The organism is Spongiibacter marinus (assembly GCF_016906995.1).
GTDB classification, from domain to species: domain Bacteria; phylum Pseudomonadota; class Gammaproteobacteria; order Pseudomonadales; family Spongiibacteraceae; genus Spongiibacter; species Spongiibacter marinus.
In genome coordinates this window covers 55,761-113,431 of sequence record NZ_JAFBBD010000002.1, presented here as the reverse complement: position 1 = coordinate 113,431, position 57,671 = coordinate 55,761, and the positions used below count along the sequence as shown (strand labels likewise).

49 protein-coding genes and 1 tRNA gene (2 of these 50 cut by a window edge) are annotated in these 57,671 nt (G+C 51.9%); 30 read left to right on the top strand and 20 right to left on the bottom strand.

Annotation, left to right across the window (positions count from 1 at the left end; genetic code table 11):
• Positions 1–322, bottom strand: the beginning of a protein-coding gene (locus HNR64_RS03130) for a 1-acyl-sn-glycerol-3-phosphate acyltransferase (RefSeq protein ID WP_204995357.1). 830 nt of this gene lie to the left of the window's left edge; 322 of the gene's 1,152 nt are visible here — the first part of the coding sequence; it begins with the start codon at positions 320–322; the stop codon falls past the left edge of the window.
• A gap of 255 nt (positions 323–577) precedes the next feature.
• Between HNR64_RS03130 and HNR64_RS03125 the strand changes: the two genes are divergently transcribed.
• On the top strand, positions 578–1,345 hold the full coding sequence (locus HNR64_RS03125) for an SDR family NAD(P)-dependent oxidoreductase (protein ID WP_204995093.1): 768 nt from the start codon (positions 578–580) through the stop codon (positions 1,343–1,345).
• A 119-nt stretch (positions 1,346–1,464) separates the two neighbouring features.
• Positions 1,465–1,541, top strand: a tRNA-Met gene (locus tag HNR64_RS03120).
• Here the strand turns inward: HNR64_RS03120 and HNR64_RS17520 are convergent.
• The 4 genes from HNR64_RS17520 to HNR64_RS03090 all read right to left on the bottom strand — a co-directional run bounded on the left by HNR64_RS17520 (position 1,498) and on the right by HNR64_RS03090 (position 5,354).
• Entirely contained in the window at positions 1,498–3,108 is a 1,611-nt protein-coding gene (locus tag HNR64_RS17520) for a recombinase family protein (protein WP_418112969.1), read from the bottom strand. The genes HNR64_RS03120 and HNR64_RS17520 overlap by 44 nt on opposite strands.
• A 275-nt stretch (positions 3,109–3,383) precedes the next feature.
• The gene (locus tag HNR64_RS03100; protein WP_062383184.1) at positions 3,384–4,229 is read right to left on the bottom strand and encodes a nucleotidyl transferase AbiEii/AbiGii toxin family protein; all 846 of its coding nucleotides are present in this window, start codon (positions 4,227–4,229) and stop codon (positions 3,384–3,386) included.
• Entirely contained in the window at positions 4,226–5,047 is an 822-nt protein-coding gene (locus HNR64_RS03095) for a type IV toxin-antitoxin system AbiEi family antitoxin domain-containing protein (RefSeq protein WP_062383182.1), read from the bottom strand. Before HNR64_RS03095 ends, HNR64_RS03100 begins: the two co-directional genes overlap by 4 nt.
• A 109-nt stretch (positions 5,048–5,156) precedes the next feature.
• Positions 5,157–5,354 carry a hypothetical protein gene (locus HNR64_RS03090; protein ID WP_062383180.1) on the bottom strand — a complete coding sequence of 66 codons (198 nt, stop codon included), beginning with the start codon at positions 5,352–5,354 and terminating at the stop codon, positions 5,157–5,159.
• A gap of 265 nt (positions 5,355–5,619) precedes the next feature.
• Here HNR64_RS03090 and HNR64_RS03085 point away from each other — a divergent pair, with 265 nt between their 5' ends.
• From HNR64_RS03085 to HNR64_RS03060, 6 genes are all read left to right on the top strand, one after another.
• A complete protein-coding gene (locus tag HNR64_RS03085; RefSeq protein WP_062383179.1) occupies positions 5,620–5,898 on the top strand; it encodes a hypothetical protein in 279 nt (92 codons plus the stop codon).
• A gap of 11 nt (positions 5,899–5,909) precedes the next feature.
• A complete protein-coding gene (locus tag HNR64_RS03080) occupies positions 5,910–6,182 on the top strand; it encodes a hypothetical protein (RefSeq protein WP_062383178.1) in 273 nt (90 codons plus the stop codon).
• A 17-nt stretch (positions 6,183–6,199) separates the two neighbouring features.
• Positions 6,200–7,381, top strand: coding sequence for a tyrosine-type recombinase/integrase (locus HNR64_RS03075; protein WP_062383177.1), 1,182 nt, complete (start codon positions 6,200–6,202; stop codon positions 7,379–7,381).
• A 340-nt stretch (positions 7,382–7,721) separates the two neighbouring features.
• Complete coding sequence (locus tag HNR64_RS03070) at positions 7,722–8,849, top strand: dsDNA nuclease domain-containing protein (RefSeq protein ID WP_062383175.1); 1,128 nt, start codon at positions 7,722–7,724, stop codon at positions 8,847–8,849.
• Positions 8,846–10,543 carry an AAA family ATPase gene (locus HNR64_RS03065; protein ID WP_062383172.1) on the top strand — a complete coding sequence of 566 codons (1,698 nt, stop codon included), beginning with the start codon at positions 8,846–8,848 and terminating at the stop codon, positions 10,541–10,543. Before HNR64_RS03070 ends, HNR64_RS03065 begins: the two co-directional genes overlap by 4 nt.
• Positions 10,544–11,079: 536 nt before the next feature.
• Positions 11,080–11,592 (top strand): antirestriction protein ArdA, encoded by a 513-nt coding sequence (locus tag HNR64_RS03060; protein ID WP_062383158.1) that lies wholly within the window; start codon positions 11,080–11,082, stop codon positions 11,590–11,592.
• A 163-nt stretch (positions 11,593–11,755) separates the two neighbouring features.
• On the opposite strand, the gene HNR64_RS03055 is transcribed toward HNR64_RS03060, so the two are convergent.
• Genes HNR64_RS03055 through HNR64_RS03045 form a run of 3 tightly spaced genes read right to left on the bottom strand, consistent with a single transcriptional unit; the run spans position 11,756 to position 13,963 of the window.
• Positions 11,756–12,391, bottom strand: a complete 636-nt coding sequence (locus tag HNR64_RS03055; RefSeq protein WP_062383154.1) for a hypothetical protein — start codon at positions 12,389–12,391, stop codon at positions 11,756–11,758.
• Positions 12,388–13,266 (bottom strand): J domain-containing protein, encoded by an 879-nt coding sequence (locus HNR64_RS03050; protein WP_156474841.1) that lies wholly within the window; start codon positions 13,264–13,266, stop codon positions 12,388–12,390. The genes HNR64_RS03055 and HNR64_RS03050 overlap by 4 nt, the downstream gene beginning before the upstream one ends.
• 19 nt (positions 13,267–13,285) lie before the next feature.
• Positions 13,286–13,963 (bottom strand): hypothetical protein, encoded by a 678-nt coding sequence (locus HNR64_RS03045; RefSeq protein ID WP_062383149.1) that lies wholly within the window; start codon positions 13,961–13,963, stop codon positions 13,286–13,288.
• Positions 13,964–14,054: 91 nt separating this feature from the next.
• On the opposite strand from HNR64_RS03045, the gene HNR64_RS03040 reads away from it, so the two are divergent.
• The 3 genes from HNR64_RS03040 to HNR64_RS03030 all read left to right on the top strand — a co-directional run bounded on the left by HNR64_RS03040 (position 14,055) and on the right by HNR64_RS03030 (position 16,299).
• Positions 14,055–14,900 carry a hypothetical protein gene (locus HNR64_RS03040; protein WP_062383146.1) on the top strand — a complete coding sequence of 282 codons (846 nt, stop codon included), beginning with the start codon at positions 14,055–14,057 and terminating at the stop codon, positions 14,898–14,900.
• A gap of 3 nt (positions 14,901–14,903) precedes the next feature.
• Positions 14,904–15,449 (top strand): ankyrin repeat domain-containing protein, encoded by a 546-nt coding sequence (locus HNR64_RS03035; RefSeq protein WP_062383143.1) that lies wholly within the window; start codon positions 14,904–14,906, stop codon positions 15,447–15,449.
• Positions 15,450–15,552: 103 nt separating this feature from the next.
• Positions 15,553–16,299, top strand: coding sequence for a hypothetical protein (locus HNR64_RS03030; RefSeq protein ID WP_204995092.1), 747 nt, complete (start codon positions 15,553–15,555; stop codon positions 16,297–16,299).
• 6 nt (positions 16,300–16,305) lie between these two features.
• Here HNR64_RS03030 and HNR64_RS03025 read toward each other — a convergent pair whose 3' ends face one another.
• Both HNR64_RS03025 and HNR64_RS03020 read right to left on the bottom strand, forming a co-directional pair.
• Positions 16,306–17,832 (bottom strand): type IV secretory system conjugative DNA transfer family protein, encoded by a 1,527-nt coding sequence (locus HNR64_RS03025; protein ID WP_062383138.1) that lies wholly within the window; start codon positions 17,830–17,832, stop codon positions 16,306–16,308.
• Positions 17,833–17,972: 140 nt separating this feature from the next.
• Entirely contained in the window at positions 17,973–19,124 is a 1,152-nt protein-coding gene (locus HNR64_RS03020; protein WP_062383135.1) for a porin, read from the bottom strand.
• Positions 19,125–20,134: 1,010 nt separating this feature from the next.
• Between HNR64_RS03020 and HNR64_RS03015 the strand changes: the two genes are divergently transcribed.
• The 3 genes from HNR64_RS03015 to HNR64_RS03005 are packed head-to-tail and all read left to right on the top strand — an operon-like array spanning position 20,135 to position 22,527.
• Positions 20,135–20,485 carry a hypothetical protein gene (locus HNR64_RS03015; RefSeq protein WP_062383132.1) on the top strand — a complete coding sequence of 117 codons (351 nt, stop codon included), beginning with the start codon at positions 20,135–20,137 and terminating at the stop codon, positions 20,483–20,485.
• On the top strand, positions 20,482–22,161 hold the full coding sequence (locus HNR64_RS03010; protein WP_062383130.1) for a relaxase/mobilization nuclease domain-containing protein: 1,680 nt from the start codon (positions 20,482–20,484) through the stop codon (positions 22,159–22,161). Before HNR64_RS03015 ends, HNR64_RS03010 begins: the two co-directional genes overlap by 4 nt.
• A 12-nt stretch (positions 22,162–22,173) precedes the next feature.
• Positions 22,174–22,527, top strand: coding sequence for a hypothetical protein (locus HNR64_RS03005; protein WP_062383127.1), 354 nt, complete (start codon positions 22,174–22,176; stop codon positions 22,525–22,527).
• A 51-nt stretch (positions 22,528–22,578) separates the two neighbouring features.
• On the opposite strand, the gene HNR64_RS03000 is transcribed toward HNR64_RS03005, so the two are convergent.
• The 3 genes from HNR64_RS03000 to dcm are packed head-to-tail and all read right to left on the bottom strand — an operon-like array spanning position 22,579 to position 25,715.
• Positions 22,579–23,976 carry an MvaI/BcnI family restriction endonuclease gene (locus HNR64_RS03000; RefSeq protein WP_062383124.1) on the bottom strand — a complete coding sequence of 466 codons (1,398 nt, stop codon included), beginning with the start codon at positions 23,974–23,976 and terminating at the stop codon, positions 22,579–22,581.
• 3 nt (positions 23,977–23,979) lie between these two features.
• Positions 23,980–24,408: a very short patch repair endonuclease gene (locus tag HNR64_RS02995; RefSeq protein ID WP_062383120.1), complete on the bottom strand. Its 429-nt coding sequence runs from the start codon at positions 24,406–24,408 to the stop codon at positions 23,980–23,982.
• On the bottom strand, positions 24,408–25,715 hold the full coding sequence (gene dcm / locus HNR64_RS02990) for a DNA (cytosine-5-)-methyltransferase (protein WP_062383117.1): 1,308 nt from the start codon (positions 25,713–25,715) through the stop codon (positions 24,408–24,410). The genes HNR64_RS02995 and dcm overlap by 1 nt, the downstream gene beginning before the upstream one ends.
• Positions 25,716–25,931: 216 nt before the next feature.
• On the opposite strand from dcm, the gene HNR64_RS02985 reads away from it, so the two are divergent.
• Genes HNR64_RS02985 through HNR64_RS02975 form a run of 3 tightly spaced genes read left to right on the top strand, consistent with a single transcriptional unit; the run spans position 25,932 to position 30,584 of the window.
• Positions 25,932–26,762 carry a hypothetical protein gene (locus tag HNR64_RS02985; protein ID WP_062383114.1) on the top strand — a complete coding sequence of 277 codons (831 nt, stop codon included), beginning with the start codon at positions 25,932–25,934 and terminating at the stop codon, positions 26,760–26,762.
• A gap of 4 nt (positions 26,763–26,766) precedes the next feature.
• Positions 26,767–28,728, top strand: coding sequence for an ATP-dependent nuclease (locus tag HNR64_RS02980; RefSeq protein ID WP_062383111.1), 1,962 nt, complete (start codon positions 26,767–26,769; stop codon positions 28,726–28,728).
• Entirely contained in the window at positions 28,725–30,584 is a 1,860-nt protein-coding gene (locus HNR64_RS02975; protein WP_062383106.1) for a UvrD-helicase domain-containing protein, read from the top strand. The genes HNR64_RS02980 and HNR64_RS02975 overlap by 4 nt, the downstream gene beginning before the upstream one ends.
• A 301-nt stretch (positions 30,585–30,885) precedes the next feature.
• On the opposite strand, the gene HNR64_RS02970 is transcribed toward HNR64_RS02975, so the two are convergent.
• The gene (locus HNR64_RS02970) at positions 30,886–32,109 is read right to left on the bottom strand and encodes an alpha/beta fold hydrolase (protein ID WP_239547563.1); all 1,224 of its coding nucleotides are present in this window, start codon (positions 32,107–32,109) and stop codon (positions 30,886–30,888) included.
• A 238-nt stretch (positions 32,110–32,347) separates the two neighbouring features.
• Positions 32,348–34,432: an elongation factor G gene (gene fusA / locus HNR64_RS02965; RefSeq protein WP_204995091.1), complete on the bottom strand. Its 2,085-nt coding sequence runs from the start codon at positions 34,430–34,432 to the stop codon at positions 32,348–32,350.
• Positions 34,433–34,963: 531 nt separating this feature from the next.
• Between fusA and katG the strand changes: the two genes are divergently transcribed.
• A complete protein-coding gene (gene katG / locus HNR64_RS02960; protein WP_204995090.1) occupies positions 34,964–37,165 on the top strand; it encodes a catalase/peroxidase HPI in 2,202 nt (733 codons plus the stop codon).
• 78 nt (positions 37,166–37,243) lie between these two features.
• Here katG and HNR64_RS02955 read toward each other — a convergent pair whose 3' ends face one another.
• On the bottom strand, positions 37,244–37,561 hold the full coding sequence (locus HNR64_RS02955; RefSeq protein ID WP_204995089.1) for a DMT family transporter: 318 nt from the start codon (positions 37,559–37,561) through the stop codon (positions 37,244–37,246).
• Between the two features lie 158 nt (positions 37,562–37,719).
• Here HNR64_RS02955 and HNR64_RS02950 point away from each other — a divergent pair, with 158 nt between their 5' ends.
• The 3 genes from HNR64_RS02950 to HNR64_RS02940 all read left to right on the top strand — a co-directional run bounded on the left by HNR64_RS02950 (position 37,720) and on the right by HNR64_RS02940 (position 41,963).
• A complete protein-coding gene (locus HNR64_RS02950; protein WP_027874935.1) occupies positions 37,720–38,181 on the top strand; it encodes a 2,4'-dihydroxyacetophenone dioxygenase family protein in 462 nt (153 codons plus the stop codon).
• A 14-nt stretch (positions 38,182–38,195) separates the two neighbouring features.
• On the top strand, positions 38,196–39,392 hold the full coding sequence (locus tag HNR64_RS02945; RefSeq protein WP_204995088.1) for a cytochrome P450: 1,197 nt from the start codon (positions 38,196–38,198) through the stop codon (positions 39,390–39,392).
• Positions 39,393–39,560: 168 nt separating this feature from the next.
• Positions 39,561–41,963: a neutral/alkaline non-lysosomal ceramidase N-terminal domain-containing protein gene (locus HNR64_RS02940; protein ID WP_204995087.1), complete on the top strand. Its 2,403-nt coding sequence runs from the start codon at positions 39,561–39,563 to the stop codon at positions 41,961–41,963.
• 63 nt (positions 41,964–42,026) lie between these two features.
• Here the strand turns inward: HNR64_RS02940 and HNR64_RS02935 are convergent, their stop codons facing one another.
• Both HNR64_RS02935 and HNR64_RS02930 read right to left on the bottom strand, forming a co-directional pair.
• A complete protein-coding gene (locus tag HNR64_RS02935) occupies positions 42,027–42,566 on the bottom strand; it encodes an isochorismatase family protein (protein ID WP_204995086.1) in 540 nt (179 codons plus the stop codon).
• A gap of 78 nt (positions 42,567–42,644) precedes the next feature.
• Positions 42,645–45,623 carry an ImpA family metalloprotease gene (locus HNR64_RS02930; RefSeq protein ID WP_204995085.1) on the bottom strand — a complete coding sequence of 993 codons (2,979 nt, stop codon included), beginning with the start codon at positions 45,621–45,623 and terminating at the stop codon, positions 42,645–42,647.
• A gap of 238 nt (positions 45,624–45,861) precedes the next feature.
• Here HNR64_RS02930 and HNR64_RS02925 point away from each other — a divergent pair, with 238 nt between their 5' ends.
• Entirely contained in the window at positions 45,862–47,130 is a 1,269-nt protein-coding gene (locus tag HNR64_RS02925; RefSeq protein WP_204995084.1) for an O-acetylhomoserine aminocarboxypropyltransferase/cysteine synthase family protein, read from the top strand.
• A 116-nt stretch (positions 47,131–47,246) separates the two neighbouring features.
• Positions 47,247–48,371 (top strand): alpha/beta hydrolase family protein, encoded by a 1,125-nt coding sequence (locus tag HNR64_RS02920; protein WP_204995083.1) that lies wholly within the window; start codon positions 47,247–47,249, stop codon positions 48,369–48,371.
• A 24-nt stretch (positions 48,372–48,395) separates the two neighbouring features.
• Here the strand turns inward: HNR64_RS02920 and HNR64_RS02915 are convergent, their stop codons facing one another.
• Together HNR64_RS02915 and HNR64_RS02910 are read right to left on the bottom strand one after the other, a co-directional pair.
• Positions 48,396–48,815, bottom strand: a complete 420-nt coding sequence (locus HNR64_RS02915; RefSeq protein WP_204995082.1) for a BLUF domain-containing protein — start codon at positions 48,813–48,815, stop codon at positions 48,396–48,398.
• A 69-nt stretch (positions 48,816–48,884) separates the two neighbouring features.
• Positions 48,885–49,844, bottom strand: a complete 960-nt coding sequence (locus HNR64_RS02910; protein WP_204995081.1) for an AraC family transcriptional regulator — start codon at positions 49,842–49,844, stop codon at positions 48,885–48,887.
• Positions 49,845–49,941: 97 nt separating this feature from the next.
• Between HNR64_RS02910 and HNR64_RS02905 the strand changes: the two genes are divergently transcribed.
• The 7 genes from HNR64_RS02905 to HNR64_RS02875 form a co-directional block, all read left to right on the top strand.
• On the top strand, positions 49,942–51,264 hold the full coding sequence (locus HNR64_RS02905; RefSeq protein ID WP_239547561.1) for a flavin-containing monooxygenase: 1,323 nt from the start codon (positions 49,942–49,944) through the stop codon (positions 51,262–51,264).
• Positions 51,254–52,156, top strand: coding sequence for a bile acid:sodium symporter family protein (locus HNR64_RS02900; RefSeq protein ID WP_204995079.1), 903 nt, complete (start codon positions 51,254–51,256; stop codon positions 52,154–52,156). The genes HNR64_RS02905 and HNR64_RS02900 overlap by 11 nt, the downstream gene beginning before the upstream one ends.
• A complete protein-coding gene (locus HNR64_RS02895; protein ID WP_204995078.1) occupies positions 52,149–53,081 on the top strand; it encodes an SDR family oxidoreductase in 933 nt (310 codons plus the stop codon). Before HNR64_RS02900 ends, HNR64_RS02895 begins: the two co-directional genes overlap by 8 nt.
• On the top strand, positions 53,078–53,863 hold the full coding sequence (locus tag HNR64_RS02890) for an SDR family NAD(P)-dependent oxidoreductase (protein WP_204995077.1): 786 nt from the start codon (positions 53,078–53,080) through the stop codon (positions 53,861–53,863). The genes HNR64_RS02895 and HNR64_RS02890 overlap by 4 nt, the downstream gene beginning before the upstream one ends.
• Positions 53,863–54,594 carry a sulfite exporter TauE/SafE family protein gene (locus tag HNR64_RS02885; protein WP_204995076.1) on the top strand — a complete coding sequence of 244 codons (732 nt, stop codon included), beginning with the start codon at positions 53,863–53,865 and terminating at the stop codon, positions 54,592–54,594. The genes HNR64_RS02890 and HNR64_RS02885 overlap by 1 nt, the downstream gene beginning before the upstream one ends.
• A gap of 49 nt (positions 54,595–54,643) precedes the next feature.
• A complete protein-coding gene (locus HNR64_RS02880; RefSeq protein WP_204995075.1) occupies positions 54,644–57,007 on the top strand; it encodes a TonB-dependent receptor in 2,364 nt (787 codons plus the stop codon).
• 116 nt (positions 57,008–57,123) lie between these two features.
• On the top strand, positions 57,124–57,671 hold the 5' portion of the coding sequence (locus HNR64_RS02875) for a cytochrome-c peroxidase (RefSeq protein ID WP_338061806.1). 460 nt of this gene lie beyond the right edge of the window; the window shows 548 of its 1,008 coding nt (coding positions 1–548); its start codon is at positions 57,124–57,126; the stop codon falls past the right edge of the window.

The window sequence follows — 57,671 nt, the reverse complement described above, 5'->3', positions numbered from 1 at the left end:
GGTTACTGATAAACAGGTATGCCTTATCCGCCGAGAGGTTTTCCAGCCCCGATACCGTGAATGCACTGGTGGAACGAGCGATCATGCTATCCATATAGCTTTTCACCCGCTGCTGAAAATCTGCCACAGACACAACGCGCTTAAACTGCCGGCGCAAAATTGCGCTGATCAGCGGTCGCAGCAACTTTGGGAACCAACGGCTGGCTTTTGGCATGCGCAGCGCAGCAACGGCGTTGAGTAATTCATCGTCAACTAACAGGCGATCCAGCACCTCCCGCACCTCACTGTCGCGGTAGGGCCGAATATCGGCAAATTCATCCATCGTATTCACTCATCGCAGACCTCGGCGGCTGCGTCGTCGCGCCGAAGCAGTATCGCCCCATCGGGGGAGAGGTATTATTTGAGGGCAGAATTCTACCTCAATTGCTGAAAAGATGCGCAGCCGCGCCACGACGGTCCTAACGCGACATCGCCGCCGTGCAATGACACACCAGGGCATGAAAAGAGCTTCCTATCGGCGCCGAAAGCCGCTTTAATCGGGCACACTTTCAATAACTAAACAGCGAAGGATAAGCGAATGAGCCTGCAACGTTTCTCTCTGCAAAACCGTCGAGTACTTATTACCGGGGCCTCATCGGGCCTGGGCCACGGCATCGCCAAAGGGCTGGCCGAGGCTGGCGCGGAAATCATTGCCTGTGCCCGCCGCGAAGAGAAACTGCACGCACTGGTGGAAGAAATTCGCGCCGCAGGGGGCGTTGCCCATGCAGTCGCCATGGACGTCGCCGACCGCAGCAGCGTCAATGCCGCCTATGACCGCGCCGAAGCGCTGTCGGGAACGCCTGACATCATCATTAACAACGCCGGTGTTGCCGACCCGAAGAACTTCCTTAAAATTGATGACGCGTCTCGCGACTTCGTTATGGGTACCAACTTCAATGGCGTTTGGAATGTAGCGCAGGAAGGCGCCGCACGCATGGTTGCCGCCGGGCTACAGGGCAGCATTATCAACATCGCCTCGGTACTAGCGATTATGGCGCAGAGTGGCCAAACCACGTACTGCGCCTCAAAAGCAGCAGTCGCCCACCTCACTCAGGCAATGTCACTCGACCTAATGCGTCACGGCATTCGCGTAAACGCCATCGCACCCGGCTGGTTCCTAACCGAAATGAACCAAGACTTCTTCGCCACCGACGCCGGCAAAGCCTATATTCAGCGCATGCCTGCTAAACGCCTTGGCAATATCGACGAGCTTGTTGGCCCGGTCATCTTGCTCGCGAGTGACGCGGGATCCTTCATCAACGGCACCGTGCTACCTGTCGATGGCTCCATTCGCCACAGCGGTTAATGTGCTTTAAATATCGGTATTTTCAAAAATTTGAAACAAAACGCACATAAGGCTTGCAAGCCCCCAAAGCCATCCCTATAATGCGCGACCTGTCTTAGAGAACAAGACAACCAGTCAATTGCGGGGTGGAGCAGTCTGGTAGCTCGTCGGGCTCATAACCCGAAGGTCGTTGGTTCGAATCCAGCCCCCGCTACCAACACTACTTGCTGAAGCTCTGAGGACGATATGTCCTTGGAGTTTTTGCAAGCTTTCCCAAGACTTAGGATGCCTGCCAAGGCTCCGTGAAGGTCAATTTTCAAACCTTTCTTAGCCGTAGTATCTGGGCTCAGCACGATTTTATCGACCAGGCCGCGAATGATCTCTGCGGCCTCTGCGCGCTTGTCATCCTCGTTCAAAACAGCCACCAGTTTTTCGATTTGCTCGCGGTAGCGTTTGCCCATATTGGGGTGGATGTAAACCGGCTCTTCTACTGTGGTTTCAAGCAGGCCTTTCAATTCCTCATTGCGGTTTTCCAGCTCCCACATGCGGTCCTTCACACGGGCGGCAGGTACGCCATTGCAGATCGCGTCGATCAGCTTGTCGAGCTCCTTGTTATTGCGATCAAGCTCTTCTTTGTGGGTTTTGATGGCCGCATTGCGCCCCATGCGAAGCTTGTTCATATGGCGGGTATATTCTTCCGCGAACACCGCTGCCAATTCCGGGTCCATCAAATGATGGCGAAGCCCGTTCAGTACGGTATCTTCGAGGAGGTTGCGACGGATGGAACGGCGGTTAGAGCAGGTTCCCTTGTTGCGCGCCGTCGAACAACCAAAATGCTCGCTGGAGATTTTGGAGAATCCTCCGCCGCATTCCCCGCACTTCATTAAGCCGGAGAACAGATATTTCGGACGGCGGCAGTCCCACAGCGCATCATTCTTCTTGCGCGCCTTGGTCAGCTTCTGCTGGCGCACTTTGGCCGCTTGCCAAAGCTCTTGATCTACAATCGCCAGCTCCGGCACGTCCTGAATGATCCATTCGGATTCAGGATTAAGGCGCGGGACGCGCTTGCCGGTGTCTGGGTCCTTGATAAAACGCTGGCGGTTCCAGACCAGGCGGCCAATATAAAGCTCGTTATTGAGAATGCCGGTGCCGCGATCTCGATTGCCGTTGATCGTACTTTGGGTCCAGCCTTTACCGCTGGGGCCAGGGATGCCACGTTCATTCAATGATTTGGCAATCGCTTTCGGAGAGATGCCCGCCGCGTAGTCACGGAATATCTGATTGATGGTCTCGGCCTGATCCTGATTGATCTCGCGATCACCTTTGATTGGCTCGCCGTTCCCATCGAACTTGCGCACGACATCATAGCCGTAAGACTTGCCTCCGCCGGATTTACCGGCTTCAACGCGGCCACGTAGGCCGCGCCGGGTTTTGTCGGCAAGGTCTTTTAAGAACAGGGCATTCATCGTGCCTTTCAGGCCGATATGAAGATGTGAGATTTCACCCTCGGACAGGGTGACCATCTGGACATTGGCAAAGCTCAGGCGCTTGTGAATTCCGGCAATATCCTCCTGATCGCGCGAAAGACGATCCAGCGCTTCAGCCAGGACAATATCGAACTTGCCGCTTTGGGCATCTTGCATGAGCGCCTGAATGCCGGGGCGCATCATGCTTGCCCCGGACAGGCCATGGTCGGTATAGATTTGGACGATAGTCCAGCCTTCGCGCTCCGCTCGCTCAGTGCAAAGGCGAACTTGATCCTCAATCGAGGCCTGGCTTTGCATATCGGTTGAGTAACGCGCGTAGATGCCGATGTTTGCTTGTGAGCGTGTCATGCAGACTCCTCGCCATTCTGGCGATGTTCGTGCGACGATTCATGGGCCTCGCCGGAGGCTTTGTGATCGCTCTCCGCTGCCGCCCGCGCCAGCAGTTTGACCAGAGCTATCTGCTCCGGTGAATGCTGCGCTGTCGCTGTCTGATTTTTCTTTGAACACTCCATGCAGCCAGACTACGGGATGACTGCAAAGCCGAGCCTCGCGGCATCATCGCAAGGCGTTGGCTAGATTTTGAAGCGCTCTCTCATTGCCTCCGTTTTGGCCCAAGGGTCACCAGAGATTTCTGAAATCAGCTTATCAAAAACCAGTACAAAAGAGTCATGCAGGGCCTGATCGCTGAAAGATTCAATGTGATCGGAACGGACCAAAGGCCTCATATCCGATAATAAATCCTTGCTTGCCAGCTTCTGGAACATACGCTGTTCAGCGTTGGCGCGGGAAATGGGCGCATCTTCGACATAGCGCTCAAAAAGTCTGGCGATATTCGCCGGATCGACCGGGTCAAGGCTAGCAAGCGCATGAGACAGGTCGAACAGATCGCGCCCCTTGTCACGCTGTAACAGCGCTCGTAGCTTGGTAGCTAGCATCTCGTCGTTTGAGAAGGTGGGAATTTCACACCCGCCTGTAAACCAAGGGTTTTCAACTGCATATGGGGAGGTGACTCCTCCATCGAAAGCTGCCCTTTCCCGCGTATTGATCTCTATTTTTAGGCGTATCTGAGTACCGTCTTCCGCCTCTACCGAATAGGTGAGCTTAGGAGCAACTTTGCTCGTCTTATAGTTCGCATCACCCAGCCAAGGCCGCAGGATATCCTGCATCGTTCCCAGCAACCCCTTTATGGGGCCTTCTGTAGTACGCACCAAGTCAATATCTTCCGAATACCGCAGAGGGTCAGGGAAATGCAGCTTGTTCAGCGCTGTACCACCACGAAAACGCAATTCGCTTGCCAAGAAGGGATTAGAAAATAGTTCGACAAGCGCACGACTGATAATCAGGTCTTGCTCTATCTGATATCGTTCTGCCCAGGGCGCATGTTTTGACCATGCCGTTAAGTAGCTGTTTGGTATCATTCGTCAACCTCCACAGGACGACGAATGGTCATGCGCCAGCGCCGGTCTTTCTCGGTAATCTCTGGAATTAAATCGGGGTCCATATCCCGAGGCGGTGGAACCAGCTCGATTTGAGTCAACTTTCCTGTGTTTTCTAGCGTTTTTAACAGATAACGCGCGGCTTTATCGTGGCCAATGTAGTCCAGCAGGTAACCCAGCCTTTGTACTTGGCTGCGTTCAAAGGCCGTGGAGAGAAAGCCCAAGAGTGCCGGATCAATTTTTTCGCCCAGATCAACCAAGACCGTCGCAATATGGTTTATTCCGCCTGTCGCTTTGGGGTAGCGCACCAGATCAAACGCGGTCAACTCCGGCCCGGAAACCTTGTAATAGCCAGTGTCAGACTTTTGCTCAATCAGGCCTTCTTCGACAGCTTCAATATTCTTCCGGTAATAAAACCCGATATGAGAGCGTCCAGCTTTGATGCGGGGGAGCTGCTTATTCGTTATAACCTGAAACTCCATGACGGCCTGATGGCGCGCGCCATGAATTTCGGCGGCTTTCAGTAGCCCGACATAGTAGGGAATGTCCTCAAATCCCATGAGGTCGCGTATATACCAGTCTGGCGGGGGCGCTCCCCATGATTGGTACTGTGATGGCACTATGACGTAGAAGCCGCTTCGGGGGCTGAAGAGACGCCCACGTTTCTGTAGCTTTACGGCGCTGTGCAGGAATGACTTTGGCGAAGAGCCAGTAGCGTCTACGGCTTCGCTTTTGGTAAAGCAAAGCCTGCCGGAGGCTGCTTGATCATCAATGTAACGCTCTATGGTTATTTTCATCATATCCAAATATCCATCATTTATATGGATATTTCAATATATTTATGTTATTTTTTAACCTTCATATCCCTTTTTATGGGATAATGAAGATAAATCAATATGATACGGTAGTCTACCGCATACCCGGCGGTTTTGGCGCGGGCGCTTTCCGCTTTGCTTCTATCACTCCGCTGATGGCCCGAAGGTTAGCCGTGGCGATGGATTGATCCAATTTTGCACCTTGCAGCCCGTCCGCTTCGGCGCGAAACAGAGCCTGCAAAGAGCCCACGCTGTAGGATTGTAGTTCAAAGATTGTGTAGGACTTTCTCATTTTTCGTCTCCTTTTCCTGAAGACCCTGACTGCCAAGGCCTTTACGCCCGGCCCACACATCATCATCCAGTGGCTAAGGCATTTGACCGGCAGGGGAAAAAGGAAGAGGAAGAGGAAAACGGGAATTGCTACCCAAGATTGATGCAGATCGACGCGGGTTCGTTCGGGATCAAAAGGTGCGAAACGGGCTGTTGCGAAAATCCGCGCTATCCATTGCTGACCCTTGTTAAACCTTCATTAACCATATGCAACTTAGAATAGAGTGATGGATAAGAAAAAAGGAAATAAGCGGCAATCGGGCATACTTATCGAGTACAGAGGACTTGGCACAGTCTCAATGGACGAGCTTCTTCAGGCGCTGATTACAGATATTCATGTGCTTAGAGATGACTATAACGCCAAGTTTACGACCGGCGTTCGGCTTCTACTACCTATCACCAATGAATACGGTGAACATATCGATCTCAGAAAGCCGAGCGGGGAAAGAATATCGAAATTCGATACAAATCATTATCGACCGACCTGCCTCGACTTTGAAAGATGAAAGGCAGGGCTATGGAGCCACCAAAATACATAGGCTTATCAGAAGCCAGAGACGTTCTCGCCTCTATGGGCATAGAGCTTAATGAGCGACAAATTAAACGCGCAGCCGAACCGGATGCCTACGGCAAGCGAAAACTTCCATTCTTCGTGGACCCTATCGAAGGGAAACTAAAAATTGAACGCGGCACATTGGTTTCGATATATACGCAGTGCCGTGTTGAAGCCGAAAGAAATTCACATTTTAAACCAGGCTCACTGTCAAATAAGTTTGACGGACACCGGTAGAAAGGCTATGACGAATCATGGCCGACATAAGAAAAAGAACTGGTAAAAAAGGGACAACCTACCAAGTTAGATACCCCACAAGCGCAACAAAATCTGGATATGCGTTTAAGTCGTTCAATACAATGAAAGAAGCCCGTGCATTTATCGAAAGCGGTGCAGCAAAACATTCCTATAGTGCAGCCCGTACCGATATACAGACCATTGAGCAAGCAGTAAAAAAGTGGCTCGACATATGCAAAAATGAAGGTCGTGACGGTCGCGATCCAGTCACCACTTTCACCCTAAAGGTTTATGATTATCGCGCTGATATAATCAACTCATATGAATGGCCCAAACCGCTTCAAGAACTACAAGGCCCGGATATCATCGAATTTCGCTCGTGGCTGCTTGCGAATTACAGCAGAGACCAGGCAAAAAAAGCTCTATCCTCCTTTCAAAGTGTAATGAAAGAGATGGTCACCAGGGGCTATCTATCAAGCAACCCCGCTATTGGAATTGCAGTCAGAGGAGCGTCACGTTATGACGACCCGATAGTCATTCCCTCACTAAAAGACATTCAATCACTTCTTGCTGCGGCAGACAGGCTTGCCAACTCAAAAAACCGACATATAGCGCGGACATGGGAGAGGTATCGCCCAATACTTTATGTTGCGGCAGATACTGGAATGCGCCCGCAAGAATACTTGGCGCTTTCTCAAAATAGTATCCACGAAAATGGCGTAGACGTGCAGCGGGCTATCGAATGCGGCGGTTACAAAATATCAGTGACGAAGACAAAAGCAGCGCGACGTTTTATTGATCTGAGCCCACATGTTTACGAAATGCTTTCCCATTACAGAGACAACAAATCGATTGAGAACAAATATGACCTACTCTTTCCAACTTCAACTGGTCGATGGATATTGCCAGACCACTGGCGGAAAAGAGGATTCTATGCCGCGTGCAAAGAAGCCGGGCTAATGGACGAAAAAGAAGAGGATGGCGACACCCTTCTAAAGGCACGCTACAAACCATACGATTTGCGCCACTTCTTCGCCTCGATGCTGATTGATAAAAAAATGAATCTTAAACGCATCCAGAGGCTTATGGGGCACGAAGACATCACCACCACATTGAATGTCTATGGCCACCTCATCGAGAAAGCAGAAGATGACGGAAGCGAGAAAACGGGAATGCTTTCGATGATCCCGTCGAATTGATGTGGCAAAATTGTGGCAAACTAGCTACAACCAGCAGAAATCATAGTGTTTTATATGGCTTCCGGAGCCAAAGGCCAGAGGTTCGAATCCTCTAGGGCGCGCCACAATAAAATCAATGGGTTAGCTGCATAATATGGGAAGAAAACGGAGGGATCGGCCATTTTTGCCACAATTTTTCGCCACACCAGAACCCGCAGGAATCCGCCACCCTCTGAATCTCGCTGGAATTCCTTGTGGCAAATTTGTGGCAAATCGAAGACTGTGCATCGCACAGGAAATTTGTAATCAGGAAGGCTAATCGACCTGATTGGGGAATATAAGAAAAGCAGGACGCCTTAGTATGAGCAGCGACATCCTCAAATCCTTTGCAGAGACGCCCGTCAGAGAAACCAGCGGCTCAATGTCTTCTAACAGATTCGATTATCAGAAGAACTGGTCGCTATGCGAACTACTTGAATTGCATGCGAACCAAGATGACTACCTTATGGTTTTCGAACACCATGAAGATGTCGTTGTCTTTGATTCCCAAAGTGATCCCTCAGGGGTCATCTTTTACCAGGTAAAATCAAAGAAATCCGGAAACTGGACAGTCGGAGCTCTAACGACCTCTAAAAAGGAAAGTCCATCGATAATTGAAAAACTCTACGAAAACTATAAGCGGTTTTCGGATATCGCGGAAGTCAGTCTGATTTTTTCTTCAAACCAACCTCTATCTGCCAAGCTACGAAACGGAGATAAATCAATCGATCTAGGCCGCGTATCATTTTCCTGCTTGTCCGACAAAGAAAAGGAGAAAATAAGATCGGCAGTAGAGCCCTCCAGCCAGGAATATTGTAACCTGCACGGACTTAGCACCATTGAGACACAGAAAAGCGATCTGAGACTTTCTGATCACACATCCATTGCCAAAGGAAAGCTCGTAGAATTTTTCGAAAACCTGCATCCGGAAAGCCAGGTACATATCTCTCTGGTTTACAAAACATTTTTTGACGAAATCAGAAGAAAAACAAATCATGAAAGAGAAATCGGCAACGATTCCGAACTGCTTCGCCACAAAGCCATAGGGCGCTCTGACTTCGAGCGCATGATAGGTACGGTACTCAATCGCCGAAATGACGACGACCTGTGGAACGATGCCAGCAACGTATTGAGCACGGAGAATTTTCATTTTCAGCAAATAAGAAGAATAAGGCAGTGCTGGCAGGAATATATCGTCGCAAAAATGGATTCCACCAACGAATTCCACGCACAATTTTCATATGACGTTATCTGCGAGATATCTTCCCATGACGGAGAAGACGGCATAAAGACATTCGGGGATCTTGCTGAAAAAATAATTCCCGCTCTTTCCAAGAAATATAAGAACGAATACGATGAAGAATATGTTAGATCAGCAATTTTATACGAGGCATTGAGGAATGAGCCAATATCGAAGACTGATACGAAACTTACGGAAGAAGAAAAATGAAAAACTTGCAGTTAAAAAGCATGCTACTCGTATCGCATCGAGAAAAGAAAGCAAGGAAGATAGAGTTCGATCCGGACATAACAGTGGTCCAAGGTGAAAATGACACCGGAAAATCTTCTGTAATAAAATCCATTCCCTATGCTTTTGGGGCTAATCCGCACAAAAGACACCCCAAATGGACGAATGCCGACATCCTCATATTGATCAGATTCTCTCTCGATGGAAAAGACTACTCGATATACAGGCACCGAAATTCATTTTCCCTGTTTGATTCCGATGATCTTGAAATCGGCACTTACTCAAGCATTACCAACGAGCTTGCGCCGGAGCTGGCAAAGCTGTTCGATTTCAATCTAAAGCTCTCCGACAGAGAAGGCGTTCCTATAACTCCTCCGCCCGCCTATCTCATGCTTCCATTCTATATCGATCAGGATAAAGGATGGGTTGAAAACTGGAGTTCGTTTACAAACCTCTCGCAATTTTCACACTGGAAACAACGTGTCACCGGCTATCATTTCGGATTAAGACCCGATAAATGGTACGAACTCGAAGCTAAGAGGAAGAATCTTGAAAACGACAAAGAAGAGCCTCTCCGCCAAATAAAATCCATTCAGTCAGTGAAAGACAAGGCCTACAAAGATGTCTCTCGTGTAGACTTTAACATTGATGCCGAACAATTTCGCTGCGAAATAAATCAGCTCCTGGATCGATGTGAAATTCTTAAAGGAAATGAGAATAGCTACAGGCAAAAAATATCCGAATACAAAACCGAGAAAATCAGGCTTGAAGCACAGATCGAAATCGTAGTACGGACTCACGACGAACTCAGTGAGGACTATAAGTTTTCTACCCAACTCAATGATGAAACTATTGGTTGCCCCACCTGTGGGGCCAACTACTCAAACTCGTTCTCGGAGCGATTCGATATCGCACAAGATACAGAAACCTGTTCGGATTTACTGGCATCACTGCGGGATGATTTAAGGGATATCGAGAAAAAGATCGACGATACAGAGAGTCTATTCGCCCAGACAAAGGAGACACGCGAACAGATTAACTCGCTTCTCTCGCAAAAAAAGGGAGAGGTAAAATTAAAAGACTTGATTGATCTTGAGGGAAAGAAAGCACTCATCACGCATTTGGAAAATGAAGAAGGCGAATATCGCGCCGTTGTAACCGATTATGATGAGCGAATCCAGTCAACAACAGACGAAATGAAAAAATATGACGACCCTGAAAGAAGAAAGGCCATACTCTCACAATACGAGGAAAATCTCAGACGAAACACCAGCAAGCTTGGTGTCCACTCTCTGAGCGACAATGTTTTCACAAATATAAACGCTTCTATTGAAGAAAGTGGAAGTGATCTTCCAAGAGCAATATTGGCTTACTTTTTTACCGCGCTAAGCGCTATCGAAAAGAATGGCAATGCAACATTCTTCCCGATCATAATAGACGCACCAAACCAGCAGGAACAAGACCCCAAGAACCTTCAAAGAATACTTGAATTCGTTCGCGATAACCGGCCTCAAGGACGACAACTGATTATTGGACTGGTGGAAGATGCGAATATCGACTTCGGAGGCAAGGTTTTACTTTTTGATAAGAAATACTCAGTGCTAAACGAAGATGACTACGGCCCCGTTTCCAATGAAATCCGGCAATTTGAGGCTGCAAATCTGGCAGTCGAGTAAATGGGCCTTAATGCGGTTGTTCTGTCAAGAAAGCTCTGAAGCAGTCATAAGATCGATCCTTGTTAAGCCTGACCTGACCACTGAAATCACGCCAGACTTCCTTCCCGACTAGGTTATCTTTGGATTCGCGCGTTTTCTTGGAAATGCGCTTAGAGCAATTAATCCCAGTTCCCTGGAAATGCTTTCGCTTAATCCCGAAGTCCCTTTTTTTCATCAGCAAGCATAATAGCTCCATGGAGGGGAAAGCCTTCCCCTATCTGCAATCGGGCTTTCGCCCGCTTTCCAATACCCCTTCAAACGGGGAATCCCCGTAACGCCCCGAAAAAGCAAACGAGCATGAATGGCATTGCATCCCCTCAGAATCAAGAAAAATGACGGTTTCCGTCGTGGCCGCTATTCGCTACGACAGACCCTCCGCAATTTTTCTGGATTCTTTCACCCCCGCCTAGTCGGCCTAGTCGCCAAGGGTTCATGATCAGCGCACCAAGCGGTGCTTGATCAAAAACCCATAAAGGCGATTTAAAGGAGTAAAGACAATGAGCGATATCAATATCTATGTGGCAGACCTGGCGGCCTATAACGAGGGATATCTTCACGGGAAATGGATTGATGCCACACTTCAGCCGGAAGATATTCAGGAAGAAATCAACAAAATACTGGCAAGCTCTCCGGTAGAGGATTCCGAGGAATACGCTATCCATGATTATGAAGGTTTTGAAGGAGCCAGCCTTTCAGAGTATGAAGGGATAGAGTCAGCCCATGAAAAAGCTTGTTTCATCGAAGAACACGGCAAGCTGGGCGCGGAAATCCTGAATTATTACGGCGATGACCTGGGCGATGCCGAAAAGGCACTCGAAGACCATTATTGCGGCTGTTACAAATCACTGGCCGAATATGCCGAGGAACTGACCGAGCAAGGCGGCGGCATCCCCGAACATCTGGCCTATTACATCGACTATGAAAAAATGGGCCGTGATATGGAATATAGCGGCGACATCTTCACCATTGAAACCGCTTATGACGAAGTACATATATTCTGGAATCACTAACCAGTAATTGACCGGTATTCAAAACAATTAAAGGCTGCCCCTGTTAGTAGGGGGCGGCCAAAAATCAAAATTTTCCGCGAAGATGGGGCCGTCGCGGAAAATTTGACGCGCGTCGCCAGGTGAGACGCCGCGCGCTGACAATCCGGCATTGTGGCCGCCGGATTTACTTCTTGGTGATCCGATACGTAATTTCTTGGCGGATCGTTCTCTGTATCTCTATTGCCTCGGACTTGTGCTCAATGCGATAGGATGCGCCGATCGCCAAAGACCTCTGACTTTGGTTCTGGCGCTGATGTCCGCTAATATGATCAGAGGGTGACAATTCACCTCTTGAGCCACAGCGTGGCACGCATTCATGAATCCTCTTGCCGTTGATTAGCGTAAGTTTTTTTCCGCCACAATAAAGCTCACCGCAGTCATGACAGAATACAGTTCCACCGTCGTGGCCGCACCAAGGACAATAACGCCCATCATGGCAAAATTCGGTTTGATGGTAGGTTGTTAATCCCGCGCTTTTATTCGAAGAACGACCTGAAAACAAGCTGCGGGAATTATCTTCAGTGGCAAACTCCTTTGTTACCTCATCGACATAAAAACTGAGGAAACCTGGAGCGCGCTTATATACGACAGTATAGGGCTTGTCATATTTATCGCAGCGCATCGGTATCACCCTATATTCGGTGTGACCGCTTGCTTGCTGTAAAGCCTGCATTGTGCTGTCAAAGTCCAGTTCCCGATTGCCAGCTTTAGGGTCATATTTCACGATGTCAGTGTCGTTCCAAATAGTAAGCTTTTTCATGACCAGCCCTTCCTCTTCAAGATAACATCACGGGCCATATTGACCCTCTTTGCTTCGCGATCATCACCGCCAGTTTTATCGGGATGACAACGTGCGATTGCTCTTTTGTAACGTGCGTTCAGCTCAGCTTTAGTGAATGGCTCTGTAAGACCGATGACATTAAGCGCAATCTGATAGGGATCAGAGCCATTTCCTCCCGGACCACCAGAACCTCCGGGGTTGTTGTTCTCTTTTTGCCTGCGCCCGTTGTTGCCTCCCGAGCCGTTCCCGGTTCCCTCCGATCCGGGATATGGGGGATTTTCGCCACGCTGAAGCGCTTTCCAATACTTCATGAAGGCCCGAAAGGAGCGGAAGTCCTGCCGGTATTTTTCTTTGTAGGCCTTTTTCAGTGTCTCTCGCTCATAGCGGCGTCGTGTCGTCCTTTCAGAGAACCAACCATAGAGATCACCAATCAATTCAAAAATGAACCGCAAAGGCCAAGTCAGAAAATCCCAAATCGCGCGCGTGACAGTCGTTACGATGCTTATCACTCCGTTCACCAGCCACTGAGCCACCTCGATAAGCGCAGACACAAGAATTTCCAACTGGTAGAGCAACCATTTACCTATCGCGACGAAAACCTTCCACAAGCCGTAGCCGATCAGGAATAGGATGAAAAACGCCGCAGCGTTAATCGCTGCACCCACTATGACCAAGATCAAATGGCACAACAGGGTTAAAGGGTTTTCCCATGAGTCAGCAATGGCAACCCAGGCTTCTAACTTATCCAGATAGCCAATAGTCTCGGCGACCCAGAAAGGGGTGTGCCAACATACCGACACACCGATCACAAACGCGACCACATAACCCCATTCTTTGTGTTCATAATCTTCCACGGCGGCGTCCTCCTTGGTCCTACCCGACATCACCCGGACTATCGGTCCAGTCATCATCGGCGCTCATTGACAGCCCTTCGGCGAGCCCTGCCTGACGATTCAACACTTCGTTACAGGCTTGTAACCGGCACAGAAGTGCTTCCGCATCTTGCTGCCCGTAAATGGTCAGCAGGTCGTTGCGCTGCCCCAAGTAAACGAATGAGAGATGCCACGAATTCGCATAGATGGGCATCTTGGCTATCACGCGCCCTTTGCTGGCTTCTTGGCGGACAATCAGCTCATGTTTGCGTTGTTCCGCTATGGCGCTGTTATGCGGGGGCAAGGCAAAGCTATTGGGTATGGTTCGGTCGAACTTGCGGCTCCCGAACAGCCCGCCAACCTTGAGAGTGTCTTCGGTGAGCTCGAAGCGAGCCGTGCGGCTGCACATAAAACGAGCGACTACAAACCACAACTGCCAAAGGACCCAAGGAGAAACAATGGCCGCCAGAACTTCCCAACCGGGTTCGCTCACCGTGCGATCAACCAAAAACACGAGAGCGAACATCAAGGCCCAGGCCGTGACATTGGCGGCGAAGCGCGCTACCTTAAAACGCCAGGGCGTCAGATAGCGCGGAGTGACAATAAATGCGCGGCGGCCCTGATCATCGGTTACGATTTCGGTTTTTGGAGCTCCGTCAAACGGTGATATCTGCTTCATGATCCTGCCTCCTGAATACGTTAGGGACAGGTTAAAACCTTGGACTACGAAGCTTCCTCGCAGCTTCATCGTGCTCAGGATTTAATGCTCTATGGCATATACAGACTGGCAGCTTTTGCGAATGCGTAATGCGCTACGGGCCTATCATCGCTATGGCGGTTATTTTGATGGCGATGTTTACACCTGGATCGACGTCTCAGAAGCAATAGCTGAATATTGTGATGTCGAAGTGCCTCAAGAAAGTTTGCGCAAATTCGTTGAGGGCGTAAAAAAGAAGGACGGCACACGAAAATATTCGACACCGGAAGGTGAAAATAACGAGCGCATCCACGCGATTTTTAAGTTCGTCCAGGAAGAAGATTTAAACCTCCTGAATGAAGAAGAACTTAAAGAGAGGACATTCGGGCTGCAAGCAGCGAACCGGATGGTCGAATACCTTGAGCAAGACCAGCAATACACGCAGCTCGGAATTCCTGCGAACATAGCTGGCCGGTATTACAACTGGCGCGACGACGGCGACCAGGTGTGGTGCTCGGAACTGGCCATCGACCAGCCACTCGACAATCGCATTGCTGTTGTTCGGTTGCTCGAACGCAGTTATTTGAAAGGAGAAGAGCCCAGCCTGGTTGATGTTGCCATTGGCGATATGCCACTCAATTACAAATCTCAAACGAGATTAGACGGCTGGCTGGCCGTCTCGCCAGAAGAAAACATGATGTTCTTCTTAAAGGAAGTCAGTACCGGTATGAACCGGCACTATCTGCTTCTTGATAGCTCGCTGGGGTTGAACGTTGAAAGTAGCGCCCTAGAACTCAACTTGCTGTTTTTCCACGCACCAATGGAAGTGGAACATGCCCGCGCCTTAGCGAGCTTTAAAGACCCTTCACAGGAAAACCTGGAGAAGAGTCTTTACCGCTACGCCCGCGTAAAGAGGTGATATATGGCAGATTCCGGTGATAGACAAAACTTTACCGACAGGCTCCTGTCTTCCGATACCAACACGAAGCGCGTATCAGAGATCGAAAGTCAACTGGACGCTGATACCAAGGAAGCTTACAGGCTAAAACATCTCGCTGATCTTCAGCCAATGGGCATGGTATCAACTGGTGGTTACCAGGCCGGTGATGATAGTGCCCGTGGCAACGGCATGGAGATATTACTGGCCCGACGATTTTTCGCTGCGGTTGAGCGTGGCGATGCCATAACGGTATTGGCCTACATTCGCATCGGTTATGACATAAACAAAAGAAGGGAACGGCTAGGTGATACGGCTCTCCACATTGCCGCCGCTCGCGACGCAAAAGATGTTCTTAAGGTGTTAATTGAATCCCGCCGATGCGATTTCCTTATACGCGATAATCGCGGACTGCTCGCTTCAGAAATGGCCTATCTATTTGGTGATAATCCCGCCGCCGCGCGGCTACTGGGAAATAAGGAGCGTAAACAGGCAAAGGCCCAGGGCATTAAGTTGACTCGTAGACAATGAATCATCTAGTTTTTAACACGAGTATTTTTCGCAACTATTTAAGAAAATTCAATAATGACGCTCATAAAAGGACTATCTAATGGGGCAAGCTAAGCGGCTGTGGATGGATCAGCTAGAAGATGAATATCAAGAAGCAAGAGCTGAATGGATCAGGGAGCAGCTTAACGACGACGAAGCAGACGAATTCACTGAGGGCTGGGATGATTTTTCGGACGAATATGATGAGCTATATGGCAATAACGACTTTCGAGAATACGATTACGATGATGATTTAATAGTTTCCGGCAAAACTCCATTCGAGCTGTTTGAAGAAAGTATCGAGGCAACACGCGAAATACTAAATTCGCAAGTCAGTAGGCAATCTTCCACAAAACTGCTAGTCATGCTTCATGCACATATAGTCGCATCCGTCGAAGCCTACTTATCGGCAACATTTATAAAGAACTCACTTTCGACTGAGGAGCACATGCGTCGGCTTGTGGAGAGTGACCCAGAATTTGCTAAGCGCAAATTTACGATAAAGGAAATATTTACAAAAAGAGATCAACTAAAGGATGACTTAAGCCAATATCTTCGAGACCTGATTTTTCATGATCTAGCTAAGGTTAAGCCGATGTTTAATTCGGTTTTAGACATAGATTTTGGCGACATAGATTGGTTATTCAAAGCAGTAGCCACACGGCATCACTGTGTCCATCGGGCAGGATACGACAAGGACGGAAATCAGGTCCCTCTGACGAAAGATACTGTGGAGGAGCTAATTTCAAAAGGAATAGGCCTTGTTGGAGAAATAGAAGCTTCTATCACTTCGATGCCGGAAGACGGCGAGTTCTTTTGGAAAAGCAAGTGAGACCTCTTAGGGTAGAAGCTCTCTAAACAGCTCCGCGAACGGCCCATATTTATCGAAATACTCCACCCGCTGTAAAATCATCGGGTGGTAGCCTGCCCAGATCACGAGCTGACGTTTCTTGCAATCCGAGCGAGCGAAGAACCGCGTGACTTCTTCCGGGGTCATGAGATCGTGAAGCTCCAATGTTTCCGATTTTCCGGTCATTCCCTGGCGGGCCTGATCCTGGCCGACCTCACCACCCCGAATGGCGTTGATTTGAGTTTTGCCAAGCCTCTTCGAAATATATTCTGTAGTGGCAAGATCGTTGTTCCCGAAAAATTGCATGATCCCGGCATTGGCGGCAAAGCTCTCCCACCTTTCCTTATATAAGGTGGTTCCTTGCCCCCAGTCCTGCAAGATTACCCATAGCTTCACGCCAAAAGACGCAATCTGACCAGCGGCGTTTTCAAGTTGGCTCATATGGCCCAGTACCGGAAATTCATCCAGCACGACAAGGACCGGATTCTCTGGGGTGGTTTTTTCCCGCTCCATCGCATCGAGGAGCTGGTTGATAAAGATACGAAGCCAGCGGTTGCATAGCCCCATGCGGCTGGCAGGAAGGCAAAGGTAAATAGTTACGCCGCCAGCTTCCCGCTTCAGGTCGGCGAGATCAAAATCATGGCCGGAAAGTACCCGACGCATCGCCGTATATTCCAGTATCTTGGTATGGCGGCGAACGGTGGAAAGAACGCTAGCGCGCTCATTCTCGCCCTTATCAAAGAAATCGAGCGCAGCGCCCTCAATAGCGTCGGCGACATCGGTATAGCCGCAACCTTGCCCAAGCCAGTCAGCGTTTGCCAGCATCTCCGCTTTTAGCGCGAAGTCACCGTTGTCATCGTCGCCATGCCAATCCATAGCACGTCGGAGCAGGCTGCGCACGTTGATCAAATTTCGCTCACCTTCATACTGTGCTGCCGTCGCTACATGCAAAATGACGCCCTCAATAAAATTGCGGGCACTTTCATCCCAATGGGGGTCTTTGCCTGCGGCAATAACCATAGCGTCCCCAATCAGGGCCGCATCTTCAATAATGGTAGGACTCTCCAGGCTTAGCGCAGCCATCGGATTAAATTTCGCCCGATGCTCGGCTGCGAAGCCGGTTGTTTGCTCGAACGGATCAAGCACATAGACTTTTTGTCCAATGGCCGCCCGCCGGGCCGCCGTCAGGCTCGCAAGCTCGCCTTTCGGGTCAGTTGCCAAAATACTGCCGGGGTAAAAGCACATATTACCGATCACTGCGACAGATTTACCGGCGCGGCTACCAGCCACGGTCAATATATGGCGGTTGTCTTCAATTCCCACAAGCTTATTGCCTATGGCGCCCACGAGGATTTTTCCGCAAGGGGCTTCGGGGTCATAGGCCAGCACCGCGCTTTGCTGTATAGAACTACTGGTTTGCCAGCGTGCTTGCGGGGCACTCTGCTGCTTCAGCGAGCGGGTTGATACGCCACGCGGAATATCGCCTAGAAGAACATCACTGTCTTTGCTTGTCATTTCAAATATTGTCCTGCTAGTTCCGATAGCAGGGATTATCACGCGCCACGGGAATGGTGGTCCTCGCGGTGTCCTCGCGCTCGCAAAAAGAAAGGGCCACTTTGCAGCGGCCCTTTCAAAATTATTAGATCAACACTCGATTAGAAGTTGATTTGAGTACCAACAAGAAGATGTGTTGCGTCAACATCAGTCTGGCCTTCACGTTCTGCTTCGATATAGCTCACAGAACCACGGAAAGTCATGCCAGGACCATAAGTATATACTATACCACCTGTCAGACGGTTGGTCTCCACTGGAGTAGCCGCATCTACGTTGCTGTCGTTGTTCAACCAAGATGCACCGAGTTTGTAAGGGCCAGTCGTATAGTCAGCACCGACAACCCATGTTTCGTTTTCATCTTGTGTTCCGCTTTGACCATTGTTGTTTTCTGTGTAAACAACACCAAGACCGAAAGCTGACCAGTCAAGATCAACGCCTGCGTTCCACTCTTTGTAGTCATCAAAACCAGCTGCGGAATTTTCCAAGTCTACATTCGCGTAACCGGCACCAACTGTGTAACCGATTTCATCCATCTGGCCTTCGTAACGTACAGCACCTTCCCAAGCAGAACCGTAACCACCATCGTCATCTTGGTTAACACCACCGATAGTGTTTGTGTTTGACGCGAACTGTGCATCAATAGCGGCATTTGTGTCTGCAACATCAGGCGTGTAAGAAAGACCTAACTGAAAGCCATTCATGACAGGTGACAAGTAAGTTAGTTTTTCTGCATTTCTTGTAAGGTCGTTGTCATAGTCAAAACCTTCTCCGCCGCTGTGTACAGTGATGAAGTTTGCATTGTTACCGTCATTCAAGTTGGAAAGAGTAACATTAATTGGGGTGACAAATTGGCGAATGCCGTCGTAGTTGCTGTCAGCAGAAGGCGCAGCAACTTGGAGAAGGTAAGCTGCACCGTCTTCTTCACCAAAATTTATACGGCCCCATGATCCTGACAAATAAGCGTATGACTCGTCAAGTTCAAAGCTGTCAGCGCCATCAGCGTCAGCTTCGAAATTAACACCGACAGTTAAACCGTTGTCGAGTGTTGTTTCACCATTCAAGTGGATTTCTGTTTCGCGCAAAATATCAAAGCTGCGCTCTTCGTTGTTTAAACGAGAATCTTGATCGATGTAAGTGACGTAACCTTTAAGGTGGCCACCTATGTCAAGGCTAATACCATCGCCAGCAAGAGCAGGTGATGTGATTGCTGTCATACCAACGATGGCAGCAGAAGCTAGAAGTAGTTTTTTCATTTTCATCTCCATATGAAATATTTTTTGTTAAAAATCAGCAAACGATTCGCATACTGACCTTCTTGTTCTATATCGGAGATGACGTTGTTTCTATTAAATAATGAACCGTCGAGGTATTTTTATTAAGTCGTGTTGTATTTATGTCACAGCGTTGTGACTTTCATACAGCAACATTATTTCTTGCCTGATGGCGTAGATACTTATATATCTGAAAAAGTAAGTTTGTTGTAGTAGGCGAGCTTACTCTTCATCCGGAGATCAGTTCGTTTTAGTTGGCGGGCTGATCTCCTTTCTTTCTTCATTGATAATTTTCCCTGTTGAATGACTGTGATATTTGTCGGATTGGCGGCCTGTTTTGTAAGATCAAATTCTTACCCACAATTAAAGCGGGACGCGAGAGCGTTCCCGCTTCTCGTTTTTTCACATCCTGATAGAGTCAGAACCAGCCCGTTCTGGCCTGCCGGTTCCCCAAAGGAAGCGGCGACCTGAAACGATCCGTATCGACCCGGATAAACCCGAAAACCATAGAAAAACTGCGGCTTTTGGTGTTTTGTTAAGGTTATGGTAACGACCTCTTCCGTAGACTTGAAGGAGAGCAGGAGGAAGGCGTTAAGATGGAACACAAGGTGTGCGTGGTAATACCACGCCCACCTTGGAGGGGGACTTCCCATCCCCCGTTGACACCCCCTCGGAATCCCTAAGCTTGTCGATCCTTTTGGAATCGACGCACCAAGGGATTGTGTCAGCCAGACCGGTATCGAACCTCTCCGGCTGAGGTAAACGTTTCGCCGTTTCATCACGAGCAGGGGAGACTTCGCTCTCCCCTACAGCCCCATCGACCAAAGGGCAGTGTGCGCCCCTTGGAACCCTCCACAAGGCGTGTGCCGCCTTGACCTGCATTCAGGGGAATTCGCCTCCCCTGAAAACCCTGGACCAACCCTTGCGCAGGATTGGATGCCGCGAGGACGCCGCGAGGCTCGGCTTATGAAAGCCTCAGTAAGCTGGGAGGCATGGAAAAGCAAAATGACCAAAAGCGCAAAGGACCGATATCCTACCGCCCGCCTGTAGAGCTGGAAGCCGAATTTTGGTTGCGGGTCGAGCGGTCAGGGCTCTCGAAAAATGCCTTTATCACACAGGCAATTTTCGGTAAGGAACCTGCACGCGCCGCCAGAAAGCCTGTCATCGAAAAGCAGGTTATCGGTCATCTTTTGGCTCAGACGGCCCGCCTTCATGACGATTTGCACGAGATAACGCTCCTTGCCGGAGGCGATGCAAATGTCGCTTTAAAGCTGGAAGAAGCGCTCTTCGAGCTGATTGCTATCCGCAATGCCTGCTTTAAAGCCATGGGCAGGCAGTCATGATTCCCTTTGCCTCCCAGCGCGGCGGGGGCGGTGATCTGGCCACCCACCTGCAAAACGAAGCGGATAACGAACAGGTGGAAATCGCCCATATCCGGGGCGCAGTCGCTCACGACCTTCACGGCGCGTTTGCCGAGTGGGAGCTGCAAGCCCATTGTCTCACCAAATGCCAGAAATACCTCTACAGCCTTTCGATCAATCCCTGGACCAAGGTCAACGGCCAGATGAGCCGCGATCAATATATGGACTATATCGACCGGGTTGAACAAAAGCTTGGGCTAAAAAATCAGCCTCGTGCTGTTGTCTTCCATATAAAAGAAGGACGAGAGCACGCCCATGTGGTCTGGTCACGGATTGATGCCGAGCAAGGCAAAGCCGTACAGCTCAGTTTTGACCGTGAAAAGCTCATGAAGGTGACGCGGGAATTTGCCCGCGATCATGATCTGATCTTGCCGGATGGCTACGAGCCCGATCAAAAGGAAAAGAACAAACAGAATTCGCTCTACGAGCAGCACCAGCAAAACCAGACAGGCCGCACCAAAGAAGAGCGGATGACCGAAATCACGCAAGCCTGGCGCAGGGCCGATAGCGCCAAAGGTTTTGTGAATGCCCTTGCCGATATGGGCTATATCCTCGCGCAAGGTGACCGGCCCTATGTGGTGGTTGATCTTCATGGTCACACCAGTGCGCTCCCCCGCATGATCGATGACAAGTCGGTGCGGGCGCGAGATGTCGCCGCCTTCCTGAAATACGATTACCCCTCAGAACTTCTACCGACCGTGGATGAGGCCCGTGATATTGCCGCGAAGCAGCGGGCGGAATTCAAACAGCATAGCGATCTTGAGAAATGGGCCAAGAAATATGAAGACCTCAAGCAAGCCCATCGCGAGCGCCGTAAACCGCTTGAAGCCGAAGGCCCAAAGCTGGCCGAACGTATCGCAAGGGAAAAGGCGGCCCTTATCCAGAAGCAGGATGCGGAAGGAAAATTCCTTGAGCAGAAAATAGCCAGTGAAGAACAGGCTATTGCCGATAAGCGCGCCCGGTTCAATCCGCAAGGGCTGGCCGCCTTCCTTGGCCGGGTAAGCGGTGTCGAATTTGCCCGGAAGAAGCTTCACGAATATCAGGACAAGAAGCGCCATGCCGGGCAGGCGAAAGAATTTGAAGCGCTATCCAACGCCCATAAGCGGGAAACGCGGCTACAGCAAAGGGTTCATCAAGCACTAGAGCACGATATTGAGCGCCGCCTGAAAAATCTGGCAAAGGTTGAGGCGCGGGAGATTTCCGCCCTAGATGCCAAGTTCAAGCGTGAGCAAAGCCGCGATATTCAGAAACAGTTTGAAGGTAGTGAAGCACTAAATATCCGTGAGCATTTCCGCGAGGCAGCCGGGCAGGTGCGAGGTGGCCGCGAGGAAAGCACAGGGGGCGCTCGTGATAAACCTGATCTCGCAGCGCAGTTTGAAAAGGCCGCTGGCGCTAATCAAGAAAAGGCACGGACAGAAGCGGAAGGTAAGAAGGACCTTCCAAACCTGACGGCCGAGTTCGATAAGGCCTCCGGTGCTGACCAGGAGGATGGCGATACCGGTGGCGATGACGATAACGCTCCAAGCCATGACAACAATCGCAGTTCGCGGCCTCGCCGCTCAAGAAGACCGCGCCGTGGACGGGATCGGGGTAGATAGAGGAAATACCAAATGACTAAGTCAGCAATCAATCAAACCGCCGAGATCATCGTTCTTGGTGACATTCAGCATTTTCATGAACAGTGTGACGAATGCAACAAAGGTTTTATCGCTGCCGTTTCACGCAAGGTCTATGACACCGCGATGTGCTTTGAAAAACTGGAAACTGTTGTCGGTAAGCCGAGCTGGTACATGGCAGAGGCTTACGAGAACTTCTACCGCGAAATCCACGACTATGAAGAGCTCGCCTTCTGGAAGGAGGTCTGTGACTTTCTTCGAGTGATCAGCTTTTGCTGTCCAGGTGCGATCAAAATCCTGCCAGAAGAGATCGGAGAAGAAATCGATCTTGATGATCTGCCGTTTTGACGGCCTTCTTTTTTGCGCAGCTGATCCAGAAATCACGACTGACTATAGGGGCTACGAACCAAGCTGGACATATTCTAGGTTTCTGTAAAGGGAAGGGAGATGCTTGTGATTGACTCTGAACTGGCTGCGGAGTTTCAGCTTTGCCTTGTCAGTGGAAGCATTTTCCAGCTTGATACCGGGATCATAATAAACCGCCTTGTCCATCGTGGCAGACAGGAACATTTCAAAATCGGTGCCTGTTCCCAATTCAACTGTATCTCCGTAGCTGTATTCCCGGCTACCGGTTCCTGATGGCCTCATGATGCAGGGAACATAAACGGCCTGAGAATGCTTTCTTTTCCAGTGATCCATGATTTTGGAAAAACTCCAGCTTGCGGCCACTGTATTGGCCTGATCCCTTAAGGTAATTGCGCCAGTCGCATCAGTAATTCGTCCATTATTGTGGTCAAAGCCTTCAACATTCATGACGAGATTTGTAGCGCTGCAAAGGACACCGGCAATATGCCTGCCGCCAAAATTCAATCTGTCGGGAATGCCGGATTTGTCGGGATATCCGAATGCCCGGACAAACTCCGCAGCACCTTGTACTTTGTAGTACCCGCCATTGGGCTCAGGGGTCATAAGCGTTGTCGGCTTTGCTCCTTTTTGGGGAAAGCCTGTTACTCCAAACTGCTTCACTTCCCAGCCAAGATAATCGGGTTCCGATATACCATTTGGAACAATCCCGAGCAGGGATTCAAGTGTATATCCGCCGCCGTTTGGGGCTTTATATGGTATCGCGATCTCGTCTGAGCTCAGCCTTTGCCCTGCAATCCATCCCATGTTATGGATTTCGAGAAGCTTGTGAAGAAGAGCAGATCGCGTGTCTGTTACACCTGTATGGCGAATATCTATCTGACCAAACACGCTACCGATATCCAGCAAGTTCGTATGATCAAGCTCTTTTGATAATGCAGAATCCGGTGTGGCCAAATAAGCATAGACTTTCTTACTAGCAGAAACACCAAGGATCAACCATCGGCCAATACTGGTTCCTTTCCTGTATCTATCCATCCATTCACTGGCATTTACAGGGGAGCCTTTCAGAAAGCCGGAAAACCGGACTTCGGGATATTGAGGGTAATAAATCAGCTTGGCATGAGGCGCTTCATAAGTTTTGGAGTCAGCATCGATCCAGGCTAGATCGACTGGCACCTGATACTTGATTTGTCGTTTCGGGTCACTTGTTTTACCGGACGCGGTGGCTGAGGGAACAGGTTCACCGGTAGGAATAAAAGCAAGGTCAGTGAGTTGGGCGCCAAGGTATGGCTGGTTCTTGCTGTTATCGTTAGGCGCGAGCTTTTTTACATACAGGCTGGTTGCCCCAACTCCAGCAAAGAGAGCTACAAGCTGATCCAGCGAGATATGTTTGGCCGTATCGGTATCATAGGTTCCTGGAGTGCTGGTCATTTCTTATCCGTTTTGTGTTAGCCGCTCACTGATACTATCAATTTCAGCCATGATGTCATGTGGAGATTTGCCTTTTAGTGAGCACTCCCAGACTGTTATAACCTGCCAGCCGCCTTCTTCAAGAGCTTTTCTTTGCTTTTCATCCCTAACCTGGTTTCCGGATATTTTCTCTTTCCAGAATTGGGGGTTTGATTTTGGCCATTTAAATAGCTTGCAGTTGTGGCCGTGCCAGAAGCAGCCATTCACGAATATGACGGTTTTGTACTTCGGGAATACCAGGTCTGGCTTTCCAGGCAAGCCTTTATGGTGCAGCCGGTAGCGAAATCCGCGTCTGTGGAGTTCCTGTCTGACGATAAGCTCGGGTTTTGTGTTCTTTCCACGTATGCCCGACATCATCTCCGAGCGTTTTTTCGGGCTTACAACATCCGTCATCAGGCCGCTTTTTTACGTTTGGCTTTTTTGCTCTTTTCCTGCGCTTTCGCAATGTACGGCTTCATAAGTAAGGCGACTGACTCAAATACGGGTACAACAACGCTATTGCCGAATTGCTTGTATGCCTGAGTGTCCGAGACCGGGATGACGAAATTGCTTTCGCCTTTCTTGTCAAAACCCATGAGACGGGCGCATTCTCTTGGTGTCAGGCGACGCGGCCTTTTGCGCGGTCCTCGATCAACCAGGACCTCGGAGCCGTCTTTGTAATACCGGGCAGACAGGGTGCGTGTTGACCGGTCACTTGCAGTTACCTTACCAAACCCGAAGCCATTACCAGCCTTCTTGTGCTTTTCAGCATACCCTTTCAGGTAGTTCCAGAGCTTTGGAGTGAGAACGTATTTCTCGTCAACGGTGGCTTCGTTTTCCAGAATGTCGCCTACAACAGGCTCTTTTTTCGGGAAATATTTTTTGACATCTTTTAGTGTCAGACCATCTGTGACATCAAGGTCACGCCGGAAGGCAACAATAACTATGCGCTCCCTGTTTTGAGGGACGAAATTTTTGCCATTGATAATCTTGGGGTCGGATTGTAGTTGGTTGTATTCTCGGTCTATGACATCGTAACCAAGTTCGTCGAGCGTATTCATGATGACCTTGAAGGTCTTTCCCCTGTCGTGACTTTTCAGGTTTTTGACATTTTCCAGCATGATGGCAAGAGGCCGCTTCGCATCAATTATGCGTGCGACATCAAAGAATAGTGTGCCCTGAGTATCGCACTCAAAGCCATGAGCCCGTCCGAGTGAGTTTTTTTTGGATACTCCGGCTATTGAAAAGGGCTGGCAAGGAAATCCGGCAAGCAGGACATCGTGATCAGGAATGCGCTCCTGGATGAATTCATAAGCCTGATTTTTATCCATTCCTTCCGGCTGGGTGATTTCCTTTATGTCACCATGAACATCGTGGTCACAGTGGTAGTTGGCAAGATATGTCTTGACGGCATACTTGTCGTATTCACTGGTGAAGACGCATTTTCCGCCAGCTTTCTCGAAACCGTATCTTATGCCACCAATACCTGCGAACAGGTCAATGAATGTGAACTCTCTGTCCTCAGAGCAAGGCTTGGGTAGCATGCTTTCAAGCGCAATGCGCTCAGCGTAAGTTAGCCAGTCCTGATCGGGCTGTTTGTTACGTTCTTTGAGCCAGCGGTTTACTACTTCTCTGGGGTGATTGATTTCATCTGCGATGGTCTGCTGTGAGAAGATCGAGGCAACTTTGTTCAAAAGCTCAAGATCATTCATCTCAGACATATTGGAACTCCAGGTAATAGCGGGTTTAAAAAGGGACACTTATGTGATTGAATGTCACATAATCATTCCAAAATGTCAACCAGCTGTAAAAAGAACAAGCTGGCTAGCCATTACGGAATACTGTATGTATTTACAGTTAAAAGAGCAAGCAGATTGGCGTCAAGAGCGTCCTGATTGTGAGAGTTAGTTAATAAAGCGCGGTTCGAAGGTCAAAAGATGAGCAGCCTCACAGATATTGATAAGCGATACTTGGAGAGAATATTGCAAATGGGGGGAGGTTACGTGCTGGATTACAGCGATGCGACCTACGGAGAATTCTTTTCTCGCCATAAAATAGATATTCATAGCACTCGTTATCAAATCTATGGTACGTCTAAGGCTAAAAAGATGAGAGCATTTTGGGAGTTAGAGCCAGATAGTATCGTTGCTCCTGTTTTGGAAGAAATGCTTGCATCATACGAAGCTAATTGCGAACTGAGTGGGACGGATATAGAACAAAACATACTTGAAAAATCTAGGCTCATAGTCGCAAGAATTGGCGGTAGGACTCCTGAAAATAACAAGGAGCAAACTGAAGATTCGTTCTTAAACCAGGAATTTAGAATCCCCAACCTTCACAAGCTTCCGGTTGAACACCAAATAGCCAAAATTATAGAGAAAAGGCTAGAAGAGGCGCGTTTAGCTTTAGCAGCTAATGCATATCTTTCTGTAATATTTATGTGCGGAAGCGTACTGGAAGCTGTTCTGTTGGGCGTAGCACAAAACAATCCTGAAAAATTCAACAGAGCATCGTCTAGCCCGAAAAGCCCTGAAGGCAAAGTTAGACCATTACAGGATTGGAGCCTTGCGCATTTAATCGACGTAGCTTGCGAAATCGGATTTTTGAAAGTTGATGTAAAAAAATTTAGCCACGGATTACGCGATTTTAGAAACTACATCCATCCTTATCAGCAGCTTATGTCGGGGTTCTCTCCGGATGAACATACGGCAAAGGTGTGTTTTCAGGTTTTAAAGGCAGCTCTCGCCGGGCTTGCAGGAGACAGATAATACAATGCATATAGAGTCATTATCGTTAAGAAATTTCAGATGCTTTGGAGACGTTGCAACAACGATTCAATTTCAGCCTGGCATAACGGGTTTCGTTGGTGATAATGGAGCCGGAAAATCATCAGCATTGGAAGCGTTGAAACGCCTTTTTTCACCTCTATCGAGTGAGCGTCAGTTAAGAAAAGCGGACGTACACTTTGGAGTCGGTGAAGATAGTCAGTCTGTGGCTGAGCGCGAGATCATCATTGACGTCGTATTTGGTTTTTCTAGCCCTGATGTTATTCCCCACGTTTTTAACGACATATTTTTCAATGCAAGTGATCAGGCTTTAAAGGTACGGCTAGTTCTTGAGGGAAATTATTTAAAATCAGAGTCTTACGAGGATGATATCGAGATCAAGCTCTATACGGTTCGCTCGCTGGACGAAGTTCCCTTTGGTCCAGACGATGAGCGGAAAACACCCCTGCGTGGTAAGTCTACTCAATTTGCCGAGTTGGTATACATACCAGCCCATAGGGATTCCTTGGGCGTGACCCGTCATGCATTAAAGAATGTCTTGAAACGGATAGAGCGCTCTGCAGACTGGAATGAAGAGACCAAAAATCAATCACAAGAATTTGCAAAACAACTTGAAAACAGTCTCAACGCTGTAACAGCTATCGGTACAACAAGCCACGACCTCAAAACATTTTGGGGTGCCCTACATGATGGTCATTACGATGCAGACCCACTCTTCAGTGTTGTGGCAACCGAATTCGAACAGTTGATTCGCGATCTAACATTACGGTTCGAAAAATCTCCTGGGGGTGGTAACCGTCAGCTTGAAGAGCTTAGTGAAGGTCAAGTCTCGTTATTGTATTTTGCCCTGTCTGCTACGCTACACAACTTAATTTGGAAGATGGAGGCTGCTGCGCCAGCTAGCCTTGAAGGCTTTAAACCTCTTGACTTTGTACCTGCGCCATTAACAATTTTTGCCCTCGAAGAACCTGAAAACCACCTTGCTCCGTTTTACCTCCCTAGACTAATAGGGCTTTTAGAAAGCCTTATAAAAACAGGCACAGCCCAATCGTTTGTGACTAGCCACTCTACAAGCGTCATGGCGCGTATTTCTCCGCGAAATGTTAGGTATTTCAGGAATTGTAATCAAACGCTTATTTCCGATGTTCGAGAAATCCCATTGCCCACTAGCGGAAGCGAAGAGGATAATTTCCTTCATCAAGTTATCTTGGCAAATCCAGAAATTTATTTCGCCCGCCTTGTGATAATTGGCGAAGGTGATAGCGAAAGGATTGTTATTCCTCGAATTGCAGAGGCTTTAGGCATATCACTAGACCCCTCATTTGTAGCATTTGTTCCAATAGGTGGTCGCCATGCTCAACATCTTTGGAAACTTGTTGTTGGTCTCAATATACCTTGTTTAACTCTTTTGGATTTTGATCTTGGGCGACACAATGCAGGCATGGGAAGGATAAAGAATGCCGCAACATGGCTTAACGATGCAGGATATGATCTAGACCCTTCTGCTGTCATTTCTAACGAAGCTTTAACTCCGGAAAATGTTGTACCGTGGACTCAGTGGTTACGGGCGCAATGGGTCTTTTATTCCACATGGCTAGACCTTGACATGATGATGGTTCAAGCCTTTCCGGAAGCCTATAAGCCGAGTAGAGCATTCGACCCAACAAAAGATGACCCTAGTAAAATAGCTGAAGCAGTTTTTGGCAGCAGTGGGTTGGGAAATGCAGAGCTTAACCGTATCGGTGCTCAGTTTTCAACTGAAGAGCTTTTTGCATACAAAAACCTGTTCAAGTCCCGGTCAAAGCCAGCTTCACATTTTAAAGCTTTGGCCGCACTGGATGATGAGGCAATCAGAACCAATTGTCCCGAGCCATTAAAGGCCTTGATTGCAATGGCCAAGATCATTCTTGCGCCTCCATCATCCATCTGTGCTGGGGAAGAAGAATGACCTACCTGAAGGCAGATGATTGGAAGCCTTCACCGGGCATACGAATTGAAGGCCGGGCCCTAGAGGTCGTTAAGGCCGTGGAACCAATGTCGGTGCTCGCTGGCCCGGGAGCAGGAAAAACAGAATTACTGGCACAGCGAGCAACCTTTTTGCTCATGACGGGATTATGTCCTCCACCGCAACGCATTCTTGCCATATCTTTTAAGGTGGATGCAGCAAGAAATCTTGGGGACAGAGTAACTCACCGTTGCGACCCAATTCAGGCCAAGAGATTTGAATCCCTTACCCTTGATGCTTTCGCTAAAAGGCTTGTTGATCAATTTTTAGAATCACTTCCCGATCAATGGCGCCCTAGTCATGACTACACTATAGAGTTCCCAAACCGAGATGTTTGGGAGGAATTTAAATTAAAAAATGAAAGTGACTACTCGGAAGTTAGGAGCAAGAATTCGGGTCAGCTTGACAGAATTGTTCACAGATCAATTCCAGATTTCCAATTTGAAGAGGCGGTAACCCCGGAGCAACAAATTCAGTGGTTATGGTGGCGACAACATATTGATGCCAATCCGTCTCGCCTGACTTTCGATATGATAAAAGCGTTGGCGGTTTTAATTCTTCAAATTCAGCCTAAAATTTTATCTGCTTTGCGAAAGACTTACTCACACGTGTTTCTTGACGAATTTCAAGACGTAACAGCTCGACAATACGAATTGATAAAAACGGCATTTCTCGGGTCAGACTCGGTTCTTACCGCTGTTGGGGATTCTAACCAGGCAATTATGAGATGGGCGGGTGCTAGGGAAGATATATTTAATCTATTTGAGGCTGATTTCGGCGCATCGGACGAGCGTCTTCCTTTTAATTTTCGATCCAACTCCCGTATCGTCAATTTGATCAATGATTTGGCGACTACTTTCGATGGCGACTATATTCCGACAGAATGTGCTCGCCAAGACGATCCTGTTCCAGAAAATTCAGTCGAAGGCTGGGTGTCTGAAACAAGGCAAGATGAAGGGGAGTATATAGCGTCATTCATAGCTAACGAGCTTCAGAAAAACGCTGACCTAGCTCCGGCAGATTTTGTGGTATTGGCGCGGTTACGGATAAATGATGTCGAAGATCGCATTAAGGTGGCCTTTCAAAGTAAAGGTTTGAAAATCAGGAATGAGGCAAGAGCTGTTGGCGGTATTGCCATTCAGGATTTGGTGAAAGAAAAGGCTTACACATTTTTTCTTGCCTCGCTCAAACTCGCGGTAAATGTTCGGTCTGGCCAACCATTTCAAGATTGCCGAAATGCTATTGCAGAAGTAAGAGGTGCCGACCTAGATAGCGAAAAAGGGCACAGCGAGACATTGTATGCTGTTCGATGCTTAATAGATGATCTGGAGCAGCTAGTCAGGGGTAGAAGCCCAGCGGAGGTTACCGGTAGGGAAATAGTCGATATCTTGTTAAATCATGTCGAGCGCGGCGAAATTCAAAGAACATATAGGGAGTATGCGGGCGGCGAGCGCCTCAATTCGGCTATTCTCGGATTTGCGGAGTATTTTGACGAATGTCGTGATGGTTCACCTTCTTGGTCTGAATGTATATCTAACATGGAGGGTACGGAATCTGTCCGCTTGATGACCATTCATAAGAGTAAAGGACTGGAGTATCACACAGTTATTTTTGTCGAATTCAATGACGACGCTTTTTGGGGAAATGACGATGATGTGAACGTATTCTTCGTAGCGTTGTCTCGTGCTCGTGAGCGTGTACTTTTTTCTTTCACTAAAGACTCCAAAGGAGCTCAAAATGTTAAGGGCTTCGTAAAAATCTTAAAGGATGCTGGCGTAATATTCATTAAAAAACAATAAGATATGCCTATTTCAAGGCGTGCGCGTCAAACAGCAAGCAGTGTCGGTTGCCTGCCCCCGCTACCAAAAAAGAAAAGGCGAATCATGCACTTAGCAGATTCGCCTTTTTTATCGCCTAAGTAAAAACTTCTCTGTGCCCACAGTGTGCCCATTGCCAAATTTAGCTTGCAGCAAACGCGACGCACCATGACCTTCGGGCACCCTATTCGCCAAAATCACTGCAATAACTCATGCATGGCACTTTAGATACAGCGCACCTCGTGGGGACAATAGGAGTGAAAGGGGAAAATTGACTGACAAATCATCCCCGGTTTGGGCTCTGGTATGGACGCTGCTTGGAGCGCGACACCAGCCAGTCAGCCGCAGGCGCCCATACGCTTTCCAGTGCACTTTTTCCAAGGATTACCCCCATGTGTCCTCCGGGGGCGATGTGGAATGCCTTGTCACGATTACCCACATCCACACCGACTACGTCCATGATTTTTTCGGCGATGGGCGGCTTCACTAACACATCTCCCTCACCGGCGAAGGCGAGCAGCGAACTTTGAATATTCCCCAGTTCAGCCACCCGCTCACCAACAACAATGCGGCCACTTGCCAAGTCATTATCCACAGCAACCTTGATTGCAAAGTCTCTCAGCATGCCTGCTGGATACATAAGCATATTGTTCAGATAATTTGCGGTGGTCGAGTGCGCAACCACAAACTCGCGGTCCCACGAGCGCATCAACAAATCCCAATAGGTTGTGACGCTTCCAATCGGGTCGGTGAGCTTAAAGATGACTGTCGTCGCCCAGGCGGGCAATTGAAGCTTGCTGGGGTCGAGGTTTTCGAGGCGAAAATCAGAGTAGCGCCGAACGATTTGCGCCGGCGCATTGATGGCCTGTGCGGCCCCCGCCACGATTCCGCCACCGCGCAAATTTATTGGACTGGCAACGGTAATTAAGTTTCGAATTCTGGGATCTTGCTGCAATCCAAGGTGGATCAATGACAACAGGCCACCCATGCACCACCCCATTAACGACAAATCCGTTTTACCCGAGTGTTTTCGAACTTCGTCCAGTGCGGTAGTAAACATCTCGTCCGCGTAGTCAAACAAGCCCAGGTGGGCATGGCGACGCTGAGGTTCCCCCCAATCAATCAGGTAGGTTTTAAAACCGCGCGCCGCCAGATATCTCACTAACGAGCGCTGCGGCAGCAGGTCAAATGTCTCTACGGTGACGCCCAAAGGCGGCACCAACACCAGGGGAACACTGTGCTGACGGCGACGCACCGGCATCCGGCTGCCATCTTCCAACTCGATCTCGTCTTCATCGACGAGGGAATAGTAACGCACCTTCATTAGATCCCCCGCGTAAACCGTTTCATACTCGGTCAACCCGGACTTCACCAATTGCTTGGGGCGCAATACCCAGTCATAAGTATTCACGGCAGCCTGCACTGCCCGCTGATTCATCAGCAACGCTTGGCTACGCAGTTCCGCTAATAGTGGCCGTTTGTTTTTCGACGCTTTGGGCTTAGACATGAACACTCTCTCCTGAGGGAAGAGGAATTTTACCAGCGCGGATAACGCGGTAGTGCACAAAGCTCGTGAGTATTTAACACGTTTTACGCACCCTGTGCTGTGTGTTTAATAGGGCCGGGGCCCTTTACCTGCGCAGGCACGCCAGACAACAACGTCAACACCCAACACTATTTCGGAAGGCAAAAAAAAGCCCCGGCGGATTCCCGCAGGGGCTTTCGAAAAGAACTAGCCAGCGGTGTTATTTCGCTGCTTTTTTCTCTTTCTCTTTGGCAATAACTTCTTCAGCTACGTTAGCCGGGCAAGCCGAGTAGTGCGAGAACTCCATAGAGAACTGGCCACGACCTGAGGTCATTGTACGCAGCGTGCTGATGTAGCCAAACATTTCAGACAGAGGCACATCGGCTTTAACGCGAACACCTGTTACACCCGCTTCCTGACCAGAAATCATACCGCGACGACGGTTAAGGTCACCGATTACGTCACCGACATTGTCTTCAGGGCTGAACACGTCAACTTTCATTACCGGCTCAAGCAACTGTGCGCCTGCTTTCGGCATAGACTGACGGAAAGCGCCTTTTGCCGCAATTTCGAAGGCCACCGCAGAGGAGTCAACTGCGTGGTAGGCACCGTCGTGAACGTTAATAGCAACGTCCAGTACGGGGAAGCCAGCCAGTGGACCATTTTCCATCATTGAAGCAAAACCCTTCTCAATCGCTGGGAAGAATTCCTTAGGTACGTTACCGCCCACAACCGAGGTGCTGAAGGTGAAGCCAGAGTTAGGCTCGCCAGGCTCCATGGTGTAGTCGATCTTACCAAACTGACCAGAACCACCAGACTGCTTCTTGTGTGTGTAGCTGTCTTCGATCTTCTGAGTAATGGTCTCGCGGTAGGCTACCTGAGGCTGACCCACTTCCAGCTCAACGCCGTAGGTGCGCTTGAGAATGTCGACTTTGATGTCGAGGTGCAGCTCACCCATACCTTTAAGGATGGTCTCACCAGAGTCTTCGTCTGTTTCAACGCGGAATGAGGGGTCTTCTGCAACCATCTTGCCGATAGCAATACCCATTTTCTCAGTTGAACCCTTATCTTTCGGGGTTACCGAGATAGAGATAACGGGCTCTGGGAATACCATCGCTTCAAGCGTACAGGGGTGATTTTGATCACACAGTGTGTGACCAGTCTGTACGTTCTTCATGCCCACGATAGCGATAATGTCACCCGCTTGAGCGCTGCTCAGCTCGTTGCGCTCGTCGGCCTGCATTTCACACATACGACCGATACGCTCAGTCTTACCGGTGAATGAGTTAAGAATGGTGTCGCCTTTGTTCAGCTTACCGGAGTAGATACGCACGAAGGTCAGGGCACCAAAACGGTCGTCCATGATTTTAAATGCCAGCGCGCGCAGTGGCTCATCGGCAGAAACAATGGCGTATTCACCAGTAGGCTCACCTTCTTCATCAGTCAACGGCTGCGGGTTAACCTCGGTGGGGCTTGGCAGGTAGTCAACGATTGCATCCAGCAGCAGCTGCATACCTTTGTTCTTGAAGGCCGAACCACAGTAGGTGGGGAAGAAAGCCAGTTCCAGCGTACCTTTACGGATACAACGCTTGATGTCATCGATAGAGGGCTCTTCGCCTTCCATGTAGGCCATCATCAAGTCGTCGTCCATTTCCACAGCAGTTTCGATCAACTGCTCGCGATACATGGCAACGTCTTCTTCCATGTCCGCAGGAACGTCGGTCACTTCGTAGTTTTCAGGCAGGCCAGTATCGTCCCAAATGTAGGCTTTGTTGCTCAGCAGGTCGACAACGCCGCTAAACTCATCTTCACGGCCAATAGGCAGCGTCATGATCAGCGGGGTAGCACCGAGCACGTTTTTCACTTGATCGGTCACACGCAGGAAATCCGCACCAACGCGGTCCAGCTTGTTCACGAAGATCAGGCGAGATACTTTTGATTCGTTAGCATAGCGCCAGTTGGTTTCAGACTGGGGCTCAACACCACCAGAACCACAGAATACACCGACACCGCCGTCGAGAACTTTCAATGAGCGGTAAACTTCTACGGTGAAGTCAACGTGTCCCGGGGTGTCAATAACGTTCAGTCGGTGGCCATTCCACTCACAGGTGACAGCCGCTGACTGAATGGTAATACCACGCTCAGCTTCCTGCTCCATGAAGTCGGTCGTCGATTCACCCTCGTGGGTCTCGCCAAGCTTGTGAATTTTACCCGTGAGCTTGAGGATACGCTCAGTGGTGGTGGTTTTTCCGGCATCAACGTGGGCGAAAATACCGATGTTGCGGTACAAGGATAAGTCAGTCACGGCAGTCTCTGAATAAGCAGTGGTTGAAAATGGTTGGCTACGATACTGGAAGTGAGAAAAAATTTCTCTCTTATTTTGCGGAATTATGCTAAATCTGGTGGAATTTTTCCAAAACAACTGAAAAATCCTGCCAAGAACACGGCCTTAAGCGCCATATTCAAGAATACAAACTGCCTTCAGCCCCCCCAATTTCTGGTGTTTCGCTTAAATGGGACGCCGGGAACGCTTGCAGAAAACTCTAAAAATTTCATTAAAATTCAAATAATTACAAACCAGAGACATCCACCTACCGTTATTTTTCGGCTTAGCAGCACGCCCTCAACCCCCAAAAGCAAGTTTTGCCACCGAAACTCCTCCTGTCGATAGTCATTCGCTATTAAGTCAGTAGAAAAAATCAACACGCGTCCGATCAATAAGTGAACTATGTTGAATAGGGCGAGGTTACTGGCGCCTGCCTGGGATGCACAATTGCCCCGACGCTGGAATCACGCTCGACATACCCATAATTTTCGCGCTAGCTAGGAGAATCCAATGCAAAAACAAAAATTTCCACCTCTAGCCGCAATAGCACTGAGCGCAGCAATCGCAACAACATTCGGCGCCAGCGCTTTCGCAGAGAATATGTTCAGCGGTAAAGCGAAACCCAACAGTTTCTGGTGGCCAAACCAAGTTGATCTGTCGGCACTGCGTGACCACGATCGACAATCGAGCCCCTACTCAGAAGACTTTGACTACGCCGCCGCTTTCGAAAATGTTGACCTTGACCAACTGAAAGCAGATATCGAAGCAGCACTCACAACCTCGCAAGATTGGTGGCCCGCAGATTGGGGGCACTACGGCGGCCTGATGATTCGCATGGCCTGGCACAGTGCGGGCACCTACAGAATCCATGACGGGCGCGGTGGCGCAGACGGTGGTCAACAGCGCTTTGAGCCTCTGGGCAGTTGGCCAGATAACGCCAACCTCGACAAAGCGCGGCGCCTGCTATGGCCGGTAAAACAAAAGTACGGACGGAACGTCTCTTGGGCTGACCTAATGATTCTGGCGGGTAACGTGGCGCTTGAGTCGATGGGCTTTAAGACACTGGGCTTTGCCGGTGGACGCGAAGACGATTGGGAAGCTGACCTCGTTTACTGGGGGCCGGAAACAGAGATGCTTGGCAACGACAAGCGATTTAATAAAGAAGGGAAACTGGAGAAACCGCTCGCCGCCGTTCATATGGGACTCATTTACGTAAACCCAGAAGGGCGCAACGGCAATATGGACCCCAAAATGGCTGCGGAGGATATTCGGCAGTCGTTCTATCGCATGGCCATGAATGACGAGGAGATTGTCGCGCTAATCGCTGGCGGACACACCCTCGGAAAAATGCACGGTGGCAGCAAAGGCTCGTGCGTTGGCCCAGAGCCCGCGGCAGCACCGATAGAGCAGCAAGGACTGGGCTGGAAAAACAAATGTGGCAAGGGCCACTCCGAAGACACCATGACCAGTGGCCTAGAGGGCGCATGGACACAAACTCCCACTCGCTGGTCGATCCTCTATCTCGACAACCTGTTTCGCAATGAATGGAAAAAACACACTTCCCCCGGCGGCGGAGAAGTCTGGGTTCCGGTAAATGAAGCCCTTCACAAAAGCGTCCCAGATGCCCATGTAGAGGGCAAGCGTAACCCGCCAGTCATGCTCACTACCGACTTAGCATTGAAGGAAGATCCAGCGTTTCGAAAAATCGCTGAACGCTTCTGGAAAAACCCCAGCCAATTTGATGAGGCTTTCGCAAAAGCCTGGTTCAAACTCACTCACAGAGACCTGGGGCCAAAAACACGATATCTGGGCGACAACGTTCCCACTGAGACATTCCTCTGGCAAGACCCCGTTCCAGCCGGCGAAAAAATCGGTAAACGGGAAGCCCGCAAACTAAAAGCCAAGGTTCTCGACTCTGGGTTAACCGTTTCTGAGCTGGTTCGCACAGCTTGGGCCTCAGCCTCAACCTATCGCTACACCGATATGCGTGGAGGCTCCAACGGCGCCCGAGTGCGCCTAGCCCCGCAGAAAGACTGGCCCGTCAACAACCCGGACGAACTCGCAAAAGTGCTGGCTACTTTGCAGAAAATTAAAGAGGACAGCCGCAGCGATATTTCGATGGCCGACTTGATTGTACTTGGCGGTGCTGCCGCTATCGAAAAAGCCGCGAAGGACGCCGGGCACAAAGTTGATGTGCCCTTTGATTCAGGGCGTGGCGACGCCACCCAGAGCATGACCGACGTCCAGTCCTTCGCCGTACTTGAACCAAAGGCTGACGGCTTTCGCAACTACTACAGTGATGGCGCTTACTACAAACCCGCGGAGATGCTCATAGAAAAAGCAGACCTACTCGGTTTAACGGTGCCGGAGATGACCGCATTAATCGGCGGTATGCGCGTTCTCGATGCCAATGCAAATGGCTCGAAGCACGGCGTACTCACTGAGCGGCCAGGACAGCTGAGCAATGACTTTTTCGTCAACCTAGTCGATATGTCAACGCAATGGAAAGCGAAATCAGACAATCTTTACGAGGGTGCCAGCCGTGATACCGGCAAGATAAAGTGGACGGCTACGACGGTAGATCTTGTCTTTGGGTCCAACTCAGAACTTCGCGCCATTGCTGAAGCCTATGCGGCGAAGGACGGCGATAAGCTCTTTATCAAAGACTTTGTAAACGCATGGCATAAAGTGATGAATGCCGGACGTTTTTAAGGCAGGGAACCTTATAGATACCTACGTTCATTCGAGCGTAGGTATCTGCTTAGGCGAGGATCACCCAACACTGTTGCTCTAATGCGCTAATTTAAGCGTTGCCACCCCGGCCACAATCAACGCGATTCCCACATAGCGCAACAGGCTGCTAGCGTCACCGAAAAAAAACACCCCCACCAGAAAGGTTCCCGCCGCGCCTATCCCGGTCCACACGGCATAGGAGGTGCCAATGGGTATCTGCTTCTGCGCCAACCACAGCAACATACCGCTAACGCCCATAAATACGACGGCAACAACTACCCCCAGGAGTCGCGTTTTATCCTCCTGCGCAAGTTTTAGGCCGACCGGCCAACCAATCTCAAATAAACCCGCTAACACCAGATAAACCCAAGCCACAACCACTCCTTATCGATCGTTCATTTAATGGGCGCACTCCCGATGCGGCCTCCTCCAGATGGAGGTGTTCAAGTCGCCACAGCCTGTTCATAGTAGGGGCTGATGGAAGTGTGCACCACTGATAACAATTCAAAAGCGACCCAACATCAGGAGAGAATATGTCTATCCCCGAGGCCATCCACCCTGAGGCCATCCACATCGGCGCCGACGAACTGCCTTTTATCGACATCGGCGACGGTAGTTTGTTGCGCGTATTGCAGGTTAAACGCGGCGAAGGATTATGGATTATCGAGAATGTCTTCAAGGCAGGCTACGAAGTAGAAACCCATAAGCACACCGGGCCAGTCTGGGGCTATACCACCTCAGGCGCCTGGAAGTATAAAGAGTACGACTACGTGAACCGGGCCGGGTCGTTTCTTTATGAGCCCGCAGGTTCTGTACACACGCTGCAGTGCATCGAGGACAACACCCGGGTTTGGTTCCAGATGTATGGCTCCAATATCAATTTGGATGCCGAGGGCAATATTACCTCGGTGGTCGACGGGCAAATGACCCTCGATTTTTACCTGGCCATGTGTGAGGCAGAGGGCTTACCCACCCCCAAGGTGCTGGTGGAATAGCTCAGGAGCCAATGATGAACATAGATGTATACAACCCTGACAACTATCTACAGGGTATTCCCCACGACCAGTTCCGGTGGCTGCGCGAGCATGCCCCGGTTTATTGGCACCCTCATCCCGATGGCAGCGGCTACTGGGTCGTTAGCCGCCATGCTGACGTAATGGCTGTATCGCGGGACTTTAAAACATTTTCGGCAGAACAGGGCTTTGTGTTGGTTGACGACCTCCCTGAAAGCACCCTGGAAATGACCCGCAACCAGCTGCTCGGCATGGACCCGCCGCGCCACGCCAAACCCCGCCGTGCGGTAATTAGCCGTTTTACGTCAAGCCGCCTCAAAGCGCTGGAGCCACAAATTCGCGAAATTGCCCAAGACATTATGCGCTCCGCGCGCGAGCGTGAAGAGGTCGACTTCGTTGAAGACCTGGCCGGCGACTTGCCGACCGCGGTTATCTGCCAGCTAATGGATATTCCGCGAGACATGTGGACGCAAATTCGCCAGTGGTCAGACATGCAAACCTCGTCCTCAGACCCCGACCTCGGCGGCACTGAGGAGGAGGTTTTGCAAGCAAGCATTGAAATGGGCACCTACGGCTTTGAGCTTGCCTGTGAGCGCAAAGACAAAAATGGCGACGACTTAATATCACTGCTCATCAACCAGGAAATAGACGGTGAGCTTGTCAGTGAAGCAGAATTTGCCAGCCTGTTCGTGCAAATTGCGGTTGCCGGTAATGAGACAACACGCGGCCTGATCAGCTCCGGCATGCATGAGCTGTTGCAACGCCCGGCCCTGTACCGTGAGCTGGAGGCAAACCCCGACAAACTCGGCAACGCGGTCGAGGAAATGCTGCGCTGGACATGCCCGTTGCATTACTTCCGGCGCACCGCCACCTGCGACACAGAAATTGCGGGTACCGCGATCAAGGCCGGTGACAAAGTGGTTATGCTGTACAGCTCAGCCAACTTTGACGAGTCCGTATTCGAGCAAGCAATGACCTTCGACATACATCGCCAAAATAACCCCCACATGGCCTTTGGTCACGGCATACATTTATGCCTCGGTGCGAATTTAGCGCGTATGGAAGCGCGGATATTCTTTGAGGAATTCTTCAAGAACTTCTCAGCAATTGAGGAAACAGCACCTCCGCGTTACATCCGCTCCAACTCCATCCACGCATTTAAGTCGATGCCAGTAAAACTGTCAGTACGCTAGAAAGCCCAGCCGTCGAGCGAACTGACCATCAGTTCGCTCGATATTCTGCCTATCGACACAGTCACAACATAAAAGTAACCTAAGAACTTAGGCGCTATAACTCACCGCACGCACATCGCGCAAGAGCCAGCGCAGAGAACCAGTCTCGCCCCCAAAAAAGGATTTACCATGCCTGCCAATTCATCACTGGCCAAGCCACTAATCTACGCTTTTAGCCTATTGCTTGTCGCCTGCGGGGGAAGCAGTTCCAGCAGCAAAAATTCACCGGCAAGCGAGCAGGTGAACCGTTTTGTCGACGCAGAGCGAGCGCAATGTATGCGCGATAGTGAGTACTTAAACGTTGGGGAAGGCATCGACGCCCCCAGCAAAACGCTCGCGATTACCCCAGCGGCCGCAGGCTCCGCTACCGGCAAACCCACCGGGAGTTGCGCTGACAATAACGAGTACCGTTTCGGTTCGGGCATTCACGACATCACCGGACCCGTTGCCAATACCAGTGGCATGGGCTGGGAGAGCCCTACCCAGGTTCTCAGCGGTCTGCATCAGCGCCAGTACGCTCGCGCCTTCGCCATCGAGTCCCCCTGCAACGGCAAGCGCGTATTATTCATGTCCACCGACACCGGTATGGTATTTGGCTCCATGCGTCAGGCTGTGTTGCGCGAAGTTGCCCAAGACCCTGAGCTGTCTCAACACTATGGGCCCGACAATATCATGCTGTCAGCGACTCACACCCACCAAGGGCCGGCGGGGTACTCCCACTACGAGGGCTTTAATACCTTCCACTTTGGCTTTGACAAGCTGGTGCTCGACACGATCGTCAACGGCATGATGGCCGCACTGAGAATGGCCCACCAAAATATCCAGGCGCACCCAGAGACCGCCCCTATTCAGTTAGCGGTAGACGAACTCTTAAATACCAATATCAACCGCTCCTTGATTGCCTTTGAGCAAAACAGCCAGCAAGAGCGTGAGGAATTTATCAATACCCGCGGTGAAGAGATCACTGTCGACAAGCGCGTCGTGCAGCTGAATATGGTGCGCAAAAGCGGCTCAGCTGTCGGTGTTATCAACTGGTTTGGCGTACACCCAACCGTGCTCGGCTCAGAACTGGACTTAGTCAGTTCAGATATTAAGGGCTATGCATCGCTCGGCTTCGAACGCATTATGAATACTCGCTACGGCGACACCGGCAACGGCGAAGACAACTTTGTCGCGGCCTTCGCTCAAAAAGATGAGGGCGATGCCTCGCCGAATATCTTTATTGTTGAACGTCCCCACCCCGACCCAACGCGTGGCGGCGGCGCCGATCCCTACGAGTCCAACGCCATCTCGGGGACAAAACAGCTCGCCAAAGCGCTGGACCTTTTCCAAACAGGCAAGGCACTGAACGGCCCTATCGACTACCGCTTTTTCCACGTAAAAATGGACGAGGTCAGCGTTACTGACCCAGCCGTTCTCAATGCGCTTAACCACCCAGCGGAGCTGGATGCCGAAGAAATTCGCACGTGTTTGGCGGCGGTTGGCCCCGCCTTTGGCGCGGGTGCCGAAGACGGCCCCGGCTTCACTCGCGAGGGAATTAGCTGCGACAGCGACCCCGACCTCATCGCGGCAGCACTTAGCGACATCGAAACGGCAACACAGGGTTTGATACCGCCAACACTGCTATCCAATGCGGTGCTCTGTAACCTTGACCAACTGCCCCTTCTCGACCTCTCCTGCCACGCCGAGAAGCCCATCCTCATTCCACTTGGGCCGCCACTTTCCGCAGAGCCCAGCATCGTTCCTTTCCAGCTCTTCCGCATGGGTAACCTAGCGATTCTCGGCATCCCCTGGGAAGTGACCACGATGTCGGCGCGACGCATTCAAAAACAATTATTCCCGCTGCTGGCGCCAGTGGGCATCGACACCATTGTCGTCGCCGGTTTGGTCAACGAGTACTCCCACTACCTGACAACCCGCGAGGAATACTCAGTTCAACAGTATGAAGGTGGGTCCACCATCTTTGGCCCGTGGTCTTTGGCTGCCGTGGAACAAGAAAGTCGCCGTCTGGCACGCTCACTTGCCGAGGGTAAAGCCTCGCCCGAGGGGCCAGACTACGTTGATGGCTCGCCAATTTTGATTCGCCTACCCTATATTCCCAGTGACTTACCCGGCCCGGGCAAGAGCTATGGCGATGTTGTTACCGACGCGCCCAGCAGTGCGGCGCCCGGCGACACCGTGACCGCCAGTTTCCAGGCCGGCCACCCCCGCAATGATCTGAAAATACAGTCCAGCTACGTGTATGCCGAACGCCTGGGAGAAGACCAACAATGGCAGGTCGTGGCTACCGACAAAGACCCCGAGCTGTTGTTCTCCTGGCAGCCCCTGCTGCCCTCGCCGCTACCCATAGAGCTACCGGAAGTTGGGCCCTCTACGGCTGAGGTCACTTGGCATATTCCCCGCAATACGCCTGCGGGCACGTACCGCCTGCGTCATGAAGGTGCGGCACAAACGCTGGTATTACCTAAACAAGCCTACTCGGGGGTGTCGAGTAGTTTCACCATCTCCGAACCTATCTCAAACTGCCCCTAAGCGCTTGCCAGGCCTCTGTTTGCACAGAGGCCTGGATATTGCCCCGAATGACATTTTCGCGTGCTATTTCATCAGTGGCAACATGGCTTTGAACTCTGGCCGCGCCGAATCCTTCAACAGTTCGTAAACCGCCATCTCAACGCTACTTAGCCCCGCACCATGCTCATGCATTTTTTGCAAAGCGAGCTGGTGATTACTTGCGGCTCGAGAGGATACGGCATCGCTAATAACCTCTACGTGATAAGCCCGCTGTAACATACCCACCACCGTTTGATACACACAGATGTGTGCCTCAATGCCGCATACCATCCACTGCTTGCGACCGGACGCTTCAAGGGGCTGAAGTGTTGATTCACAATCGCAGACACTGAACGTCGACTTAGCATGCGGCGTTAAGTCTACGAGTAATTCCGATAATTCCTCGACGGTTTCACCAAGCCCTTGTGGGTACTGCTCTATCCAAACGATAGGCACTGACAGTATTTGGCAGGCGCGAATCATCCGCCTTATATTGGCGATCATCGCTTCGCTGTCGTGCATCATCCGTGCAAGCTTGCCCTGCACATCAATAATCAATAAACCGGCATCGTGCTCATCCAACATGGGCGCCGTCTCCTCTGGCATGTGAATACCACAGGGTAAGGGTTTTCAACACCCAGTTCAGCTGGATTAGACCAAGGTCTAATCCATTGCCATCGACGCTGGCTGGAAATTACTGCAGTAGTCGCGGGCGCCGCTATCAAAGAAGCGCAGCGGCATGCTTGGATAAGCAAAACTGGCCACCTGCGCAGCGGCCTTATCACTGATGGCTAATCCCCACATTGCCAGGTATTCACGCATATCTCGCGAGGTACTCTGTGACAGCGCAATGGCCAGCCAATCATTATTTGAAAGTGCGCGCGCCTCGGCGCGGGAGTAGGAAGAAAAACCCAAGGCCTCACGCTCTGCCAGCCAGCTTTCGTCACTGTTGTCAGCACGATTAAAAACGCGATCCATAATGTGTAGGCGAGCCAGCAAGTGCCAGCCATCACTGAGCACACCCTCTGCCTGAGCCGACATCATCATTTGTATTGTTATCGCCACACCCTCAGACCAGCCGTTCAATTGTCGACGCTGCATATCTGCAAAGGGGTCCGCACTGGCGCGACTTTCAAGCAAGGCTTGCTTTAACGAATCAAACGGCAGTGCCTGACACCGGGGGTCCTCACCGGTATCGAGAAGATACCGCGATTTAGCATAGTAGGAGTAGGGATTAGTGCTGGCATGGCCGTCCCAACCCGCGAATCTAAAGCGCCCACGCTCTAGGCCATGACCCAATTCGTGTAGGTCACCGTGCCCTATCGGATTAAAAGACCAGTACGCATCGTAGGGGTTTCCGGAACAGCCGTAGCCGCACGTCGCTTGGTCGGCGTTCATATGCTTCACCACATCGATGGTGTCTAGCTGCCAACCCCGTTGCTCAGCGAATTGGTGAATCTCGCTGACACGGTCTATTCCCTCTCCTTGAAAGCCCGCCAGTACATGAGCAAAGTTATACATATAGCGCTCCGTCGCTTGGGCCAGCTCGGCGGCGCTGCGCCACTCGGCGATAGAGCTGCGCATTTTTTCCAGCTTGGAGTGAACTTCAAAGCCCGGTGTGGAGAGTTCTGCCCAGTCATAGTCGCCACGTGCCATCGCGGCGGCAAAATCGGCATTGTCGCCCTCTCCCGCCCAGTAAGGGTGCTCTCCCACCTCGCTAAATTCAAACTCTACCTGCTCGTCATTGCGGTCAAAGCCAATCTGGATAGGGCCGCCGTAGGCAGAGGTAAATCGCAAGGTCTGACCGGGCGCCAGCGCCAAAGCCTGACCCCGCAAAAATTTCGGACGCGAATAAGCATTCTCATTGAAGGGGTGGGTCGCGCCACTGCGCAGGGTATTCACAAAAATGGTGGTGGCTACCGCAGCGCTGTCGATTCGCCTAACTGTCACCGTTCTGCCGGGCAACGCGTAGACACCCGCCGCACGAAAGTGCCGCCGACTAGTTAGCTTCACCCTGCGGCTAACTGGCCGAATGTGGCTGAAGTCACTGCGGCTAAAGTTCCCCATATCAGCGGGTACTGGATTAATATCCCGGCGCTGATACTGAACATGGTCGGCAAAATACGCCTGCAAAAACACCGGTGTCGGGGTGGTCAGTTTATCCATGGGAAAGCGCACTGTCTGCCGATAGCTATCAGCCAATAACAACAGCGACTTGTAATAACGCATTCCACCGCGATCAAAGAGTGGCTGAGACTGGCTATCCAGTTGCCGGAAAAACTGCTGCGCATACTCCGCCGCCTCACCGAACTCCTGAGCATACCCACTCTCGGCAGGGCAGTTTTTATCTGCACAGAGGCCCAAATCCACGCTGAAATCACCGGATTCAAACCGTGCAATGAGGCCATTGATCGCCTCCACTTCTACGGGAACACGATCTAGTTGCCCCCTCACGTCATAGCCCTCAACACTGAGCCGTCGCCAGTAATTATCGCCCGCATAGGTCACACCAAGCTGCTCGAAGATCGCCTCTCCCAGTGGCTTAAGGTCGCCATCGTGATGCAGATACAAAAGTGGTTTACCTTCCGCCAACCACTGTTCAATCGCCCTGCGAGCGTCGTCGCCCGCCGCCCCTTCAGCAGATACTTGCGAGACAATCAGTAAGTCGGGCTGCGCTGCCAAACAGCCAGCCAGTGCCGAACCATCGCAGCTTTGGGCCTCATTGTAGGCCACTTGCTCGGGGTAGTTATCATCCAGCCACTGCCGGGTAGCGACGCGGTCCGGGAAATAGTAGCTTTGACTCATCTGAGCAATCACTACGTTAAATGTCGCCCGCGTGTCACCGCCCCGCAACCAGTCCACGCTGTTGCGCAGCCATTGCTGCATCTGGCTATTTACCGCTGCGCTATCGCGATAGACATTGCGCATTGGATTACTCGCCAGCGCGACGAAAGCTGCATTGCGGTTCTTTCCCGCCTGCTCACCCGCCACTGCCAAGCCCTGCGATCGCACCGTGTAATCTGAGTGCGTTACCGAATTGCTATACAAGAGCGTCGTATTCTCACCAAACGTGGCAGTCAGCAGCCCTGCATCGTGAGTCGGGTTCCAAGACACATCCGTCACGCTACTGCCATCGCTGCGCGCCTGCCCGTGAATGTCCAAGTTAAACAACTGTTGACGCAGTATCGCGCCTTGCGATGTTGCTTTACTGGATGCCGCTTGAATGCTGTCAATAAATCGCTGTGCCTTGTCAACATAGCGAGCATCACCGGTACGCAGTGCCTGTTCCAATGGCTCAAAGGCAACATCAATCACAAACTCTAATGTCGCGGTCGCGCGGCCATCGTTCGCGGTCAAGGTGATCCCTTCACCGCGCCCCACATCGCCTGCAGTCGGCACACCGCTCAAGACCTGCGTGGATTCGTCAAAGCTCAACCACCCGGGCAGCCCCTCAGCCCTTACCGTCACCGCATCACCATCGGGGTCGACCACCGTGGGCGAAAAGGAAAAAGCCTGCCCCTCTTGAGCGATGCCTGGCTGCCCCTGAATCTGTGGGGGCTGATTATCGCCTGCCGGTGCAGGCTGGCCGCCGTCACTTCCACTGGAACCACCACCGCCACAGGAGGCGAGTGTTAGTAGCATCAGAAAAACCTGTGGATTGAACCTCACGGCGAAACGTCTCCAAACACGCAGCACTGCACAAGGGCCGCAATGCTAAATTTATTTTATTGTGCTTAAGCCTAGCGGAAATGCGTTTGAACAACTGCGACATGTCACCCAGTTCACATCGAGCCGGCGCACCAAAAGGTGGCATCCACAGATAGGTGCGGTATATTCACAGGCTTTGCCCCGGCAGGGACGTTTTACCAGAGGGATATTTATGCGCGACGAAACCATTGCACTGCATCACGCCTACGAGCCAGATAATCAAAATGCCGTTGCCGTGCCGATCCACCAAACCTCGTCTTACTCGTTTGACAGCGCCCAGCACGCGGCCGACCTGTTCGACCTCAAGGTGGCTGGCAATATCTACAGCCGTATTATGAACCCGACATGCAGTGTGCTTGAGCAGCGTATTGCCGCCCTCGAAGGCGGTGTCGGCGCCCTGGCAATGGCCTCAGGCATGGCAGCAATTACCGCCGCCATCCAAACCATCGCTGAAGCTGGTGATAACTTTATTACCATTAGCGAACTGTACGGCGGCACCTACAACTTATTTGCCCACACCCTGCCTCGCCAGGGCATTGAAGCGCGCTTTGTCGACAAGGACGACTTCGATGGTATGGCGGCGCAAATCGATGCGCGCACCAAGGCCATTTACTGTGAGTCCATCGGCAACCCCTCTGGCAATATCGTTGATATTCGCCGTCTGGCTGATTTAGCTCACGCTCACGGCCTTCCCTTAATTGTCGACAATACCGTGCCGTCACCCTTTGTGTTGAAGCCCATTGAGCATGGTGCCGACATCGTTATCCACGCCGCCACCAAATACATTGGCGGTCATGGCACCAGTATTGGCGGCCTGATTGTCGACTCAGGCAAATTCCCCTGGGCTGAACACGCCGAGCGCTTCTCACTGCTGACGACACCTGATGTGTCGTACCACGGCGTAAATTACGCCAAGGATGTTGGCGAAGCGGCATTCATCACCCGTGCCCGCGTAGTGCCGCTGCGCAATATGGGCGCCGCGATGAGCGCCTTCAATGCCTTTCTGTTTTTACAGGGGCTGGAGACGCTGGCGCTGCGCATGGAACGCATTAATGACAACACGCTAGCCATTGCCCAATTCCTACAGGACCACCCCAAGGTCAACTGGGTTAGCTACGCGGGCCTACCCAACCACCGCGATCACGCGCTGGCCAAGCAGTATATGAAGGGTCAGGCGTCGGGCATCCTCAGCTTCGGCATTGGCGGTGGCCGCGAAGCCGGCGCGCGCTTTTACGATGCCTTGCAACTGATTATCCGGCTGGTAAATATCGGCGATGCCAAGAGCTGTGCGGCTATTCCCGCCTCTACAACTCACCGTCAGCTCAGCGACGAAGAGTTACTAAAAGCCGGTGTTAGTGCCGACATGGTGCGCCTGTCGATTGGTATCGAACACATCGACGACCTGAAGGCCGACTTAAGCCAGGCACTAGAGCACGTGTAGCGTGCTCAAGGCGGCAGCCATTGACACAAATTACAAATACTGTGCAATAATCATCGGCCAGTCATTTTAATAATAAGCAGGGCGCCTACGCGCCCGGCAAACAATGGTGGCCGCCTATGACGTTTCTTCGATGTAGCGCAGCGATTGCTGCGCTCCTTGTCGCCGCTTGCAATAACAGCAGCGATAGCCAAACCCAAAGTGACAATGCGATTGTCGAAACCTTTGTCACAGCGTCTCAGCACACAATAAGTCCCCTGGATATCAACCCCTCGTGCGTCCCCGACAGCGCGTCGAACTCGCCACTGCCTGAGGGGCTGCTGGTATTTAAGCGCGGTGAACAGCCTACCCGGCTCGTGGTGTTTAGCCATGGCATCGGCCACACCGTCCAGGCTAGCTGGCTGCCCCACATGCGGCGCGAATTGCGCCTAGCCCAGCACTATGAAAACAGCCCTGGCGGCGTTGCTTTTGTGGCCACCGACTACCGCGACAACCTGGGCTTTCCCACGCTACGCGGAGCCTACGACACCATTGCCGCCACAGAGTATGCTCTGGAAAAATTCCCCTCCATCGATACGGTATATCTATTTGGCGTGTCGATGGGCGGCGCGGTTTCGGGCACCGCCATCGTCGAATCAGCAGCCATCAGTGACGACGGCAAGGCGCTTTATGACTATTGGATTACCGCAGAGGGCGTCAGCCAACTCGTCGAAACCTACGGCGAGGCAAAAGCCGCCGCAGAAGCTACCGGCAACGCCACCGCCATGGCGGCGGCAGCGGGAATAGAACGCGATACCGGCGGCACCCCGGCAGAGTGCCCACTGGCCTATCAACGTCGCTCCCCCGCCTTACACGCGGCGCAAATGCAACTGGGTGGCGTACAGGCCGCTACGGTTATTCACCCGGTCAACGATGGCTTAGTGCCCCACAACCAGGGCCGCGAGATGGCAGGTGCTTTGACGACGGCGGGCATCGCTACACAGTTTTTCACGGTGGTGGGCATTCCCGAGGGCCAAGACCCCGGCACAACCGGCACAGGCACTCTCGGCGCGGGGGAGGCAGATGGTACGCTCAATTTAGCCGGCCACGGCAGTGAGGCCGATGCCACCCATCCCGTGATGCGCACCGCCTTTGAGCAGTTGCGCAAAATGCTGGACGGACAGTACAACGCTGAAGTGCCCTATTTCGAGTGTATCGTCGACCATCGCGCCCCTGAAGACAGCTGTCAGGTCGATCAATTTTAGTCCGCCCCCATCAGTGAGCAGGCCTCACAGCATCGGTGCGGATGTCGCCATGTGTTTAAGCAGGCGATAGCAGCTTTCACCAGACATTCGATAAGCATTGAAGTCGCTCACCGGCGAGAACTGCCGATAAAGGTCGCGTGTTTTCTGCGTCTCTGCGATGTAGCCCATTTGCCAGGCGCTAAAATCCCGCTCGGCAATTTCACGATAATCCAGCAAAACCGGGTTTGTGTGACGCGAGTCGTTGAGAATACGGTGGTAGATTGCGTTGATATTACTGCGGGAGCCCTCCAGGCACTGGAGGAAATAACGGCTGTTAAAAAACAACACCCCCGTCACATTCAGTGCGGCATTGCGCTCGCGGGCCACACTCAAAATACTTTCAATATCGAGTTGGTCGAAGCCTTCAACAACCTCACTGGTATAGATTAAGCGCGCTAAAAACATCGTGTGTCTCCGCTGTCATCGTCCCCTATGAAGACACAAGCGGTGATGCAGGTTGATACGTAGTTACCGTCACTGCTCGCGATACTGCGAAGGGGTTTGCCCCGACCAGCGCTTAAAAGCCTTTGCAAAGGCGCTCTCATCAGAGAAACCTAACTCCTCGGCGATGCCCGACACCGGCTCGCCACGTTGCAAGCGCTCTTCCGCCATTTTTTGTAACAAGCTGCTGCGCAACAGCTTGAAAGTGACGCCCTCATGCTGGAGCTTACGTACCAAGTGGCGACCACTCATACCCAGTGCTTCGGCCACTCGCTCCTTACCCCACTGAGGCTGCTGGCGAAGCATTCGCTGCACGGCCATGCTGTATTCGCCCCGCTCCATGTCTTGTAGCAGTTTATCGGCCAGCTTTTTCAGCTGATCTCGAATCTCGGTATTTGCCTGGATAAGCGGCGTGGCAACTAAGGCGGGGTCGAAAACTAACGCATCCTCGGGGGCGTCAAACTGCAGCGATGCACTCAGCATGCGTTGATAGTCGGCCATAGGCGCGGCAGCGGCCGAGGTAAACTGTAGACATCGCACCGCAAACTCCCCACCACTCACCCAGCGCGCTAAATTCAGTACGCAGGCCAGCACCGCTTCCACGCGCTGGCGGCGGCAAGTTTGATAGTGGGGCTGATAGATTAACAGGCAGTTGCCACCGGCGTGACGCAGAGCAAAGTCGCCCCCTTCGCCCACAATGGGGTGATATTCCAGTAGCAGGTCGAGTGCCTCGCCGAGGGTTTCGCAGCTCATCAGAAGCATGCCGACAAGGTCCAGGTGGCCAACCTGCAATCCCAGGCCAAGCTGCAAACCGACCAAGGGGTCATCAACGGCATCGCAGTAGGCCTGCCACAACTGATCTTGCACCGCCAAAGGCGTGCGCCCGGTTTCCGGCACACGACGACTCAACGCGGGGGGAAGCTCAATACCCCGGCGCTCGGCGGCCTGCAACAAGCCTTGGGTAAACCGCAATGTGACGGTGGGTTCGGTCATAGTCCTGAATTGGCAGATTGCCGTCCTGAAAAAGCCGTTACGCGCAATAGCTGTTCAATTAAGCTGTATTGCAATAATGATAACAAGAGTATGTGCTATGTACGCATTAATTGGCGCTGGCCCGATGGGCTTGGCGGCTGCCCGGAATTTACAAAAGTACGACATCCCCTTTACCGGATTTGAGCTGCACAGCGATGTTGGCGGCCTGTGGGACATCGACAACCCGCACAGCACTATGTACGACTCGGCCCACTTGATCTCGTCGCGCCACATGACCGAGTTCAAAGAGTTCCCCATGGCAAAAAGCGGTGCACCCTACCCGCATCACAGCGAACTGCGCCAGTATTTCCGAGACTTCGCCCAGCACTTCCGCCTCTACCCTCACTACCGATTTAACACCAAAGTGATTGACGCCAGCCCGCTCGACAATGGCGGCTGGCGGATCGTTAGCGAGCAGCATGGCAAGCGCCATATCGAAGACTTTGACGGCCTGCTAATCGCCAATGGCACCCTGCATCACCCCAACGCGCCAGCACTGCCCGGTGAATATACCGGTGAGCTAATGCACTCCGCAGACTACCGCAATGCCGAGGTCTTTGCCGGCAAGCGGGTATTAATTGTCGGTTGCGGCAACTCCGCCTGCGACATTGCCGTGGATGCCGTGCACCGCGCCAAATCTGTGGACGTATCGGTGCGCCGCGGCTACTACTTTCTTCCCAAGTTTATCGCTGGCCGCCCCACCGATACGCTGGGCGGTCTGATCCCGCTACCGCGGCCAATAAAACAGCGCCTTGACGCATTGATGATTCGCCTTGCGGTGGGCAAACCCTCGGACTACGGCCTGCCCGATCCCGACTACAAAATGTATGAATCACACCCGGTGATCAACTCACAGATGCTGCATCACCTTGGTCATGGCGACATCACGGCCCGTGGCGACATTGCCAACACCAACGGCCTCAGCGTCGAGTTCAGCAATGGCGAATGCGCCGACTACGACCTGATTTTGCAGGCGACCGGTTATCAGCTCCACTACCCATTTATCGACCGCAAGCACCTCAACTGGCAAGACGGCGGTGCGCCCTCACTGTATTTAAATGTGTTCCATCCCGAGCACCGCAATTTGTTTGTGATGGGCATGATTGAAGCAACGGGGCTTGGCTGGGAGGGTCGTAGCGAGCAGGCCGAGATGGTCGCTCTGTATATACGTCAGCAATTAGCCGGCGGCAAAGCCGCCCTGCAATTGGAGCGCGATATCAAACGCCACTGTGGCCAGCGCCTCGATGGCGGCTATCGCTATTTGCAACTAGAGCGCATGGCCTACTACGTGCACAAAGACAGCTATCGGCGCAGCGTGAATCGGCATATTCAACAACTGCAACGAGACCTGCCACAGAGCGACGCCGCGTATGTACGCTGATATTCAAGTCGCGTTCAGCCCCCAGAGCCTGATCCTGCTTAACGGGATTCTAGCGGGCATGATCTTTGGTGTGTCCATGGGCCTGCGCCGTGACGACTTCGTTCGCGTATTGCGGCAACCCCACGCGCCCGCTGCCGGCTTGGTGGCACAGTTTCTTCTGCTGCCAGCGGCGACCTGCCTGGCGACAATCGCCTTCGCCGTGCCCGCAGAATTAGCACTGGGTATGATACTCATCGCCTCCTGCCCCGGCGGGACATTCTCCAATATTATGACCTGGCTGGGCCGCGCCAGTGTGCCCGTCTCGGTCAGCATGACCGCCGTTTCGAGCTTGGCGGCCATCGTGATGACCCCCCTTAATTTTGGCCTTTACGCGCAGCTCAACCCCGCCACCCGGGAGTTGCTGCGCGGCATTTCTCTGGAGCCAATGAATATCTTGCTGCTGGTCGCATTGGTACTAGTGCTGCCCATGCTACTGGGCATGGCCGTTGGCAAACGCCACCCTGAATGGGCCACCCGCGCCGAAAAGCCCATGCGCGCGGTCACCCTGCTGGTGTTTCTGTGCTTTGTCGTGATCGCCTTCTCCCGCAACCAGCAGCTATTTATGGAGTACGCCGACCGCATCTTGCTGCTCGTTGCCCTGCAAAACGCCGGCGCACTGCTGCTTGGCGACTTGGCAGGGCGCGTTATCAAACTTCCCCAGGCCGAGCGCCGCGCCGTCACCATGGAGGTCGGCATACAAAATTCAGCACTCGGCCTGTCGATCATTTTCACGTTTTTCCCCCAGGCGGGCGGCATGATGCTTATCGCAGGCTTCTGGAGCTTCTGGCATTTGGCTGCCGGCCTTTGTTTGGCTTTTTACTGGTCGCGCAGCGCGGAGACTATTCATGCCTAAACGTATTCTCATTACCGGCGCCGGCGGCTATATCGGTCGCCAACTCAGCGAGCGACTCAGGAAAGATTACGCCGTGATTGGCGTGGACATTCGCCCTACTGACGACGCGAATCACATCCAGTGCGATATTCGCGACCCGAAGCTGGCTGACATTCTGAGCGAGCACCAGGTCAGCCACGTTGTGCACCTCGCCTCAGTACTCGAAGCCAGCGGCGACGAGCAGCGCGACTACGATATCGACGTAAACGGCACGCGCAATGTTGTGCATTGTTGCCTGAAGGCCGGTGTACAACACCTCACCGTCACCAGCTCCGGCGCAGCCTATGGCTACCATCCCGACAACCCCAGCTGGATCGATGAAAGCGACCCGCTGCGCGGCAATGACGAATTTGCCTATGCCCGCCACAAGCGTTTGGTTGAAGAGTATTTAGCCGAGCAGCGCCGCGCGCACCCGGAGCTCAAGCAGCTCATTTTGCGCCCAGGCACTGTACTGGGGCGCCAAACCCGCAATCAGATTACCCAGCTGTTTGAGAAGAAACGCCTGTTGGCTATTCGCGGCTCTGACTCGCCCTTTGTCTTTATCTGGGACGAAGACCTGCTCCGGATTGTGGAGAAAGGCATTATTGAATCCCAAGTGGGCATGTTTAATCTCGCCGGTGACGGCGCCCTGCGCATTGATGAAGTGGCAAAGCGTTTAAACAAACCCCTGTTGCGCTTACCTGCGGCGCTGCTTAAAACCGCCCTCGCAGTGGGGCATCGACTCGGCCTAAGCCGCTATCGACCCGAGCAGATTAACTTCTTGCGCTATCGCCCGGTACTGAGTAATCGCCGTTTGAAAGAAGAGTTTGGCTATCAACCGCAGTTGAGTTCAGCGCAAGTATTGGAGCTGTTTATCGACCACGCCCGCGCCCGGGGGCAGCTATGAAGACAGTACTCATTACCGGTGCCGCCAGCGGGCTCGGCTGGGCGATGGCGCAACAGTTTTATCAGCGCGGTGACTGCGTGTGGCTCGTCGACCGCGACGCCGAGGGACTGCAGCAACGCAGCGCAACACTCGGCAACGAGCGTGTGCACACCGTTGTTGCCGACCTTGCCGATGCAGCCGCTATCGACGCTGTCGCTCAGGCCATCACCGCAAGTGGACGCCTGGATATCCTGGTGAATAACGCCGGTATTACCCACCGCTCTCTCGCCGGCCACACTGATCCGGCGGTGTTTAGAAAGGTAATGGCTATCGACTGGCAAGCCCCTGTATCGCTCAGCATGGCCTTACTCCCGCTGCTGCGACGCAGCCGCGGGAGTATCATTAACATTGGCTCAATGGCGGGCTGGATGCCGGTGCTCGGCCGAGCCGCGTATTGCAGCGCTAAATCTGCACTGAGTCAGTTCTTTGAAGTACTACGCGGCGAAGAACAGGACAATGGTGTGCACGTACTGATGGTCTACCCCGCCTTCGTGAACACCAATATCGAACAAAATGCCCTCGGTGCCGATGGCAACGCTGCGCGGCACGCACGCTCCACCCTCGGCGGCATTGGCGAGCCCGAACCGCTGGCCGCAGCAATTTTACAGGCCGCCGAACGGCGCAAACCACACTTGTTTCCCCATCGCGGAATTTGGTTGGCAAGCTTGCTGTGGCGCGTTGCGCCAACAACCTTCCACCGCCTAATGCGGCGCAAATTTGCCGTGGAACTGGAGCAGCATTAATGGACCCTTGGATTCTTCTGGCGATTTTCGTTTTTGTTGCCTACAGCATTGAAGCGATCACCGGCTTTGGCAGCATTGTTATCGCCCTATCACTGGGCGCGTTGTTGCTACCCATTGAGGCCATGCTACCCGTGCTGGTACCGCTGAATATCTGTATGACGGGCTACCTACTGGCCCGCCACCACCAGCACATTCATTGGTCCACCTTACTTAAGCTGATTCTGCCGTTAATGGTTAGTGGCACCTTGGCGGGCTATCTGTTGAGGCCCTGGCTCGGCGATCAGCTTTTGCAATTACTATTTGGCGCCCTGGTCGTCTGGTTTGCCGGTCGCGAGCTGCTGCGCGCCTATCGCGGTCTGAGCAGCCGCCGTCACGGCGCGCTGTGGACACGGGGCTGGATGCTGGGCGCCGGGATTACCCACGGCCTCTACGCCTCTGGCGGCCCGTTACTAGTCTATGCGTTGACGGGCACCCAACTTGATAAAGCGGCTTTTCGCGCCACACTAATCACCGTGTGGTTCAGCTTAAACAGCTTACTCACCGTCGTCTTCGCCATTGATGGAAGCCTCTACCCCGCACTACCCAAGGTCGCCGCAATTGCCCCGGTGTTAGTCGCCGGCGTCGTCGTAGGTGAATATCTCCACCACCGGGTAGACGAGCAACGTTTTCGCAATGTGGTTTACGCCCTGCTGCTTTTTACCGGTAGCTTGCTGATCATTACCGGCTTTTAAGCACACCAGAACACAAAAAAACGATACATAATAAAAACGAGAAAACGCCATGACAACGCACAGCAACAGTAGAACGACCGCCCTAGGCATCCTTGCCTTGGCGCTGCTCAGCCCCAACGCCGAAGCCGAAAACCGCCCCCGCGTTTTAGAGGAGGTGGTCGTCACCGCGCAGAAGAGCCAACAAAGCCTGCAGGACGTTCCAATTTCAATCAGCGCCCTGTCTGGCGACTTTATGCAGGACAACGCCATCGGCGATTTGGTCGCCGTGTCAGCCTACGTACCCAATGTCAGAGTCGAGTTCACCAGCCCGTCCTCACCTCAGGTATTCATTCGCGGCTTTGGCACCAACAGTTTTAACCCCAGCTTCGAGCCTGCGGTAGGGCTGGTTCAGGATGAGGTGTTCTACGGTCGCCCCAGCTACTTCAGCGAGTCAATGTATGACCTTGCACGGGTGGAAGTGCTGCGTGGACCACAGGGCACACTGTTCGGTAAAAATACGATCGCCGGTGTATTCAATGTCAGCAGCCAAACTGTCCCCGCCGAGGAAGGCAGTGAAGGGGAGCTGAGCTACCGCGACGAAGAATACGGCGAACAACGTCTTGAGGCGGGCGTCGGGTATCGCTTTAGCCCCAGTCTGGGACTGCGCTTGTCCGCCATGAAGTGGCAGCGCGACGGCCGCCTGGAAAATACCAAACTCGAGCGAAAAGAGGACGACCGCGACCAAGATGCGCTGCGAGCAAAACTCAATTGGCAACCGAGTGACCGCAGTGAACTGGAGTTTATTGCGCAGCAATCTGTCACCCGCGTTAACTTCTGGCCGCGGCAGTTAATGAAGCTCGACGACGATACTCGGGACTATTTGCAAAACTTCGATCCCGAAATCGAAGATGACCCTTTCAACTTCCAAACCAGCTTTAATGAAGACGGCAAGCTCTACCAGCGCTCAGATAGCCTGGCCATGCGAGGTAGCTATGACTTTGGTGAAGTGGCTGGCTTATCGCGACTGGACACCACCGCTGTCATCGGCCTGTCCTGGTTGGATGTCGAACAACGACAGGATCTGGATGTCTCCCCCGCCGATTTATTGACCTTGGACGAGGTCGACGATTATCGCCAACAAACTTTCGAATGGCGCTTTAGCGGCGCGGCGGACAGCTTATTTGGGCTGGGTGGGAATGTTGAGTTTATCGGCGGCCTGTATTATTTCCAGAGTGACTTTCGCATCATTGCCGACATTATTGCTGGCCAGGATATTGCCTCCTACGTGCTAACCAAAGATGCCCAACAGCTACTAAGTGGCAGTAGTAATGTGCCCGGCAACCCTTTGGCCGGCACCTTGGCCGCCATCCTGCCGCAATTGACCAACCTACTTCAGGAAACCGATTACTACCGTTTTGACTATCGCCAGGACACCGCCGCCACCGCATTGTTTGGCCAGGTGAGCTGGGATATTAGCGAAAAGTGGGTACTTACACCGGGACTGCGCCTGAACCGGGAAACGAAGAAGTCCACCCCCACTGGCCAAGGCGTGTGCAGCAACCCATTGCTGCCCTGTATTACCGCGACCCTCACTGGCGGCCAGGACTACGCCCCCGGTGAAATTGAGCGCACTGAAACCCAGTTATCCCCCAAGCTCACACTCAGCTACTTTTTGAACGACGACATTTCCTTTTTCACCAGCCTCTCCCGCGGCTTCAAAAGTGGTGGCGTTAATGCCATTTCCTTCACTGGCGAGCAGCTGGAGTTCGAGCCGGAAGAGGCACAATCTTTCGAACTGGGCCTGCGTAGCCGCTGGCTCGAAAACAGTCTACAGCTCAATATCACTGCCTACCGCATGGACTTTGACGACCTTCAGGTTCTTGCATTTAACGGTTTACTGTTCGACGTTACCAATGCCGCGGCTGCATTTTCCGAAGGTATCGAGAGCGAGATTCAGTGGCTCACACCATATACCCCGCTCAGCATCAACGCCTCACTGGGCTACCTGCGCGCCCGTTACAAAGAATATGAAAACGGCCCGGCGCCCATTAGCGATGGCATCGGCGCTAAGCAAGACCTCAGCGGTAAACGCCTGGCTTTCGCGCCGGAGTTAACGGCCACAATAAGCCCAACGCTGGAGTATCAGCTGGGCAGCCTTCTGCTGCGTGCCAGCATGAATATTCAGCATCAGGGCGAGCACTACACTGACACCGACCTGGACGACAATACGCGCATTCCCGACACCACAACCGTCGCCGCAAACCTGACACTGCGCAGTGACGAACAAGGCTGGGCGCTGACGGTTGGCGGCAAAAATTTAAGTGACGAGCGCAGCCTCAACCAAGTGATTGATACCGCGATGTTCCCGGGCACCTATAACCCAAGCCAAAACCCCGGCCGGAGCGTATTCGCCAGCATGAGCTACCAGTGGTAGGCAGCGACACTAACCGCTATTGCCAAATCCTATGAGAACGATAGATTTTTAAGATTTAATCTTAGCGATTTGAGCACGTATGATGCCTCCTTAATTTACCCAAGGAAGTAATACCCGTGCTTAACAACAGCGTTAAAAATACCCTCGCGGTCGTCGGCCTGTGCCTTGGCGGCCTTGCTACCAGCGCAACAGCCAACGCCGATGCCGCGCTTCGCGCCCAGGCTCAAGCCTTTTTCAAACCACTGCCCGCGGCAATGCCTGGCAGCGAAAATGACACGCCCGAGCGCATTGCCCTAGGTGAACAGCTCTATTTTGAAACGGCGCTGTCGACCAATGGTAGTCAGTCTTGCAACAGCTGCCACCAAGTAGACAACAACGGTGCCGGTGTCGACAACGAGCCCACCTCGCCAGGCGCGCTCGGCGAACGCGGCGGTCGCAACTCACCCACCTCGTTTAACGCCGGCTTTCACATTGCACAGTTCTGGGACGGCCGCGCCGCCGACCTGAAAGCCCAGGCAAAGGGCCCCATTCTCAACCCGGTAGAAATGGCCATGCCCGATGAAGCAACCGCCGAACAGCGGCTGCGTGACGCGGGTTACGCAACAGCCTTCGCCAAGGCCTTTCCCAATGCTGAGCCCGCGCTGAGCTACGACAATATGGCCGA

Coding starts and splice junctions, on each gene's coding strand:
- HNR64_RS03125 (WP_204995093.1), top strand. CDS start 578: ATGAGCCTGCAACGTTTCTCTCTGCAAAACCGTCGAGTACTTATTACC.
- HNR64_RS17520 (WP_418112969.1), bottom strand. CDS start 3,108: ATGCAAAGCCAGGCCTCGATTGAGGATCAAGTTCGCCTTTGCACTGAG.
- HNR64_RS03100 (WP_062383184.1), bottom strand. CDS start 4,229: ATGATACCAAACAGCTACTTAACGGCATGGTCAAAACATGCGCCCTGG.
- HNR64_RS03095 (WP_062383182.1), bottom strand. CDS start 5,047: ATGATGAAAATAACCATAGAGCGTTACATTGATGATCAAGCAGCCTCC.
- HNR64_RS03090 (WP_062383180.1), bottom strand. CDS start 5,354: ATGAGAAAGTCCTACACAATCTTTGAACTACAATCCTACAGCGTGGGC.
- HNR64_RS03085 (WP_062383179.1), top strand. CDS start 5,620: ATGGATAAGAAAAAAGGAAATAAGCGGCAATCGGGCATACTTATCGAG.
- HNR64_RS03080 (WP_062383178.1), top strand. CDS start 5,910: ATGGAGCCACCAAAATACATAGGCTTATCAGAAGCCAGAGACGTTCTC.
- HNR64_RS03075 (WP_062383177.1), top strand. CDS start 6,200: ATGGCCGACATAAGAAAAAGAACTGGTAAAAAAGGGACAACCTACCAA.
- HNR64_RS03070 (WP_062383175.1), top strand. CDS start 7,722: ATGAGCAGCGACATCCTCAAATCCTTTGCAGAGACGCCCGTCAGAGAA.
- HNR64_RS03065 (WP_062383172.1), top strand. CDS start 8,846: ATGAAAAACTTGCAGTTAAAAAGCATGCTACTCGTATCGCATCGAGAA.
- HNR64_RS03060 (WP_062383158.1), top strand. CDS start 11,080: ATGAGCGATATCAATATCTATGTGGCAGACCTGGCGGCCTATAACGAG.
- HNR64_RS03055 (WP_062383154.1), bottom strand. CDS start 12,391: ATGAAAAAGCTTACTATTTGGAACGACACTGACATCGTGAAATATGAC.
- HNR64_RS03045 (WP_062383149.1), bottom strand. CDS start 13,963: ATGAAGCAGATATCACCGTTTGACGGAGCTCCAAAAACCGAAATCGTA.
- HNR64_RS03040 (WP_062383146.1), top strand. CDS start 14,055: ATGGCATATACAGACTGGCAGCTTTTGCGAATGCGTAATGCGCTACGG.
- HNR64_RS03035 (WP_062383143.1), top strand. CDS start 14,904: ATGGCAGATTCCGGTGATAGACAAAACTTTACCGACAGGCTCCTGTCT.
- HNR64_RS03030 (WP_204995092.1), top strand. CDS start 15,553: ATGGATCAGCTAGAAGATGAATATCAAGAAGCAAGAGCTGAATGGATC.
- HNR64_RS03025 (WP_062383138.1), bottom strand. CDS start 17,832: ATGACAAGCAAAGACAGTGATGTTCTTCTAGGCGATATTCCGCGTGGC.
- HNR64_RS03020 (WP_062383135.1), bottom strand. CDS start 19,124: ATGAAAAAACTACTTCTAGCTTCTGCTGCCATCGTTGGTATGACAGCA.
- HNR64_RS03015 (WP_062383132.1), top strand. CDS start 20,135: ATGGAAAAGCAAAATGACCAAAAGCGCAAAGGACCGATATCCTACCGC.
- HNR64_RS03010 (WP_062383130.1), top strand. CDS start 20,482: ATGATTCCCTTTGCCTCCCAGCGCGGCGGGGGCGGTGATCTGGCCACC.
- HNR64_RS03005 (WP_062383127.1), top strand. CDS start 22,174: ATGACTAAGTCAGCAATCAATCAAACCGCCGAGATCATCGTTCTTGGT.
- HNR64_RS03000 (WP_062383124.1), bottom strand. CDS start 23,976: ATGACCAGCACTCCAGGAACCTATGATACCGATACGGCCAAACATATC.
- HNR64_RS02995 (WP_062383120.1), bottom strand. CDS start 24,408: ATGACGGATGTTGTAAGCCCGAAAAAACGCTCGGAGATGATGTCGGGC.
- dcm (WP_062383117.1), bottom strand. CDS start 25,715: ATGTCTGAGATGAATGATCTTGAGCTTTTGAACAAAGTTGCCTCGATC.
- HNR64_RS02985 (WP_062383114.1), top strand. CDS start 25,932: ATGAGCAGCCTCACAGATATTGATAAGCGATACTTGGAGAGAATATTG.
- HNR64_RS02980 (WP_062383111.1), top strand. CDS start 26,767: ATGCATATAGAGTCATTATCGTTAAGAAATTTCAGATGCTTTGGAGAC.
- HNR64_RS02975 (WP_062383106.1), top strand. CDS start 28,725: ATGACCTACCTGAAGGCAGATGATTGGAAGCCTTCACCGGGCATACGA.
- HNR64_RS02970 (WP_239547563.1), bottom strand. CDS start 32,109: ATGTCTAAGCCCAAAGCGTCGAAAAACAAACGGCCACTATTAGCGGAA.
- katG (WP_204995090.1), top strand. CDS start 34,964: ATGCAAAAACAAAAATTTCCACCTCTAGCCGCAATAGCACTGAGCGCA.
- HNR64_RS02950 (WP_027874935.1), top strand. CDS start 37,720: ATGTCTATCCCCGAGGCCATCCACCCTGAGGCCATCCACATCGGCGCC.
- HNR64_RS02945 (WP_204995088.1), top strand. CDS start 38,196: ATGAACATAGATGTATACAACCCTGACAACTATCTACAGGGTATTCCC.
- HNR64_RS02940 (WP_204995087.1), top strand. CDS start 39,561: ATGCCTGCCAATTCATCACTGGCCAAGCCACTAATCTACGCTTTTAGC.
- HNR64_RS02935 (WP_204995086.1), bottom strand. CDS start 42,566: ATGTTGGATGAGCACGATGCCGGTTTATTGATTATTGATGTGCAGGGC.
- HNR64_RS02930 (WP_204995085.1), bottom strand. CDS start 45,623: ATGCTACTAACACTCGCCTCCTGTGGCGGTGGTGGTTCCAGTGGAAGT.
- HNR64_RS02925 (WP_204995084.1), top strand. CDS start 45,862: ATGCGCGACGAAACCATTGCACTGCATCACGCCTACGAGCCAGATAAT.
- HNR64_RS02920 (WP_204995083.1), top strand. CDS start 47,247: ATGACGTTTCTTCGATGTAGCGCAGCGATTGCTGCGCTCCTTGTCGCC.
- HNR64_RS02915 (WP_204995082.1), bottom strand. CDS start 48,815: ATGTTTTTAGCGCGCTTAATCTATACCAGTGAGGTTGTTGAAGGCTTC.
- HNR64_RS02910 (WP_204995081.1), bottom strand. CDS start 49,844: ATGACCGAACCCACCGTCACATTGCGGTTTACCCAAGGCTTGTTGCAG.
- HNR64_RS02905 (WP_239547561.1), top strand. CDS start 49,942: ATGTACGCATTAATTGGCGCTGGCCCGATGGGCTTGGCGGCTGCCCGG.
- HNR64_RS02900 (WP_204995079.1), top strand. CDS start 51,254: ATGTACGCTGATATTCAAGTCGCGTTCAGCCCCCAGAGCCTGATCCTG.
- HNR64_RS02895 (WP_204995078.1), top strand. CDS start 52,149: ATGCCTAAACGTATTCTCATTACCGGCGCCGGCGGCTATATCGGTCGC.
- HNR64_RS02890 (WP_204995077.1), top strand. CDS start 53,078: ATGAAGACAGTACTCATTACCGGTGCCGCCAGCGGGCTCGGCTGGGCG.
- HNR64_RS02885 (WP_204995076.1), top strand. CDS start 53,863: ATGGACCCTTGGATTCTTCTGGCGATTTTCGTTTTTGTTGCCTACAGC.
- HNR64_RS02880 (WP_204995075.1), top strand. CDS start 54,644: ATGACAACGCACAGCAACAGTAGAACGACCGCCCTAGGCATCCTTGCC.